Here is a 57,671-nt window from a genome sequence, read left to right on the forward strand (position 1 = left end):
GGCTCCGCCCGCCCCCGCCAGCGCTAAGCGGAGCCTAGGGAAGGGGCCAGGCGGAGCCTAGGGAAGGGGCCGGAGGAGCCCAAGAAGGGCAACGCGCGGGAGAAACACTCACGCCGCCATGGCTCTCGTTTCCATGCGGCAACCACGGCGCTGTCGGGGCCGGGCGGAGCCCGAGAAGGAACAAGCGGGCTGGGTGGGTGGGAGAACCACACCGACCGAAAACAAGGCCGAAGCCACGGTGCCGTAGTCGTTTCGGGTGGGGAAAGCACGGCGCTGTCTGGGGCGGGTAGAGCCCGAGGGGAGTCAAAAGGGCTAGGTGGGTGGGAGTTCCACTAGCCCACACCCAACCCCGGCGATACACGTTCGTGTCAAGTTGATCAGAACCCCGGGCCGGAGGGGCTAACCGATTAGAGTGCGTGCCCTGTTAGCCCTAGGCTGGCGGGGTGACAGATCGCATCGAGGCGGCCGCGGCGGAACTGCGTCCCCTGCTCCAGGAGTTCATCCTCTGGGCGCCGTCCCACGCGCCAGGCAACGACCCCGACCTGGTGGGCCCGGCGGCGCTGTGGCACCGGCTCACCGCGAGCGACGACGTGGGCCGGTGGCGGCGTGACGATCTGCGCACCGTCCTGCTGGAACGAATGCCCCAGGTAGTCGAGGACCCCGACGAGGCGGCCGACGGCATGCTGCCCGCCGTCCGCGCGTACCTGACGTTCCTCTCCGAGACCGGCCGCCTCACCAAGGGCTCGGACTCGCTGGAGGAGCTACTCGCCGAGCTGGACGAACTCGAAGAGGAGTTCGTCGACAAGATGGAGGACACGCTCGCCGAGCGGGACTGGGACGAGGAGGAGGACGAGGAGGTCGAGGAGGACGAGAGCCTCGGCGACTTCGAGCCGTTCGCCGACGAGATCGCCGAGCTGCCCACCATCCGGCTCCGCCCCGACGTCGAGCTGGCCGCCGCCGCCCGCACCGTCCCGCTGATCGCCCAGGCCCGCGACCTGGCCGTCTGGGTCGGCGTCAAGCGCAAGGTCGGCGCCGAGACCCTGCTCAGCGAGAGCGAGATCCGCGAGGCGCTCGGCGCGCTCGGGCTGACCGAGCCGCAGAAGCTGTGGAACCTCTGGAACCTCGCCATCGACCTGGAGTTCCTCACCCCCGACGGGGAGGACACGGTCAGCGTCGACTCCGACACCGCCGCCTGGCCGTTCGAGGACGACGAGGACGTGCTGGACGCCTGGATGCTGGGCCTGCACTCGATCGATTACGGCGACCCGGAACTCGACGACGACGACCTCACCCTGGCCCTGTCTGGCCTGACCCGGGAGCTCCTGGTCCGCGTCCTGGTCAGCGGCCTCCGCAAACCCCTCGCCGAACTCCGCGCCGAACTCGCCGAAGCCGTCGCCGAATACGATGACCTGGGCGCCGACGCCTGGTCCGCCACCGACGACCCGCTCGCCTCCCCACTCGGCTGGCTCACCGGGTACGGCATGGTCGAGGTCACCGACACCGACGAGGTCGCGTTCACCGCCCTCGGCGTCGAGGGCGTCGTGCACCTGGTCGACGACGAGGACATCGAGGTCGACGCCAGAACCGCCATCGACGCGATGACCGCGCACGACCTGCTCTCCGCCAGCGCCGACATGTCCGAAGAGGAAGCCGACGCCGAGTTCGCCGCCTGGATGCGCCTGCGCGACCCCGCCACCGCCGCCCACGAACTCCTCGCCGCGGCCGTCGAGGACGAGTCCGACGCCCTCGTCCGCGTCCAGGCCGCCAGCATGGTGGGCTCTCTCGGCGAGATCGCCGTCCCCGCCTGGCTGGAGGCCCTCAAGGAACCCTCCCTGCGCCCCTACGCCGCGACCCACCTCACCCAGCTCGACGTAGAAGACGCCCCCGAACCCACCCAGGCCGACACCCACTGGCTGATCCTCGACATGTGGACCATCTCCGCCGGCCTCGGCCGCCCGGAATTCGTCAGCAGCCTCGAAGACATCGGCCCCGCCACCGACCTCATCGGCCTCCTCGACGTCATCTGGAAGGTCCGCCACCCCCACGTCGAAGAACTCCTCGAAGCCATCGGCGACGCCCACCCCGACAAACAAGTCACCAAAGCCGCCAAACGCGCCCTCTTCAAGGCCCGCTCCACCGGCCAGTAACCACACAGATGGCCGAGCCTCGCACTCGGCCATCGCCGTGAACACCAGTCACGCGTAGCCAGACGTGATCATGCGTAGTCATACGTTCCGGTAGCAGTCGGCGGTATCGATGTGGTTGACGCTGAGTTCGACTGCACGGCGCAGGACGGTGCGGCCGGCCTCCGTGTCCCGCGCCGGGCCGTTCCAGTCGGCTTGAGGAAGGCGCATCGCGCCGAACCCGACGCGTTCGATGGGAAGGTCGCCGCCGAGACCGAAGAGGGGTTGGTCATGGCCCGCTACTCCTGACAGGTGGTGGGTGGGGAGGGAGCCGCAGCATGTGGACGAGCCCTACTGATCGCCTGCGGGCGCGGCGCGCCGGTTGAGTAGGTAGCGGACGGCGGTGAGCCTTTCCGACGCCTCCCACACCCGGAGGCCGATGGCCTCGTCGGCGAGGGCCGCGGGGACCTTTCGAGGCCCGGGTACGCCCTTGATTCCGATGAGTCCGGTCGGGCCGATGAGCGTGCCGTTGTCCAGGCCGCTGCAGGTGGCGGCGTACAGCGATGGGCGCGCGGCCTGCTCGGGGGTGCTCGCGACGGGGGCGAAGAGGACCCTCCGCCGGGTCAATGGCTACCTGCGTGGCGCCTTCCGCCGCCTGTACCGGCAGCGGAACATCGTTCTCCACGGCGGCTCCACCCGATCCATCGGCTACCGTGCGAACCGCTGGTCCGCTCGTTGGCGCCGCCTTGGACCGGCTCGCCCACGGGCATGCCGTCTCTGGTATCGCCCCGCTCGATCTGGCCAGCCGCGCGGAGTTCTCGCTGCGCCTCGCCGACAATGACGGCTGGTATTTGCACGATCTTCTCGGTGCCTGACGGCTCGGCTAGCGGAGCGGGAAGATCGCGCAGGTGGTTGTGGCGTGGGCGTAGAGTTTGCCGTCGGTTGAGCCGGTGATCTTGGCTTCGGCGGTGGCTATGGTGCGGCCGACCTGGAGGGTTTTGCCTTCGCAGCGGAGGGGGCCGGTGTGGGCGAAGGCTGGTCTGGTCATGTTCACGTTGAGTTGGATCGTGGTGTACGCCTGGCCTGCGGGGAGGGTGGTCATGACGGCGCAGCCGAGGGCGGAGTCGAGGAGGGTGGCGAGGTAGCCGCCGTGGATGGTGCCCAGGGGGTTGTACTGGTGTTCGCCGGTCTGGCCTTCGAAGACGGCGATGCCGGGCTCGACGCTGGTCAGGGTGAAGTCCAGGGTGCCGGCGATGGGTGGGGGCGGGATCTTGCCGTCCAGCATCGCCTGGAGGAACTCCAGGCCGGTGAGGTCGGCGAAGTGGGCCGGGAGGACGGTGGGCGGCGCCCACGAGTGTGTGCGCGAGTTCATCGTCGTCGTCATGAGTCTAATTTTCGAACCCAGCTGCCGTTGAGCGCAAATCGGGATTCATGACCAGTCCGGGAGGGGGCGGTAGATGGGGGTTCCGGAGGCTTCCAGTTCGGTGCGGAGCTTGAAGTAGGCGTCGCCGAAGGGGTCTACTCCGTCGAGGGGCATCAGGCCGCGGCGGATGGCCACGTCGTGGGGGGCGAGGAGGGCGGCGGTGGCCAGGTGGTCGCGGGCGGAGGCCGTACGGGATTGGCGGAAGAGCCAGGTGGCGAGGCGGGCGTGCAGGCGGGCGCGGCGTTCGTCGGGGGTTGGGGCGCGGAGGTGGGCGCGGACGGAGTCGCGGGTGAGGCCGGGGTCGCCGGTGTGTACCCAGGAGCGCAGGGCGGCGGTGGCGGCTTCGGAGGAGAGGCCGTTGAGTTCGCGGAAGGTGTCGGTGGCGGTCATGGAGTCCTGGGGGCGGGCGATCCGGCCGGATTCGTCGATCCAGACGACGGTGGGGACGTTGATCACGTTGTAGCGTTCGGCGACCGTGCCGTCGGCGTCGATCAGCGCGGGGTGGGTGAGGTCGGCGATCCAGGGCGCGGCATCGGTGCGATCGCGGTCCAGCGAGACGCTGAGCACGGTGAACCCGTTGGGAGACAGTTCCCGGTGGAGGTCGTCCCAGGCGGTCAGGTCGTAGCGGCAGCCGCACCAGGACGCCCAGAAGACCAGCGCCACCTTGGTGCCGGTCAGATCGCTCAGGGTCAGCCCGTCGAGGGTGAAATCGGGGGCTTCGTCGGGAGCGAGGTCCTGGGTCTCCCCGACGGCGATGACGCGGTTGTCAGGGTCGACGACCGCCAGCCGGCCGAGGAGCTCGGCGAAAGCGGCGAGGTCCACCCCTGCGGGGGTCTCGGCGGCGGCCGCGCGGAAGGCGGGCACGCACGCGTCGCCCCGGCACCAGCCGTGCGGCTTGCGCTCCCACCCGAGCACGGGAACACCGTGCGGGATCACGGCTCCCGGGATGGTCTCTTCTCGTCCGTCTGCCAGCAGCGTGTACATCGCCCCTCCATTAGATAGTGACACTTTCGATAGTAGCACTGTCCAATCGGAAGACAAACGAAAAGACCCCCCAGCGGGTGGGGGGTCCTGCTTGGTAGCCCCGAGCGGATTCGAACCGCCGCTACCGCCTTGAGAGGGCGGCGTCCTGGGCCACTAGACGACGGAGCCAAGCTTTTCGTTCTGACAAGAAACTTTGCAAGCTTTCAAGTCATTGCGCAAACCTCTCTAGAGAGGTTTGGTAGTCCCGAGCGGATTCGAACCGCCGCTACCGCCTTGAGAGGGCGGCGTCCTGGGCCACTAGACGACGGGACCATGCACCGTGTGTTGCTGAGATGCAGCTGGGGTACCAGGACTCGAACCTAGACTAACTGAACCAGAATCAGTCGTGCTGCCAATTACACCATACCCCATCAACTCGCTCACCTCTCGCAGAGGTTCGCGTGCGGACTCCGAAAGAATAGCCCAGTCAGAGACCCACCACCAAAACGATTCCCGCGAGCATGGCGATCGCGTCGTTTTCACGGCTTGTGCGAACCTGTACGAATCCGACCACCGTGAGGAGCCGCCACCGATGACCCCGGCTGACCACCCGTTCCTGTCCCCCAGCGCCCTGCCCTACCAGCTGCCCCCCTTCCGCGAGATCCGGGAGGAGCACTACGCGCCTGCGTTCGAGCAGGGCATGGCCGAACACCTCGCGGAAGTCGAGGCGATCGCGGCCGATCCCGAGCCGCCGACCTTCGAGAACACCGTGGAGGCGCTCGAACTGTCAGGGCGGATGCTCGACCGGGTGGCGACCGTGTTCTTCAACCAGGCCTCCTCGGACACCACACCGGGCATCCAGGCCATCCAGCAGGAGATCACCCCCAAGCTGGCCAAGCACAGCGACTCCATCAACCTCAACCCCCGCCTGTACGCCCGGCTGAAGGCCATCACCACCGACGATTCCACCCAGCAGTGGCTGCTGGATCGTTACCTGACCGACTTCATCCGGTCCGGCGCCGAGCTGGACGAGACCCAGCAGGCGCGGTTGCGGGCGATCAACGAGGAGCTGTCCTCGCTGGCGACCACCTTCCAGCAGACCCTGCTCAACGACACCAACGAGCGGGCCGTCGTGGTCGAGGACGCGGCCGAGCTGGACGGGCTCACCCCGGACGCGATCGAGGGCCTCCGCGAGACGGCCACCGCCCGCGGCCTGGACGGCAAGTACCTGATCACGCTCGTCCTCCCCACCGGCCAGCCCGCCCTCAGCTCGCTCACCGACCGGGCGCTGCGCGAGCGCGTACACCTGGCCTCCGTCGGCCGCGGCGCGGCCAACGCCGAGCTGATCACCCGGATCGCCACGCTCCGGCGCGAACGCGCGGGCCTGCTCGGGTACCGCAACCACGCCGAGTACGTCCTGGCCGACCAGACCGCCGGAACGACCGGCGCGGTCACCGAGATGCTGGACAAACTCGTCACCCCCGCCGTCGCCAACGCCCGCCGCGAGCAGGAGGCCCTGGAGGCGGAAGCCGGATCCCCGATCGAAGCCTGGGACTGGTCCTTCTACGCCGAACGGGTACGCAAAGCGCGCTACTCCATCGACAGCGCCCAGATGCGCCCCTACTTCGAACTCGACCGCGTCCTGCACGACGGCGTCTTCTACGCCGCCTCCCGCCTGTACGGCCTGCGTTTCGAAGCCCGCCCCGACCTCCACGGCTACCACCCCGACGTACGCGTCTGGGAGGTCTTCAACGAGGACGGCTCCCCGCTGGGCCTGTTCCTGGGCGACTACCACGCCCGCGCCTCCAAGCGGGGCGGCGCCTGGATGAACAGCCTGGTCCAGCAGTCCGGCCTGGAAGGTTCGCGCCCGGTCGTGGTGAACAACCTCAACATCGTCAAGGGCGAACCCACGCTGATGACCTTCGACGAGGTCAACACGATGTTCCACGAGTTCGGCCACGCCCTGCACGGCCTGTTCTCCGACGTCCACCACCCGCGCTTCTCGGGCACGTCGGTGCCCCGCGACTTCGTCGAGTACCCGTCCCAGGTCAACGAGATGTGGGCCACCCACCCAGAGATCCTGGCCAACTACGCCAAGCACCACGAGACCGGCGAGCCGATGCCCCGCGACCTGGTGGACCGCATGCTCGAAGCCCAGAAGTTCAACCAGGGCTTCGCCACGGTCGAATACCTGGCCGCCACCCTGCTCGACTGGGCCTGGCACACCGACTACGAGTCCGGCGACGCCGAAACCTTCGAAACCGAGGCCCTGCGGCGCGCGGGCGTCGACCTCGCCGCCGTCCCGCCGCGTTACCGCAGCACCTACTTCGCCCACATCTGGGCGAGCGGCTACAGCGCCGGCTACTACTCCTACATCTGGAGCGAGGTCCTCGACGCCGACACCGTCGAATGGTTCACCGAGAACGGCGGCCTCCGCCGCGAGAACGGCGACCGCTTCCGCACCCGGCTCCTCTCCAAGGGCGGCAGCGTCGACCCCATGACCGCCTTCCGCACCTTCCGCGGCCGCGACCCCCGAATCGAGCCCCTACTGGAACGCCGCGGCCTCCTCTGAAACCCCCCACCAGCGTGAACGACACCGTTCACGCTGGTGATCAGGTCACGACAGCTTGGCCAAGGCGGTGTGGAGGCGGTCGAGGGTGCGTTCGCGGCCGAGGACCTCGATGGACTCGAAGAGGGGGAGGCCGACCGTGCGGCCGGTGATGGCGACGCGGACGGGGGCCTGGGCCTTGCCGAGTTTGAGGCCGTGTTCGGCGCCCACCTCTTCCAGGGCGGTTTTCAGGGATTCGGGGTCCCAGTTGACGGTCTCCAGGCGGGAGGCGTACCCGGAGAGGATGTCCGCGGCGCCCGGTTTCATGGCCTTGTCCCAGGAGGGCTGGTCGTGGATGGGCTCGGGGAGGAAGAGGAAGTCGACGTTGGCCGTGATTTCGGAGAGGACGGCCACGCGGGTTTGGGCTAGTTCGGCGACTCGGGTGAAGGTTTCGCGGTCCCAGGCGGGGTCGAGCCAGGGGGCGCAACGGTCGATGAAGATGTCGAGCGGGAGGGCGCGAATGTATTCGCCGTTGAAGGCGCGGAGTTTCTTCTCGTCGAAGAACGCGGGCGAGAGGTTGACGTTCTTGAGCGAGAACAGCGGGACCATGTCGGACCACGGCATGATCTCGCGGTCGTCGCCGGGGCCCCAGCCGAGCAACATCAGGTAGTTGACCATCGCCTCGGCGAGGTAGCCCTCGTCGCGGTAGGACTCCAGGGCGACCTTGTCGCGGCGCTTGGAGAGCTTCTGCCGCTTCTCGTTGACGATGACGGGCAGGTGCGCCCAGATGGGCGGGGTGTGGCCGAGGGCGCGCCAGAGCAGCTGCTGCTTGGGGGTGTTGGAGAAGTGCTCCTCGCCGCGGACCACGTGGGTGATCCGCATCTCCACGTCGTCCACCACGTTGGCCAGCACGAACAGCGGGGAACCGTCGCCACGGGCGATGACGAAGTCCTCCATCGCGTCATTGGGGAACTCGACCGTGCCGCGAAGCGCGTCCTCCACCACTGTGACACCCTCGTCGGGGGTGCGGAAGCGCAGCGCGCCCTCGGTCAGGCCGAGGTCGCGGCAGTGGCCGTCGTAGCCCTGGTGCTCGGAGCCGGTGCGCGCCTTCACGTCCTCGCGGGTGCAGGTGCAGTGGTAGGCGCGGCCGTCCTTGCGCAGCAGCGCGGCGGCCTCCCGGTGCTGCGCCTCGTACGCCGACTGGAAGTAAGGCCCCTCGAAGTACGGCGAGTCGCCGCTGATCCCGATCCACGCCAGCGCCGAGATGATGCCCGCCGTCCACTCCGGACGGTTGCGCGCGGCGTCGGTGTCCTCGATGCGCAGGACGAACCGGCCACCGGACTGCTCGGCCAGCGCCCAGTTGAACAGCGCGGAGCGGGCGCCGCCGACATGGAACATGCCGGTCGGCGACGGAGCGAAGCGGACCCGTACGTCAGTCACGTGTGATCACCCTGTTGGTGAGAGTTCCGATGCCTTCGATGCCCACGCTGACCTCGTCCCCCGGGAGCACCGGCCCGACACCGGCGGGCGTGCCGGTGAGCAGGATGTCGCCGGGCAGCAGGGTCATCACGGCGGTCACGTGGGCGATGAGCGCGGGAATGTCGAACACCAGCTGCGAGGTTCGCCCGCTCTGCCGCAGCTCCCCGTTGACCGAGGTGGTCAGCGCCAGGTCGGTCGCGTCCAGGTCGGTCTCGATCCACGGCCCGAGCGGGCAGAAGGTGTCGAAGCCCTTGGCCCGGGTGAACTGCCCGTCCCGTTTCTGCAGGTCGCGCGCGGTGACGTCGTTGGCGCAGGTATAGCCGAAGATGACGTCCTTGGCCCGCTCGACCGGCACCTCCCGGCACAGCCGCCCGATGACCACGGCCAGCTCGCCCTCGTAGTCGACGCGCTCGGAGAGGCCCTGCGGATACATGATGGCCTCGCCGTGCCCGATCACCGAGGTGGACGGCTTGATGAACATGATCGGCTCAGTCGGGACGTCGTTGCCCATCTCGGCGGCGTGATCGGCGTAGTTGCGCCCGATCGCGACCACCTTGCTGGGCAACATCGGCGCCACCATTCTGACCTCGGCCACCGGGAACCGCTCGCCGGTCAGCTGGATCCCGCCGAACGGGTGACCGTCGATCTTGGCGAGCATCTGCCCGCCCTCTTCCACCACTCCGAACGCGACGCCGCCGCCCGTGGAAAACCTTGCGATACGCACCTCACCAGGCTAGTGGTACGGCCCACCGTGTGATGCCTGAGAAAATTGTGCAGTTACTTGACCGGATCGCCGGGTTCAGCCAGCATGATCCGCGCCCCCCAGCGTTATGGAAGGAACAGGTGTGCCCGGCCGTACCAGAGTTGTTGGCGTGTTCATCCTGTTCCTGGCGGGGAGCCTGTTGACCGCGCGGCCCGCGTACGCGGCCAGAACGCTGGAGTGCCAGGGTGACTGGCTGCCCGCGACGCCCACGTCCGAGGACGTGATGGCGGGCAAGCTGTCGTTCCTCGATCTGCCCGCGGTTCAGGTGGGCGAGAAGGTGAACTGGAAGCTCAATCCGTACAAGAACCGGTCCTGGCAGATGGTGTTCCATTCGCTGCGCTGGATGGGGCGGCTGGTCGCCGACTACGAGACGACCGGCAAGGCCGCCTACCTGGCCAGGGCGACCGAGGTGGCGAAGGACTGGGTGGCCAAGAACCCGCCCGGGGGCGGCGCCGACTACTCCTGGGCCGAGCATCCGGTCGCGCTGCGTGCGCCCGCGCTGGTGTGCCTGAGCAAGCATGTGCCGGACAAGTGGCTGCGCGACAGCCTGTCGCAGCATGCCCGGATCCTGGCCAACGACAAGCACTACGAGTGGGGTCACAACCACGGGCTCGACCAGGACATCGGCCTGCTGGGCATCGCCTGCCGCTATAACAACAAGGCCTGGCGGTCGCAGGCCATCCGCCGGATGGTGAAGACCACCACGCTGGACGTGGACTCCCAGGGCGCGCTGCGCGAGCAGGCTCCCCGCTACGCGGTCTACTTCCACGACCGGCTTCGCGTGGCCATGGACAAGATCAAGGACTGTGGCCTGAAGGTCCCCGCCGACCTGGCAAAACGCTGGGATCTGCTGCCCGAGCACATCAGCGCGGCCACCCAGCCGGACGGCTACCTGGTCCCGATCGGCGACGGCCCCGCCGACGTGCAACCGGCCGCGTTCGACCGCCCGGACTCGCTGGTGCAGGTCTATCGCGCCGGCTACGTCTTCGGCCGGACCAAGTGGGACTCCAAGGAGTCGGCCTACTACTCGATCCGGTACGGCCCCGGCCTCAAGTTCCACGGCCACGAGGACCACCTCGGCGTCACGTACTACGCGCAGGGCCGCAACCTGCTCACCGAGGCGGGTTTCCACTCCTACGAGAACACGCCCTACCGCCGCTGGACGATCACCCCGGAGGCGCACAACGTGCCCATCGTGTCCGGGAAACGGTTCCGCGGCGGCGTGGCGTCCACGCTGACCAAGAAGTCGATCGGCAAGGACCGCCAGTCGTTCACGGTCACCGACACCGCCTACGGCGCCCGCCGGACCCGCGCGGTGCTGGTCAACCACGACGAGGACGTCATGGCCGTGTACGACACGGTCAGCTCGGGCAAGGTACGCAACCTGTGGCACCTCGCCCCCGCGCTGAAGGTGGCCTCCAACGCGGGCGGCAAGGTCGTGGTGAGCGACGGCACCTGGCGCGCGTCGATCGTGCAGCTGGCGCTGCCGGGGTGCAAGCCGGTCGGCGGGCAGAAGATCGTGCGTGGCCAGACCTCGCCGTACCAGGGCTGGATCTCCGGGTCGTACATGAAGAAGGAGGCGGCGGCGGTGGTGCAGTCGCCGTCGGCGAAGGCGCTGCTCACGCTGGTGGTGCCGGGCACCGACCAGCCGGACGTGTCGTGTTCCGGCCGGACCGTCATCGTGCGCACCTCTAACGGCCCGGCCACCTTCAAGATGTCCGGTAAGGACCTGGTTTAGGGCGTGTAACCCGCGCGGAGCAGGCCGAAGGTGACGGCTTGCTCCAGGGCCTGCCAGGAGGCCTCGATGATGTTCTCGTCGACGCCCACCGTGGCCCACTCGGCGGTCTCGTCGCTGGAGGTGACCAGCACCCGGGTGATCGCGTCGGTGCCGTGGGTGCCCTCCAGGATGCGGACCTTGAAGTCGATCAGCTCGACCGCGGTCAGCTCGGGGTAGATGCCCTCGAGCGCGGCCCTGACCGCCCGGTCCAGGGCGTTGACCGGGCCGTTGCCCTCACCGGTGGCGACGATGCGCTCGCCCTTGGCGTGCAGCTTGACGGTGGCCTCGGAGGCGACCTCGCCGGACGGGCGGCGTTCCACGATGACCCGCCACGACTCGACCGCGAAGTGGCGACGGCGCTCGCCGTGCACGCTGTCGCGCAGCAGCAGCTCGAAGGAGGCGTCGGCGGCCTCGAAGGTGTAGCCCCGGGACTCCATCTCCTTGACCCGGTCGACCAGCTGGCGCGCCTGGTCGCCGGTCAGCTGGTAGCCCAGCTCGCGGCCCTTGAGCTCGACCGAGGCGCGCCCGGCCATGTCGGAGACGAGCATGCGCATGTCGTTGCCGACCTCGGCGGGGTCGATGTGCTGGTAGAGGTTGGGGTCCACCTTGATGGCGGAGGCGTGCAGCCCGGCCTTGTGGGCGAACGCCGACACGCCGACATACGGCTGATGGGAGTTGGGGGTGACGTTGGTCACCTCGGTGATGGCGTGCGCGATCCTGGTCATGTCCCGCAGCGACTGCGGTGGCACCAGGTCGTAGCCACGCTTGAGCTGCAGGTTGGCGACCACGGTGAACAGGTTGGCGTTGCCGGAGCGCTCGCCGTAGCCGTTGGCGCAGCCCTGCACGTGGGTGGCGCCGGCGCGGACGGCGGCGAGGGTGTTGGCGACCGCGCAGCCGGTGTCGTCGTGGCAGTGGATGCCGATCCTGGCCGAGGTCTGGACCGCGTGGTGCACCACGTCGGCGAGCTCGTCGGGGAGCATGCCGCCGTTGGTGTCGCACAGCGCGATCACCGAGGCGCCCGCCTCGGCGGCGGTGCGGATGACCTCCAGCGCGTACGCCGGGTTGGACTTGTAGCCGTCGAAGAAGTGTTCGGCGTCCAGGAAAACCCGCTGGCCCTCCGCATGAAGGTGGGAGACCGTGTCGCGGATCATCGCGAGGTTCTCCTCCAGGGTCGTGCGGAGGGCCAGTTCAACGTGCCTGTCGTGACTCTTGGCGACCAAGGTCACGATCGGCGCGCCGGATTCGCGCAAAGCGGCGACCAGGGGGTCGTCGGCCGCCTTCACCCCGGCCCGGCGGGTCGCGCCGAACGCGGTGAGCTGCGCGTGCTTCAGGTCGAGCTCGGTCTGAGCCCGCCGGAAGAATTCGGTGTCCTTGGGGTTGGCGCCCGGCCAGCCGCCCTCGATGAAACCGACGCCGAGGCCGTCCAGGTGCCGCGCGACGACCAGCTTGTCGGCGACCGAGAGGTTCAGGCCTTCCTGCTGCGCGCCGTCGCGCAGGGTGGTGTCGTACACGTGGAAAGCGTCGTCAGCCATTGGGTTCCGTCTCCTTTGGGAGGTCCTACCAGCATGTCCCCAAACAAAAAGACCCCTCACGGGCGTGAGAGGTCTGCGCGCTGGCGGTGTCCTTGGTCAGCCAGCGCGCCTGCCGATAATGAGCAGACGGTAAGTCATGGTGCTCCAGAGTCTGCCACACGACTCGAGATTCGACACATTGATCTCAGCATTCGAGACGCACACATGATCTAGGGTGGGCGTTATGAAGGCGTCTTACCAGGATCCGTCGGTGCCCGCCTACGTGGCCGCGCACGCCACCCAGCCCGATCAGACGCTGCGCGAGCTGGCCGTGGAGACGGCCGCGCTGACCGGCGGGAACGCGGGGATGCAGATCAGCCCGGAGCAGGGCACGCTGCTGACCATGCTGGTGCAGCTGACCGGGGCGAAGCTGGCGGTCGAGGTGGGGACCTTCACCGGCTACTCGTCGATCTGCATCGCGCGCGGGCTTGTGCCGGGCGGCAAGCTGATCGCCTGTGACGTGAGCGAGGAGTGGACGGCGGTGGCCCGGCGCTACTGGGAGAAGGCCGGGCTCACCGACCGCATCGAGCTGCGGCTCGGCCCGGCGCAGCAGACGCTGGAGGCGATGCCGGAGGACGAGCCGATCGACTTCGCCTTTATCGATGCCGACAAACCCGGATATGCCGGGTATTACCACGAGCTGGTGGACCGGCTCGCGCCCGGTGGGCTGATCTGCGCGGACAACACCCTGCAGGGCGGGCGGATCGCCGACGCGCGGGCGGGCGGGAACGTGCCCGCCATGCGCGCCTTCAACGACCTGGTCACCGCCGACCCGCAGGTCGACTCCGTGCTGCTCCCGATCGCGGACGGGCTGACCCTGATCCGCAAACATTGAAGGTAATTCAAAAGGAGCCCGGCGCCGTTGAAGCGAGTCACCTGCCTGGGGCGAAGCGATCGATGGGCGAGCTTTTGAATTACCTTCATTAAAAAATCAGCAGATCTTGTGGACCCAGCCGTGGTTGTCGGGGCGGGTGCCGTACTGGATGCCCATCAGCTCCTCGCGGATCTTCAGCGTGACCGGGCCCGGGTTGCCGTCGCCGACCGTCCACTCGCGGTCGGCGCCCTTCACCGAACCGACCGGGGTGACCACGGCGGCGGTGCCGCAGGCGAAGACCTCGGTGAGCTCGCCGGAGGCGCAGCCCCGCTGCCACTCCTCAATCGAGATCTTGCCCTCCGCCACGGTGAGCCCGAGCTCGGCGGCGAAGGTGAGGATCGAGTCGCGGGTGATGCCCGGCAGCAGGGTGCCGGTCAGCTCGGGGGTGAGCAGGCGGTCGCCGTAGACGAAGAACAGGTTCATCCCGCCCATCTCCTCCACGAACCTGTGCTCGTACGCGTCCAGCCAGACCACCTGGTCGCAGCCCTGCTCGACGGCCTGCCGCTGCGCCACGAACGCCGCCGCGTAGTTGCCGCCGCACTTGGCGAACCCGGTCCCGCCGGGCGCGGCCCGGGTGTATTCGGTGGACAGCCACACCTTGACCGGCTTGACCCCACCCGCGAAGTACGACGCCGCCGGTGAGGCGATCGCCATGTACCGGTAGGTCTTGGACGGGTAGTTCACGCCCAGACCGACCTGCGTGGCGACCATGAACGGGCGCAGGTAGAGGCTGTGCCCCTCGGTGGTCGGCACCCAGTCCCGGTCGGTCTGCACGAGCAGCTCGAGCGACTCCACGAACGTGTCCTCGGGCAGCTCCGGCATGGCCATGCGCGCGGCCGACCGGTTGAACCGGGCCGCGTTGGCGAACGGCCGGAACGCGACGATCGCCCCGTTCGCCTGCCGATACGCCTTGAGCCCTTCGAACAGCTCCTGGGCATAGTGGAACACCGAGGTCGCCGGGTCGAGCACCAGCGGCCCGTACGGCTCGACGCGGGCGTCATGCCAGCCCTGGCCCTCGGTGAAGTCGATCGACACCATGTGGTCGGTGAAGATCTGCCCGAAGCCCGGGTTCGCCAGAATCCGCTCGCGCTCGTCCCGCCCACGGGCGTTCGGATTGCGCTGCAGGTCGAAGCTGAGCTGGGTGATCATGGCGAGGTTCCTTCTCTCTACTCTGCTAATGGCAACTTAGGGCATTTCGCGGGGAACAAAAAAGCGCACGGCGGCCCTTTGCGGGCCACCATGCGCTCAGGTGTGTGTGGCCGGCGTCAGCCGGCTACTCGGGCGGCGATGTCGTCGCCGATCTCGCGGGTCCGGCGGGCCACCCACGCGCCCTGCCGTTCGACCAGGTCGTCGGCGACGGCCTGCTCGACCCGGGCCGAAGCCTCGGCGAAGCCGAGATGATCCAGCAGCATCGCGACCGACAGGATCGTGGCCGTCGGGTCGGCCTTGTGCTGGCCCGCGATGTCGGGCGCGGAGCCGTGCACCGGCTCGAACATGCTCGGCGCGGTCCGGTCCGGGTTGACGTTGCCGCTCGCGGCCAGGCCGATGCCGCCCGCGATGGCGGCGCCGATGTCGGTGAGGATGTCGCCGAACAGGTTGTCGGTGACGATCACGTCGAACCGCTGCGGCTGCGACACGAAGAACATCGAGGCCGCGTCGACGTGGCAGTAGTCGGTGGCGACCTGGGGGAACTCTTCCGCGACCCGGTTGACCGTCCGCTGCCAGAGGTCACCGGCGAAGGTGAGCACGTTGGTCTTGTGGACCAGGGTGAGCTTTTGCCGCTCCCGGCTCGCGGCCTTGGCGAAGGCATACCGCACGACGCGCTCGACGCCGTGCGCGGTGTTCACCGAGTCCTGGGTGGCGATCTCCTGCGGGGTGCCCTTGCGGAGCACGCCGCCCGCGCCCGCGTAGGGGCCCTCGGTGCCCTCGCGGACGACGATCATGTCGATGTCGCCGGGCAGCACCTTGCCGAGCGGGGTCTCCACGCCGGGGAACAGCTTGACCGGGCGCAGGTTGACGTAATGGTCGAGCTGGAACCGCAGCTTCAGCAGCAGGTCGCGCTCCAGCACGCCGGGCGGCACGCTGGGGTCGCCGACCGCGCCGAGCAGGATCGCGTCGAAGCCGCGCAGCTCGTCGAGGACCGGGTCGGGCAGCGTCTCGCCGGTCGCGTGATAGCGCTTGGCGCCGAGATCGTACTGCGTCGCCTCGACCTTCACCCCGGCCGCTTCCAGGACCTTCAGTCCCTCGGTCACGACCTCGATGCCGATCCCGTCGCCGGGGATCACCGCCAGCCGGATGTTGCTCGAATCCATGCGCGTACCCTACTAGTCCATCTCGTAGATCGAGAACCTATCTCATCATCCGGGCGTGACCGTGCGCTCGAACACATAGTCCCTGGCCGCGGCCAGGCCCACGGCGAGCGCGCCGAGCAGCACGGCGTCCTGGCCGATCGAGGAGACCTCGATCCGGGGCGGCCGTAACGCCACCAGCGCCTCCAGGCGTTCGGCCACCCGACCGGCCAGCAGGTCGCCCGCCTGGGCGCCGATGCCGCCGCCGAGCACGACCAGTTCCGGGTCGAGCACGGCGGTCACCCCGGCCAGCGCGTGCGCGATGTGGTCGATCTCGGCGTCCAGCACCCGCGCCGCCAGCGGATCCCCGGCCCTGGCCGCGTCGAACACGTCCTTGGCGGTGGCGGGGTCCAGGCCGAGGCGCCGGGCCAGGGCCACGACGCCGTCGGCGGAGGCCACCGACTCGAACATGCCGCGCCCCGGGTTGACGCGCGGGTCGCCCTCCCCCACCGGCAGGTACGAGATCTCCCCCGCCGCGCCCCGGGAGCCGCGGTAGAGCTTGCCGTCGATGACGACGCCCATGCCGATCCCGGTGCCGATGGAGACGAAGACGAAATGCGAGACACCCTGCCCCAGGCCGTACGCCCCCTCGCCGACGGCGGCCAGGTCCACGTCGTTCTCCAGCACGTACGGCGCGGCGACCACGTCGGCGAGCCTGTCCACCGCGCCGGGCAGCTCCCAGCCGGGCAGGTTGGGGGCCAGCAGCAGCGCGCCGGTCTCCTTGTCGTGGATGCCGGGCGTGCCGAACACCGACAGCGTGATGTCCTCGGCGGCCAGCCCGGCGTCGGCCAGCAGCGCGGCCGCGATCTCGGTGAGCTGGGCGAGCAGCTCGTGCGGGGTCTCGGCCCTGGACTGTTCGTCCCTGCGGGCCACGATGTCGCCGATCAGGTCGGCCAGGGCCAGCCGGACGTAGTTGCGCCCGACGTCGATCGCGAGCACCCAGCCGGCCTGCGGGCGGATCTCGTACAGCAGGGCGGCGCGACCCGCGTTGCCGGTGCGCAAACCCACCGCGCGGACCAGTTTGGCGCGCTCCAAATCGGCGAGAGCCACCGAGATCGTCGGTTTGGAAAGACCGGTGGCCTGGGCGAGCTCAGGCCGCGAGACCCGCCCCATCCGGAAGATCTCGCCGAAGACCGCCCGCTCGTTCATCACCCGGAGCAGGCTCGTCGTGTTCGCGGTCACGCCGCCGATGCTCACCACATCCCAAGGTTGGCATATTCCCCCAACAACGCGAGGGTGCAGTTGATCACGGCGGGGCAGCGGTTCTAGCGCTGCGGAGAGCCGCCGTTGTCGCGGCGGTCAAGAGCCGTCTGGAGCGCGTCCGCGGCTTCGTCCTGGCGCTCGTCGATCGGGTGACTGTGCCCTGGACGGTTGTTCCAGGGGTACATGTCATACATGGCAGACCTCCTATCTTGCGGAGGTCTGCCAGAATACCGCAGCCATCTCAGTGGACGACCGTGCATCTCGCCATATGAGATGCGGTCAGTCCTCCAGGTCCACCGTGCGCCCGCTGTCGGCGCCGATCTCGGCGCCGATCTGGTCCACCACGTCGGCCGGGATGGCCGAGTCCACGGTCAGCGCGATCAGCGCCTTGCCGCCCTTCTCGCCCCTGGCCACCTGCATGGAGGCGATGTTGACCCGGTGCTCGCCGAGCAGCCGCCCGACGATCCCGACGATCCCCGGCCGGTCGGTGTAGGTGAAGAAGGCCAGGTGGTCGGTGGGCTCGATCTCCATGGTGAAGCCGTTGACCTCGACCAGCTTCATGATCTGCCGAGGGCCGGACAGCGTGCCGGACACCGAGACGGTCCGCCCGTCCGCCAGCACGCCGCGTACGGTGATCAGGTTCCGCCAGTCCGGGCTGTCCGCGCTGGTCACCAGCTCGACCACGACGCCCCGGTCCTTGGCCAGCAGCGGCGCGTTCACGTAGGTCACCGCGTCGCTGCTCACGTCGGTGAAAACGCCCTTGAGCGCGGCCAGCTCCAGCACCCGCACGTCCTGGGAGGCGATCTCGCCGCGCACCTCGACGTCCAGGCGGGTGGCGACCTCCCCGGCCAGCGCGGTGAAGATCCGGCCGAGCCGCTCGGTCAGCGGCAGGCCCGGCTTGACGTCCTCGGCCACCGCGCCGCCCTGCACGTTCACCGCGTCCGGCACGAACTCCCCGGCCAGGGCCAGCTTGACGCTGCGGGCCACCTGGGTGCCCGCCTTCTCCTGGGCCTCGTGGGTGGAGGCGCCCAGGTGCGGGGTGACGACGACCTGGTCCAGCTCGAACAGCGGGCTGTCGGTGACCGGCTCCTTCGGGAACACGTCGATGCCGGCCCCGGCGACCCGGCCCTCCTTGATCGCGGAGTAGAGCGCGTTCTCGTCGATGATGCCGCCGCGGGCCACGTTGATCAGCCGCACGTTCGGCTTGACCTGGTGCATCTCCCGGTCGCCGATGAGACCGATGGTCTCCTTGGACTTGGGCAGGTGCACGGTGATGAAGTCGGCCTGCTGGAGCACCTCCTCCAGCGAGACCAGGCGCACCCCCATCGCCGCCGCCCTGGCGGGCTGCAGATACGGGTCGTACGCGATGATCTCCACCCCGAACGGCTGCAGGCGCTGCGCGACCAGCTGGCCGATCTTGCCGAGGCCGAGGATGCCGACGACCTTCTCGTCCAGCTCCACGCCGGTGTATTTGGAACGTTTCCATTCGCCGTTCTTGAGCGCGCCGTGCGCCTGGGCGACGTTCCGCGCCGAGGCCAGGATCAGCGCGATCGTGTGCTCGGCGGCGCTGGTGATGTTGGAGGTCGGCGCGTTCACGACCATGACGCCGGCCTTGGTGGCGGCCTCGACGTCCACGTTGTCGAGACCGACGCCGGCTCGGGCGACCACGCGCAGCTTGGGCGCGTTCGCGATGGCCTCGGCGTCCACCTGGGTGGCACTGCGGACGATCAGAGCGTCCACGTCGGCGAGTGCGGGGAGGAACTGGGACCGGTCGGCTCCGTCGGTGTGGCGGACCTCGAAGTCCGCGCCGAGCACGGCCAGACCGGCGTCGGACAGCTCCTCTGCGACCAGGACGACTGGCTTGTTCACTGATTTGTCCTTCGGGATTTTACGGGCGCGATCAGCGCGAGCTTGCCGGATCTCGGACGGCCCCGAGTCTATCCGCGCGGGTGAAAGGCCCTGTGGGGGATCCGCCATACGAGACAACTGTTACGCAGGGGAATCGTGAGACTCCCTCGCGTACGGGGCAAACGACCGGCATACCCAAATTGGACCGTGCCCATCCGCACAGCCTCCAGCTTGGTATTGATCGCACCCTTTCTTGGCGATTAGCCTGCTAAACCGTGGTTCGGTACCTATGGTTTTGTATATGAGCATCGGGAACCCCGCTCTCGGCGAAGTGCTCGCCCAGCACGGCAGCCCGCACCGCCTGCTGGCGGCGCTGGCCGAATGGGGAATCCTGGTGGCGGTCAGACCCGATCGTTCGGTCGTGCTCGGCACGACGCAGGGCGGGGAACGCGTCCTGCTCGGCTACACCGGCCCGGCGACGTACGCGCGCCATCGCGGCAGCCACGCGCTGTCGGCGTGTGACGCGGACACGATCCTGGACATCCAGCGGGTGACCGGGGTCCGGGAGATCGTCATCGACGCGGCGGGGCCGGCCGCGGCGGCCGTCCCCATCGAGGATCTCCAGCGGTATCTCCAGTCCAACCGGAGCGGTCCGGCCCCGGTGCTGGCGGCCTCCGCGCCCAACGCGTACGCCACGGGAAGCATGGCGATGATCGCCAAGCCGCCGGTCAGGACCATGCCCGCGCCCGCCCCCACGCCGGTCTCGTCGTCGTCCTGGGTGCCGCAGCCGCGCCAGCACCTGTCGGGGGCGATGACCGTCGTCGATCCCGGGTACCAGCGCACGAATCATCCGATCCTGCCCGCGCTGCGGGTGGCCATCGCCGAGCTGCTCCGCGACTTCGCGGTGATCCATCATGTGTGGATCTCGGAGGCCAGGACCGTGTCCGGCTCGGCGGGGATCATGCTGCATGTCAAGGTGCACACCCCGGCCGCCGAGGACATCGTCCGTGATCTGCATCGCGGGGTGCGGTCCCGGCTGCCGCAGCTGGCCGCGAGCGAGGCGCCGGTGTTGATGGCCCGGGTGGCGGACGCGCACACCGAACGCCGAATGATCGAATTAGGCGCGCACGTGGTGTGCGCGGACGTGCGCGAGTAATTGACTCTCGATTAAGGCGGCTTTAAGCCGAAAAATCGGGATCTGCGTGTGTCTATAACACCTTGCTGGGCAATCGGGATCTCAGCCTAGGCGTCGGGCGCTTGGTGGGCTTCAATGACGCCATGATTCCCGCGACCCCCGGGCGGGTCCCCACCGGTGTGCGCATCGGCTATGCCGTCGGCTCGTTCTGCACGGCCAATTTCGCGGCCATCCCCGGGCTGCTCCTGCTGATCTACATGACCAACGTGCTGGCGGTGGATCCGCTGCTGGCCGGGGTCGTGGTGTTCCTGCCCAAAGCCTGGGACCTGATCGCGAACACGCTGATCGGCCAGTGGTCGGACCGCACGGTCTCCCGCTGGGGCCCGCGCCGGCCGTGGATGCTGGCCGGAACCGCCGTGCTGCCCGTCTCGTTCGCGATCATGTTCATCGGTCCGCCGCTGAAAGGCGTGCCCGCGGCCATCTTCGTTGGCCTGGTCTTCCTGGTCGCCGCCACCGGGTACGCGCTGTACGAGGTGCCGTACAAGGCGATGCCGGCCGAGATGACGCACGACTACCACGAGCGCACCGCGCTGCTGCAGTGGCGGATGGTGTTCATCGCGATCGCCATCGCGATGAGCGGGGTGCTGGCGCCGATGCTGGCCGGGGACACCATCGAGGGCTACCGCCTGATGGGCCTGGTGTTCGCGGTGATCCTGCTGGTTTCCATGATCGGCTCGTTCTTCGGGACCGCGAACGCGCCGTTCACCGGGCAGCAGGACTCTGAGGGCTCGCTGCGGGCGCAACTGGCGGCGGCCCGGGAGTCCAAGCCGTTCCTCTGGCTGCTCGGGCTGTGCAGCGCGCAGACGCTGGCGGCGGGGGTGATGCTGGCGGGCGCGCCCTACTTCGCGGCCTACACGGTGGGCGACCCGAAGGCGACGACCACGCTGTTCGCCGCGCTCGTCGGCCCGATGCTGATCACCATGCCGCTGTGGGTGTGGCTGGCCCGGGTGCTCGACAAGCGCGGCGCGATGATCCTCTCCGGCCTGCTGTTCATGTCCGGCGCGATCCTGGCCATCGCCAGCCCGTTGCTCGGCCCGATCTACGCGCACCTGTGCATCGTGGTGGTCGGCGTCGGGTACGCCGGGCTGCAACTCCTGCAGTTCTCCATGCTGGCCGACGTCATCGCCTACGACGGCCAGGTCAGCGGCAAGCGCAGGGGCGGCGTCTTCACCGGCCTGTGGACGGCGGTGGAGAGCGCGGTCGCCGCCTTCGGCGCCACCATCTACGGCGCCGTCCTGTCCATCGGCGGCTTCCTGGAATCCGACCCGGCCAACCCGGTGGTGCAGCCCGACAGCGCGGTGACCGCGGTCCTGATCGGCCTGACCGTCATCCCCGCCCTGATCATCCTCTCCGGCGTCCTGATGACCCTCAAGTACGACCTCAGCGCCGACAAACTGGCCCCAGCGGCCACGTGAACCACAGGTGTGACGAGGATCACACTTGTGCAAATGGAACGAATCCATCAGGGCTGACGGCGCTGCCGATCTTCCGATGGCACGACAAAACGGTCGATTTGTCGGACTTCACGGGTGAAGGGGGACCATAATGCTGATTTCCATCCAGCGTCTAACCCCCTTCACCTGGAAGGATTCATGAACAAACCTCTGCGAGCGCTCCTCTGCGCGACCGCGATCTTCGCTGTCGGCTGCGGCACGACCCCCCTCCCGGCCGCCTCCCCCGTCGCCGCTTCGGCCGGCCTGGCAGCCAAGTCGACCGGATCCTCGGGCGGCTCCTCCTCGGGGGCATCAGCCGCGTCCGTGGCTGAGTCGTCAGCCGCGGCGCGGTGTCGCGTGGCCGCGGGGAAGCCGTCCCTGACCGCCGGACGCCTGCGCGCGAGCGTGTCCCGAGCCGGATGCACGCGGGAGGCCCGCCTGCGCATCCGGATCAAGAAGTCCGTCGCCGGTCCGGACCGCGTCGTCAAGAGCGGCTCGCGGATCGTCCGCAACGCGCGCCTCATCGCCACGGTGAAGTGCGCCTCCGGTGTCTTCTACACCACCGCCACCGACTCCGCCGGGCACGTCGCGACCTCCAGGAAGGTCCGGGTGAAGTGCCCCACCGTGCCCAAGCCGTCCCCCACGCCGTCGGAGGACCCGAGCGGCGGGACCGGCTCCGGGACCGGGTCCGGTGTCGGCACCGCGGTCGAGAACGAGGTCGTGCGGCTGACCAACGTCGAACGCGCCAAGGCCGGCTGCGCCCCGCTCACCCACGAGGCACGCCTGCACACCGCCGCCCGCAGCCACTCCGCCGACATGTCCGCGAAGAATTATTTCTCCCACGACTCCCAGGACGGCCGCTCCTTCGTGGACCGGATCAAGGCCACCGGCTACACCTTCTCCGCCATCGGCGAGAACATCGCCAAGGGCCAGCAGACGGCCGCGTCCGTAGTCCAGGGCTGGATGGGCAGCCAGGGCCACCGCGAGAACATCCTGAATTGCTCCTACACCCAGATCGGCGTCGGGCATGTCGCCGCAGGCGGTCCCTACTGGACCCAGGACTTCGGTAAGCCGTAGAACACCCGGCAGAACGAGCAGGGCGCTATCCGGCACCAAGAGCGGCAGGGCGTTCTGTCAGGCGTTCATATCCACTTCTACCGGCCCGCGTGGCAGCGCGGGCCGGTAGAGTCCTGTTCCATACGTCGCGCTGGGGACGCGGCAATGTCACAACAATCTGGACACCAGAGTTCTGGAAAGCGGATACTCCAGGCATGAGCTCGCAGCAACCCGTACGCGCCTCCGACGGAGATCGCGATCGTGCGCTCAACGAGCTTCGCGACAGGGCGGCCGAAGGTCGCCTGTCGATGGAGACGTTCGTGGGGCGGGTGGATCAGGCGCTGCGCGCCCGCAGCCGCGACGAGCTGGACGAACTCATCGCGGATCTGCCGCATCGGGGCCGTTGGCGTCGTCGCATCACCGAAGTCGTGTCGTCCGCGTCCGACTTCACGTCACGGCTGCAGAACGCCTGGCGCCGGCCGCGGCTCCCCCGGCTGGCACTTCCGCCGGACAGCCGCATCCGTTATGTGGTGGGCCGAGGATCCTCGTGTGATCTTGTCTTGTCGGATTTGACGGTCTCTCGCGTACATGCGGAACTCCGGCGCGAAGAGGACTACTGGCTTCTCGTGGATCTGGGCTCGCTCAACGGAACCCGCCTGAACGGCTGGCGGCTCGTCGGTCCGGCACGGGTTCGCACCGGGGACGAGATCTCCTTTGGAGACTGCGCTTTCCTGGTGTCCGCACCCGCATAGAAAAAGCGGCGCCACCCGCGTGAGGGTAGCGCCGCCGTTTCCGCTCTACTGCTCGTTCTGCAGCCAGCTCATCATCGGACGAAGCTTCGCGCCCGTCTTCTCGATCGGGTGCTCGGCCAGCTCCTCGCGGTACTTGTTGAACTGGACCTGGCCGCCGTCGAACTCGGCCACCAGTTCCCGGGCGAAGTCGCCGGACTGGATCTCGTCGAGGATCTTGCGCATCTCCTTCTTGGTGTCCGCGTTGATCAGGCGGCTGCCGCGGCTGTAGCCGCCGTACTCGGCGGTGTCGGAGACCGACCAGTACATCTTGTGGATGCCGCCCTCGTACATCAGGTCGACGATCAGCTTCATCTCGTGCAGGCACTCGAAGTAGGCGACCTCGGGCTGGTAGCCCGCCTCGATCAGGGTCTCGAAGCCCGCCTTGATCAGCTCGGAGACGCCGCCGCAGAGCACGGCCTGCTCGCCGAACAGGTCGGTCTCGGTCTCCTCGGTGAAGGTGGTCTTGAGGGCGCCGGCGCGGGTGCCGCCGATTCCCTTGGCGTACGACAGGGCGAGCGCCCAGGCGCTGCCGCTGGCGTCCTTCTCGACGGCGACCAGGCAGGGCACGCCGCGACCGGCCGAGTACTGCCGGCGGACCAGGTGGCCGGGGCCCTTGGGGGCCACCATGCCGACGTCGACGCCCTCGGGGGCCTCGATCAGGCCGTACCGGATGTTGAGGCCGTGGCCGAAGAACAGGGCGTCGCCCTGGACCAGGTTGGGGGCGACGTGCTCGGCGTAGAGGTGGCGCTGGATGTGGTCCGGCGCGAGGATCATCGTGAGGTCGGCCTCTTCGACGGCCTCGCCGGGGGTGAGCACGCGGAGGCCGTCGTTCTCGGCCTTCTCGCGGCTCTTGGAGCCCTCGGGCAGGCCGACGCGGACGTCCACGCCGGAGTCGCGCAGGCTGAGCGCGTGGGCGTGGCCCTGGCTGCCGTACCCGAGGATGGCGACGTGGCGCCCCTGGATGATCGACAGGTCCGCGTCGTTGTCGTAGAAGATCTCAGTCACTGTGGGTAAACCTTTCAGGGTTCTCTTAGGCGGTCCGGTCGAGCGCCCGGAGCGAGCGGTCGGTGATGGAGCGGGCGCCGCGGCCGATGGCCACCATGCCCGACTGCACGAGTTCCTTGATGCCGAACGGCTCCAGCACGCGCACGAACGCCTCCAGCTTGTCCGCCGTGCCGGTGACCTCGATGGTGACCGCGTCGGGCGCGACGTCGACGCAGCGCGCGCGGAACAGGTTGACCAGTTCCAGGACGTGGCTGCGGGAGTCCGCGTCCGCCCTGACCTTGATCAGCATGAGCTCGCGCTGCACGGACTGGGCGGTGTCCAGTTCAACGATCTTGAGCACGTTCACCAGCTTGTTGAGCTGTTTGGTGACCTGCTCAAGCGGCAGTTCCTCCACGTTGACCACGATGGTCATCCGGGAGATGTCGTCGTGCTCGGTGGGCCCGACGGCCAGCGAGTCGATGTTGAAGCCGCGGCGGCTGAACAGCGCGGACACCCGGGCCAGCACGCCGGGCTTGTTCTCCACCAGAACGGAGAGGGTGTGGCGGCTCATCAGTCCTCGTGCTCCCATTTCGGCGCCATGTCACGGGCATACTTGATCTCGTCGTTGCTGGTTCCGGCCGCGACCATCGGCCACACCATCGCGTCCTCGTGGACGACGAAGTCGACCACCACCGGCGCGTCGTTGATCTCCATCGCCTTGCGGATGACGGCGTCCACGTCCTCGGGCCGCTCGCAGCGCAGACCGACGCAACCATACGCCTCGGCGAGCTTCACGAAGTCCGGGATCCGGCGTGTCGCCTGCAGGTTGGTGTTGGAGTAACGCTCCTCGTAGAAGAGCGTCTGCCACTGGCGGACCATGCCGAGGTTGCCGTTGTTGATGACCGCGACCTTGATCGGCACGCCTTCCAGGGCGCAGGTGGCGAGCTCCTGGTTGGTCATCTGGAAGCAGCCGTCGCCGTCGATGGCCCAGACCGTGGTCTCCGGGCTGCCCATCTTGACGCCCATCGCGGCCGGCACGGCGAAGCCCATCGTGCCCAGGCCGCCGGAGTTGATGAAGGTGCCCGGCCGCTCGTAGCCGATGAACTGGGCGGCCCACATCTGGTGCTGGCCGACCCCGGCCACGTAGAACGCGTCCGGCCCCACGATGGCGCTGAGCCGCTCCATCACGTACTGCGGGGCCAGCGTGCCGTCCTCGAACTCCTCGTAGCCGAGCGCGTAGGTCTGCTTGAGGGCGTTGAGCGCCTGCCACCAGTCGGCGTAGTCGCCCTTGCGCCCGTCGGCCTTGACGGCCGCGATCAGGTCGGTGAGGACCTCGCGGCAGTCGCCCACGATGGGCACGTCCGCGTGCCGGTTCTTGGAGATCTCGGCCGGGTCGATGTCCGCGTGCACGATCTTCGCGTTCGGCGCGAACGTGGCCAGGCGGCCGGTGACCCGGTCGTCGAAACGGGCGCCCAGCGCGATGATCAGATCGCTGCGCTGGAGCGAGCCGACCGCGGCGACCGTGCCGTGCATGCCGGGCATGCCCAGGTGCTGCGGGTGGCTGTCGGGGAAGCTGCCCCGGGCCATCAGGGTGGTGATGACCGGGATGCCGGTCAGCTCGGCGAGTTCGAGCAGCTGGGCGGAGGCGCGGGCTTTGTGCACGCCGCCGCCGACGTACAGCACCGGGCGGTGGGATTCGGCGATCAGCCGGGCCGCCTCGCGGATCTGCTTGGAGTGCGGGCGGGTGACCGGGCGGTAGCCCGGCAGCTGCATGGTGACCGGCCAGGTGAAGGTGGTCGTGGCCTGGAGGGCGTCCTTGGAGATGTCCACCAGCACCGGTCCTGGACGTCCGGTCGAGGCGATGTGGAAGGCCTCCACGATCGTCCTGGGGATGTCGGCCGCGTTGGTCACCAGGAAGTTGTGCTTGGTGATCGGCATGGTGATGCCGGAGATGTCCGCCTCCTGGAAGGCGTCCGTCCCGATCGCCGCCGACGCCACCTGGCCGGTGATGGCGACGATCGGCACCGAGTCCATGTACGCGTCGGCGATCGGGGTGACCAGGTTGGTGGCGCCCGGGCCGCTGGTCGCCATGCAGACACCGACCTTGCCGGTGGCTTGGGCGTATCCTTCGGCGGCGTGGCCGGCACCCTGCTCGTGCCGTACGAGCACGTGCCGGACCTTGGTCGAGTCGTAGAGGGGATCATAGGCGGGCAGGATGGCGCCGCCCGGGATCCCGAACACCGTGTCGACTCCGACGTGCTCCAGCGCCCGCACTAGGGCCTGGGCACCTGTCATCTGTTCGGTCATCGGCTCGTTCCTCATGTGGCTGAGCAGGTCTTGTGTGATGGCTGGGCATAAAAAATGCCCCGTCCGCTGGGCGGAGCTGGGGCGGCGCGCAGGACTCAGGACCTCGTCAGGCTGCGCGCCTGCGAAGTACTACGAGAATCCCACTGCGATGCATGGCTCCACCTTGTCCGAAAGACCGCCGCCACGTCAAATCATCTGGGACGGCGGTCTCATCATACGGACAAACTGTTATGCGGTGTTCTGAAGGCTGGTGAGGTTGGTACGCATGAGCGAGTCCACGCCCTGGGCACCCATGGGTCGTGCGACCAGGTAACCCTGGCCTCTGCTGCAGCCCATCTCGCGCAGGAGTTCCAGCTGCTCGGGGCGTTCGATGCCCTCGGCGACCACGGTCAGGCCGAGGTCGTGGCCGAGCCGCACGATGGTCCGGGTGAGCAGGGTCAGCGTCTCATCCCGGCCGAGACCGGTGACGAACGACGGGTCGATCTTGATCATGTCGACCGGGAGCTGCCGGAGGAACGCCAGCGAGGCGTAGCCGGTGCCGAAGTCGTCGATGGCCAGCCGCACCCCGAGCTCGCGCAGCTCCGACAGCTTCTCGACGGTGTCGCCGGCGTCCTCGACCAGCATCTCCTCGATCACCTCGAGGGTGAGCGCGCTCGGCGGCAGGCCGCTGTCGGCCAGCGCCGCCGAGATGGTCTCCACGAAGCCGGGCGCGGTGATCTGCCGCTTGGACAGGTTGAGCGCCAGCCCGATGTCCCACGAGGAGGCCCGCCAGGTGGCCACCTCGCCGCACGCCTCGGTCAGGATCCACTCGCTCAGCGGCACGATCAGGCCGGTCTCCTCGGCCGCGTCCAGGAACTGCTCCGGCGGGACGAACGTGCCGCCACGGCACCAGCGCACCAGCGCCTCCACCGCCGTCACCCGGTTGGTGGCCAGGTCCACGATCGGCTGGTACTCGATGACGAACTGCTTCTCCAGCAGGGCCCGCTGCAGGTCGGCGGCGATCTCCAGGCGCCGTACGGCATCCGCGTGCATGTGCGCCGCGAACACCTCCACCCGCCGCCCGCCGAGCCCCTTGGCCCGCGCCATCGCCACGTCGGCGTTGCGCAGCAGATCACCCGGCGAGGTCTCGTCCTCGGCGAACGCCACGCCCACGCTGGCGGTCAGCGCGATGTCCCGGTCGGCCACCCGGAACGGGTCGGCGGAGACCGCGCGGACCAGCCGCTCGGCCAGGTCCACCGCGAGCTGCGCGTCGCCGCCCGACTCCAGCAGCACCGCGAACTCGTCGCCGCCCCACCGGGCGAGCGTGTCGTCGGCCCGCACCGCGGCTCGCAACCGCCGGGCGGCCTGCCCGAGCAGGTAGTCGCCGCTGGCATGACCCACCGAGTCGTTCACCCCGGTGAACCCATCCAGGTCCAGAAATATCACGGCAGGGCGGCTGGCCCGGGGCAGCACCTCGCGGGTGCGCTCCTCGAAGTAGGCCCGGTTCGGCAGGCCGGTCACGCCGTCGTGGAAGGTCAGGTGGGTGACCTGGTTGCGCAGCGCCACCTGGTCGCTGACGTCCCTGGTGGTGACCAGGACCAGGTCCTCGTGGCGGACGTGCCGGGTGGCCACCGACTCGGTGGGCCGCCATGTGCCGTCGGCGGCGCGGACGCGGCATTCGATCCGGCAGGTGCCGTACCGCTGCGGGCTCTCGTCCTCGATCATGCGGCGGAGCTGGACCTGGATGCCGGGCACGTCCTCCGGGTGCAGGTAGTCGAAAATCGACTTACCGGTCAGCTCGACCGGATCGTAGCCGTAGGTCTCCTCGACGCCCGCGCTGATCTCCTGGACCGTGCCCTCGTTGTCGCACATCAGCACCACGTCGCCGGTGTCGGCGGCCAGCTGGTGCAGCTGGCGTTCGCTGATGGCCATCTGGTTGCGCAGCCCGTCCGCCGACAACATCAGCACCATCAGCCGGACCAGCAGCACGGCCAGCACGGAGGCCACCACGATGGTCAGCGCGGGCCCGCGGGCGAACACGTCGGCCCCGACCACCACGGTCGCGGCGGCCACCAGCGCGTACGGCGTGGCCGCCACCACCGGCATCGGCGTCGCCGCGGCGCGCAACCGGGCCGGGACCCGGCCCCGGGAACCCTCCTCGATCCACGGCGCGACCGCCAGCAGCAGGAACGCGGCCGGCGCCACCAGACCGGCCACCAGGGTCGGCGACTGCTCACCGTTCAGCCGGGTGACGGCGGTGGCCAGCTCGGCCATCGTGATCGCGGCCAGCACCAGCAGCCCGGCCAGGCCGACCGCCCGGTTGGCCGCCCGGGACACCGCCACCTTGGGCGCGACCGCGCAGGCGGCGAGCAGGCAGAGCACCGGCAGGGCGAGGGTGAAGTAGAAGGCACCCGCGTCCTCGGCTCGCTCGGCCATCGGCCCTAGCAGCAGCGCCCAGGTGATCGCGAAGATCGAGGCCGCGCCCAGGTAGGCCTCGGTGGCCTGCCGGAACACGCCCCGGCGCTGCGGCGGCGGCACCGCGGTCAGCCAGCAGCCGATCATCAGCAGCAGCGAGCCGACCAGGAGCAGCAGGTCGGCGAAGGTGAGCACGAACGCGGTCCCGGCCGCCACCGGGCGCACCCCGATGCCGAACAGCCAGGTCAGCGCGCCGCCGGCGAGCCAGCGCCAGGCGACCGCCTCGCCCCGGTGCACGCTGGTACTCCTGGTCGAGGCCGCCACCAGGGAGACGGCGGCGAGCAGGCCGCTCACCAGGCCCGCCACGGCGGTCACCGCGGTGTCGGAGCCACCCGCGATGAGGGCAGCGGCGATCACCGCCGCGCCGAGCCCGGCCGCGGCGATCAGCGAGACCCTCGGGTCCCTCCTGCCGTTCACGCTCGTCGCCCTTTACATCCGGTCACATCGTCAGTTTGCGCGGCGGCGAAGCTTGACATGGTGCCAACGGCCCAGTCGTCACCGATCTGATAACAGCGATCCGCGCGTTTAAGAACCTACGGACCCGAGGTCACGGGGCAGGCACGTTCCGGAACCATCTCACTGACGTTGTGTTCAATAGACGAAGTCAGTACGTGCCGCTGATGACGTTCTGCAGGGACTCCCCCGCGCGGAAACGCAGCAGCTGGGCGCGGACCAGGTCGATCGCCCTGCGGGTGGAGGCCGGGGTGCTCCCGGCCACGTGCGGGGTGAGGAACAGCCCGGGGGCGGTCCAGAGCGGGTGCCCCGGCGGCAGCGGCTCCGGGTCTGTGACGTCCACCGCGGCGCGCAGCCGGCCCGAGTTCAGCTCGGCGACCAGCGCCATCGTGTCGACCACCGCACCGCGCGCGGCGTTCACCAGCAGCGCGCCGTCCTTCATCCTGGCCAGGAACGCGGCGTCCACGAACCCGGTGGTGGCCTGGGTGGCGGGCACCAGCAGCACCACCACGTCCGCGTGCGGCAGCAGTTCCGGCAGGTCGGACTCGGGGTGCACGCCGTCCCTGGCCGATCTGGCCACCCGGATCACGTTCACCTCGAATCCGGCCAGGCGTCGTTCGAGGGCCTCGCCGATCGAGCCGTACCCGACGATCAGCACGGTGGAGTCGGCGAGCACGCCGGTGTGGCGGTAACGCCAGCGGCCCTGCTGCTGGTCGGCGGTGAATCCGGGGAAGTCGCGGAGCACCGCGATCATCGCGCCGATCGCCCATTCGGCCGTGCCCGCGTCGTGCGCGCCGCGCGCGTTGCACAGCACCGCGCCGTCCGGAACATACGGCCGGTACGGCTCGACGCCCGCCGTCACCGTCTGGATCAGCCGCAGTCGCTTCATCCGGGACAGGAGTTCGGGGATGTCGGGCACGGGTATGAGGGTGGGCACCCAGACGTCGACGTCCTCGACGCCCGGCGGCTCCGTGGTGCCGTCGTAGACGGAGAATTCGATGTCGGGAAGGTCGGACGGTATTGCCGCGACCGCTTGGGGGGCGATCCAGATCTTCACAGCTGACAACCTTAGGGAACCTTTCGCCGGAAGGGCCAGTATGGGGAGGGACAGGAGGAGGAATCATGAAGCTGGGCTGGATCGGCGCGGCGGTGCTGGTCTCGGGGTGTTCGGCCGCGCCGGCGGTGGGCGGTGCGGGAGGTGCGGACGCTCCGACGCCGACGTTGGCGAGTGTGACTCCGGTGGCGCCGAAGGGGGTGCCGCAGACGCTGGTGCAGGGGCTTGAGGTGCCGTGGGCCATCGCGTTCCTGCCGGGTGGGGACGCGCTGGTGACCGAGCGGGATAAGGGGCGGTTGCTGCGGGTGACTCCGCAGGGCGGGTCCAGCGAGGTCGGCGTGATCGAGGGGGTTTCCGCCGCTGGGGAGGGCGGGCTGCTTGGGGTCGCGGTGTCTCCGACGTTCGGGGAAGATCACAATATTTTCGTTTACTTCACTGCGGATGCTGATAACCGGATAGTGCGGTATTCGTATGACCAGCGGCTCAGCGATCCTGTCGCGATCGTCACGGGCATTCCCAAGGGGGGCATCCACAACGGGGGGCGGCTGGCGTTCGGGCCTGACGGCTTCCTCTACGCCTCCACCGGGGAGGTGGGTGAGCGTGGGCTGTCCCAGGACAAGGGGTCTCTCGCGGGCAAGATCCTCCGGATGACCATGGACGGGACGACCGCGCCGGGGAATCCGTTCGGCACGCTTGTCTGGAGTTTGGGGCATCGGAATGTGCAGGGGATTGCCTGGGATGATGCGCGCAATATGTACGCGACGGAGTTCGGGCAGAACACCTATGACGAGATCAACCTCATCAAGGCGGGCGGGAACTACGGGTGGCCGGAGGTCGAAGGTGTCTCCGATGACAATCGGTACATCAATCCGATCGTGACGTGGTCCACCGATGAGGCGTCGCCGTCGGGTCTGGCGTATGCGGAAGGGTCGCTCTGGGCGGCGGCCCTGCGCGGTGAGCGCCTCTGGCAGGTGCCGGTCACCGACGCGGGCACGGCGGGCAAGCCGGTGGCGCGTTATGTGGACGAGTTCGGCCGCATGCGCGCCGTGGCCACCGCGCCGAATGGGTTGCTCTGGGCGTCAACCAGCAACCTGGACGGCCGAGGGTCACCCCGCGAAGGTGACGATCGCATCCTGATCGTCCCCACCGACTGATACGGCGGGCGGTAGCGGGTGGCCTCGGCCGTCACCCGCTGCCGCTTTGGCGCGCTTTGTACGTCCGGCAATCCCCCCAGCCCTTTTCCATGGCACCGCACAAGCGTGAGATTTGGGCGGATTGCGGACCGCATCGGAGCTTTCTCAGCACGCTTGCTGGAGCGTCTACCGCACTCCTGCCTGAGGACGTCATTTCCGGGCAGAATGTCGCTTCCGCGGCACGGATGGCGGTTGCCGCTCTTGGTGTCCGGGCGGCGATGGCGGGGTCGGGCGGAGCCCGAGGGAAATCAAAGGGCTGGGTGGGTGGGAAAACCACCGTGATGGCCGGAGAGGCGGAGCCCCGAGTAGATACCCGATGGGGCTAGTCGTTCGCTGGTGGGCACGCCACGGCTGTTTGGGGGTGGTAGGTGGTGGTGGTGCTTTCGATTTTGGGGGCGCCGCCGGTCAGGGGCGTACTGGTGCGGGTGGTTTTGATGGTGAAGCCGTCCGCGCCGGCGATGGGGACGCAGTTTTGGGCGGGGCCCTGAGTTGCGGGGCGGGGGATGATCTTGGTTCGGGTGGATTGTTTGATTTCGACGTTGTCGCGGGCGGTGCTCCAGAGGGCGACCGTGACCGCGGTGTCGGTGGCGGTCGCGCGGATCAGGACGCCGTGTGGGGAGTCGTTGCGCCAGCGTAGGTCGGGGCCTGGATAGGAGATGGCGACTTCGAGGCCGGGTGGGTACTGGGGGACGAAGTTCTCATGTGGGGTGGCCTCGACTGTTTCGAAGCCGCCGTAGAGAACCGCCTGGTACATGGCGGTGGCGAACTGGGAGATTCCGGCCACGTCCTGGCCGCGCTTGCCGCGCACCTCGACTGCCTCGACCGAGCCGCTGTAGCCGAGTACGCCCTCGCGGCGGCCGGTCGCCGCGTTCAGCGAGAACGTCTCGCCCGGTTTGACGACGCGGCCGTCGAGCAGGCGGGCGACGGTCTGGATGTTGCTGACCCGGGGCTGGCAGCAGGGGAACTCCGACGTGCGCGTGCTGATCTGCTCTTTGATGCCGAGCGTGACCGCCTCGTCGTCGCCGAGCGCGGGTTGCGCCACCGTCAGCGGGACCGTCACCTGGTGGCTGCCGCCGGCGCCGATCTCCTTGAGCACGGCGGCGCTCAGGTCGTCGGTGTCCACAGCCCGGCCGGCCTTGGCCTTCACCAGGACGGGACGACCGCCTGACGTGGTGAACGTGGCGTCCCTGGGAGCCAGTTCCGGCGGGACCAGCGGGAGCCCCCGCACGGCCGCGGCGGCGTCGAAACGCACGTCCAGACCGCCGGATCCGTCCGCGTAGAAGACCAGATGAGCGGCGACGTCCGCCTGCGTGAGCTCGATCACCGCGTCCTTCGTCACCAGCGTCAGCGGCGTGGAGACCGCCCGCCTGGCCCAGGAGACCGCCTCGGTGACCCCCGACCTGGTGACCGTCGGCCGGACCGGCTTGGGTTCCACTTCGACCATGAGATCCGGGCTGAGGTACGCCTTCTGTACGTCCGCGGCGATATCCTCCACGTCGATGGCGACCCCGGCCTGGGGTTCTATCGCGATCGGGCGGATGCCGTCGAAGTGGACCCCGCCTTCGACCATCTTCTTTTCGAGTTCCGAAGCCACGCTGGTGGAGATCACATTCAGCAGTTTGGCGCGGTCGACCGCGGTCACCGGTTCGATCTCGCGCTGGCCGGTGAGGCCTTGCCATACCTCGAACGGGCTGGGGAAACCCGCGGGGGCCGATCTGATCGTCGCGGGTATGTCCAGGGAGAGGCCGCTGTCTTCCGGGTTCAGGCTGACTCGCTGGTGGCCTTGTTTGATCACGATGGCGGTGGCGATGTGGCCGGCCATCCTCGCCCTTAATCGGTCTTCGGCCTCGACCGGAGTGAGGCCGCCGATGTCCACGCCGAGGATCGTGGTGCCCGGCAGGACCCGCCCCATCATGACCCCCGCCGGGACCAGGTAGACCAGCAGCACCATGATGAGCAGGATGATCGCCAGCAGGCGGCCCCAGCGTAACCCTGGTTCCTCTGGTTCCGGCGCGAGATCCGGGGGGACTGCCATGGCGGATTTGGCTCCCGCCATCGGCCACGGCTCGACCGTCGCGGGCGGGGGGAGTTGACTGTCCTGAGTGGTCGATGTCGTGAGCGGGCGGCTACCGAAAATGTCGGAGGAAACACCGGGCGGAAGGGAGCTCGTAGCCGGGCGCACCGGGTGCCGCCGCCGCGGAACGGGCGGAGCCGCCGCCGCGACCGGGTCCGTCGGCGGATCGATGGACGCTCCGGCGTTCCGCACGCCTCGCTCTCCTCCGGCTCAGGGGAATCACCCTTCAGTTAACCCTAAAGCACCCTCTTCTGGATATGTCACAAAATCAAGCCCTTCTACTTGTCATCAACCCCGTCAAGTCCCCCAAACAACCAACACCCCACCTATGACGTACGCATTCGACGAAGTGAGCGGTTTGCGCGAACGCGTCACGCACTACGCCCAGCTGTCGATGGCCAGTGGAGCGGCTGCCCCTACCGCGGCAAAGGGCAGAGCGTCGGCGACGCGCTGCGGGAAGGCGCTGAAGCGTTCGATGTTCGGGCGATAAGCGGTTCGATTCTCCCTTGGTTCCTGTGCCCGGGCGGCGTGACAACCGGTCACGCCGCCCGTCGCCGATCAGGAGAGGAAGCTGCCGTAGCGGCCGTTGAGGATGCTGTTCTTCTGTGCCTGGCTGAAGGTGCAGTTCGGGTAGCTGTAGAAGGTCGCCGACATGCACGTTCCGTCGGTGGAGGTGGCGTCGGGCAGGCCGAACGCGTGCCCCAGCTCGTGGACCATGCCGCCGTACCACCGATTCATCGGGCCGTTGATACCCGCGGCGCCGTCGGCGTCGTGGCCGCTGAGGATCACCCACCCGTTGCCGCCGCCACCACCGGCGCCGTCACCTTCGGCGCTGATCTCGCCGACGTTGATCCAACGGCTGTCCGGTGCGCCGAGGCCGAACTTGCGGCGCAGCTCGGCCTGCATGTTGCACACCGACCACCAGTACTTGTCGCCGCAGTTCGGCGTGTTCTCGTACCAGCTTTGGAGCTGGTCTCCGTTGACGACCTCGACGACCGGGTTGTTCAGCGTGAACGTCTTGCCCAGTTGCTGCCTGAAGAAGCGCTGCGCCTCCTGGACGACCTTGGCTATGCCGTCCGGGTACCGCTGGTCGTACGCGACGTTCGACGGCTTGAGCCAGAAGACCCGCACCGTCCGCACCGGCGGAGTGCTCGGCGACGGCGAAGCCGATGGTGACGGTGACGGGCTTGGGCTTGGGGAAGCTGTCACGCTGCCCGTGCAGGTGACACCGTTGAGGGTGAAGCTCGCCGGCACGGGATTGCTGGAGTTGTTCCACGTGCCGTTGAATCCGAACGAGGTGCTGGCGCCCGTTGCCAGCGAGCCGTTCCAGCTCGCGTTGGACGCGGTCACCGCACTGCCGCTCTGCGTCACGCCGGCATTCCAGGCCTGGCTGATCGTCTGGCCCGCGCCGAAGGTCCAGCGCAGGGTCCAGCTCCCGAGTGGATCACCGAGGTTCTTGATCGTGACGTTGGCGCCGAAACCGCCGCCCCACTGCGTGCCGACGGTGTAGGTGACCTGACAGCCGGCCGCGGCAGCGTGTGCCGTAGCCGTGGCCCCCATCGCGGCGCCGGCCAGGCAGGCGGCTAAGACCCCGGCGACAAGGCCCATGTGTAATCGTCGTTGATGCATCCCGTTCCTCCGTTGCGCCTCGAACCGCGCCGTGGTCCCACGAACTTCTCCGGGTCTACGACGACCGCCGGCGCCGCGGTCGGTCCCACGGCCGCACATCGCAAGGGTCGGCGAGAGATGGCGTCACGGAGAGAGCGAGGACCACCATGACTACCTGCGATGATGGGGAAACCCGGAGAATGTGAACGCTAACAATTGGGTACGGTGCCGAACCGTCGCGGCTATGTCAACAAGCGTCGGCGGAAGCCCGCCGCGGTCACGGTAAACGCTTTCGGAATTCGGAAAGTTTCAGACCGGGACACCGGGATCTAGCCGCCCGATCTCGGCAGAAAGCGTTATCCAAACTCAGGCTCGTGCCCAGGCTGCGGTCCGCTGATCAGCACATCAGCAGGTGTACGGAAGGGGTTCCTCTTGCGGTCAGGAGCGAGGTGCACGGGATATCGGCCTCTTGAACGGCAAGTGACCCGGTCCGGCCAGCCAACAGGGTGAGCAGACCGTCGCTATCGGGGCGGTGAATGCCTGGCGCCCGCCGCTCAACCGCGCAGTTGCGCGTTGAGCCGTGCGGCCTGTCGCGTGAGGTGGTCACGTTCGGGGAGGTTGGGCGCTGATCGGGCGGCTTCGGCGTAGAGGCGTGCCGCAGTGACTGGGTCACCGTCACGCTCGTGCAGGTACGCCGCGGCGGCGGTGTGGCGGGGCAGGGCGGGGTCGAGCTCCGCCAGGGCGGCCAGGCCGGCCCGCGGGCCGTCGGCCTCGCCGACCGCGACGGCCCGGTTGAGGCGGGCCACCGGGCTGTCGGTGAGGCGCACCAGTTCGTCGTACCACTCGACGATCTGCACCCAGTCGGTCTCCTCGGCCGTCAGGGCGTCGGCGTGCAGCGCGGCGATGGCGGCCTGGGCCTGGAACTCGCCCAGGCGGTCGCGGGTGAGAGCGATCTGGAGCACGTCGATGCCCTCGGCGATCAGGCGGGTGTTCCACAGGCCGCGGTCCTGCTCGGCGAGGGGCACGAGCCTGCCGTCGGGGCCGGTCCGTGCCGGGCGCCGGGCGTGGTGCAGCAGCATGAGCGCGAGCAGGCCCGCGACCTCCTCGTGGCTGGTCTTGGCCGCCAGTTGGCGAGTGAGCCGGATCGCCTCGGCGGCGAGGTCGACGTCGCCGGAGTAGCCCTCGTTGAAGACCAGGTAGAGCACGCGCAGCACGGTGGCGACGTCCCCCGGCTGGTTGAACCGGACGCCCGAGACGGTTCGCTTGGCCCTGCTGATCCGCTGGGCCATGGTCGCCTCCGGCACGAGGTAGGCCCGCGCGATCTGCCGCGTGGTCAGGCCGCCGACCGCGCGCAGCGTGAGCGCGACGGCCGAGGCCGGTGTCAGGGACGGATGCGCGCACAGGAAGTACAGCCGGAGCGTGTCGTCCGCCGCCTCGCCCGGGGCGGGCATGGGCTCGCCCTCGATGCGTATCTCGCGGTGCCGTCGGGAGGTATCGGCGCGGGCGGCGTCGAGGAACTTACGCCAGGCCACGGTGACCAGCCAGCCCTTGGGATCCCGCGGCGGGTCGTCCGGCCATGCGCGCACGGCCTCGACCAGGGCGTCCTGCGCGGCGTCCTCGGCCGCCGCGAAGTCGGCTCCGCGACGGACGAGGACGCCGATCACCGCGGGCACCAGCTCCCGCAGCAGCGACTCGTTCACTCGGTCACCGTGGGCGGCTCGGCCAGGAAGGGGCGCACCTCGAGCCATTCGTGGATGGGCTTGCCACCCGCACCCGGAGCCGCGGACAGTTCGCCGGCCAGTTCGAGCGCCCGCTCGTAGGTCTCGACGTCGATCACCATCCAGCCGGCGATCAGGTCCTTGGTCTCCGCGAACGGGCCGTCGGTGACCGGCGGCCGCCCCTCGCCGTCGTAGCGGACGAACGTGCCCTCCGGGGAGAGCGCCTGAGAGTCGACGAACTCGCCGGTGCCCTCGAGCCGAGCGGCGAAGTCCCGCATGTACTGCACGTGGTCCGAGATCTCCTCCGGCGTCCAGTGGGCCATCGGCACGTCGTTGACCGATGCCGGCGCGCCCCGGTAGTGCTTGAGCAGCAGATACTTGGCCATCATGTTCTCCTTGGTGCGGTACGGCCCATTGTGGCCGTGTTCACTGCCGGGGACGGAGCCGCGCGCGGGTTCTCGACATGCCACCGCGATATTTCCTGGCGGACTTCACAGACTCCGCGTACCGCGACGGGCTGTTAGCTGAGCTGCTCGGCCAGCGCGACGATGATCCCCTCGGGGCCGCGGACGTAGCAGAGCCGGTAGCTGTCCTCGTACTGGGCCAGCTCACCGACGAGTTCGGCGCCGTGAGTGCGCAGGCGGGCAACGACGTCCTCGATGTCGTCGACGGCGAACATGACGCGATGCATGCCCAGCGTGTTGTGCGGCGGGTTATGCGGTCTGGCGCCGATCGCCGCGGGGGTGTGGTACTTCGCCAGTTCCAGCCGGCCGTGGCCGTCTGGGGTCCGCATCATCGCGATGTCGCAGCGGACGCCGTCGAGTCCGACGGTGCGGTCCGCCCAGAGGCCCTCGATCTGCGCTTTGCCCTCCAGCTCCATGCCGAGTTCTACGAAGAACGCAATGGCAGCCTCAAGGTCATCGACGACAATGCCGACGTTGTCCATCCGCTGGAGCGTCATGGTGGTTCTCCTTCTTCGTCGCGCGGCCCGTCGTGGCCACTGGTGTACCTAGGACGGAGCCAGCGCCACATTCTCGACACCCGGTGTCCCCGCCCGCCCAAGTGGCCGCCGGAACGAAGCGACGGCCGATCCGTGGTTCTCCCACCCAACCCTTTGATTTCCCACGGTCTCCGCCCGTCCCCGCCGCCCCGTGGTCGCCCGAACCAAGCAGCAGCTTGATCCCGTGGTCCTCCCACTCACCCAGCCCTTTGATTTCCCCCGGGCTCCGCCCGCCCCCGCCATCGCCCCTTCCGGGCTTCGCCCGTCCCGCAGTGGATTTCCCACCCATGGAGACAAGCCATTTGGGGACGGGGGTTTGTCCCTGGCTGACCTGCTACTTCCGTGCGTGGGCACGTGCTTCCTCCGCTTTGGCGGATGGGCGCGAGTCGCTCGTCCCGTAGCTGCGGGGGGGCGTTTAGCGAGTGGCGGGCAGGTAGACGGGGCGGCCGGTCTGGCGGGCTTCGCGGGCGGCGGGGATGCGGGGGGCGGTGAGGTCGGGCAGTCGGGCGGAGGCTTCCTTCCAGCTGAAGAAATCGAAGTCGTCGAGTTCGTCGGTCTGCAACCGGATCAGGCCGGGATCAGCGACGAGGCCGCCGTCGAACAGGAAGTTGATCATTGGTTTGGGGCGGTCACCCAGCGGCGGCACGAAGTCCACGACCAGCAGGGCCCGGGCCTCGATCTTCAGGCCGGTCTCCTCGACGACCTCGCGTTCGGCGCACTCATGGGGCTGCTCGTCAGGGTCGAGGATGCCGCCTGGCAGCGCCCAATAGTCCCGGTAGTTGGGCTTGACCAGCAGGACTCGGTCACGGTCGTCGGTGAGCAGGACAATCGCCGACACGTAGGCGGTCGGAAGGGTGGGATACCAGTCTTTGGGTTCCAGATATGGCGCTGCCACCCCCTTGACGGTACTCCAGCGCAGCGGGAGCGGTCGGAAATCCCCGTCCCCGGAAGTGCTCGCCCCCGGCGTGGGGGCGAGCAGGTTGGGTTACTCCGTTACGCCTAGTTTGTCGAGGATGAGTTGGCGGGCTCGGCCGGCGTCGGCTTTGCCGCGGCTGGCCTTCATGACGCCGCCGACCAGGGCGCCTACGGCTGCGATCTTGCCACCGCGGATCTTGTCGGCCGCGTCGGCGTTGGCGGCGATGACCTGGTCGATGATCGTGGACAGTTCGCCGTCGTCGTTGACGATCTGCAGGCCGCGGGCCGCGACCACGTCGTCAGGGGAGCCCTCTCCGGCCAGCACGCCTTCCAGCACCTGCCGGGCGAGCTTGTCGTTGAGCGCACCTGAGGCGACCAGTTCCGTCACCCGGGCGATCTGAGCGGGCGTGATCGGCAGCTCGGCCAGTGACGTGCCCGCCTCGTTGGCGCGACGGGCCAGCTCGCCCATCCACCACTTGCGCGCATCCGCCGCCGGAGCCCCGGCCGCCACCGTCACCTCGACCAGGCCGAACGCGTCGGCGTTGTGCATGGCGGCCATGTCCAGGTCGGACACCCCCCATTCGGCCTGCAGCCGGCGACGCCGTACCGACGGAAGCTCGGGCAGTTCGGCCTTGAGGCGGGCCACCCACGTGGGGTCGGGCTCGATCGGCACCAGGTCGGGCTCGGGGAAGTAGCGGTAGTCCTGCGCCTCCTCCTTGGAGCGCCCGGACGTGGTCAGGCCGGTGTCCTCGTGGAAGTGCCGCGTCTCCTGGACGATCCGCCCGCCGTCCGCGAGGATCGCGGCCTGCCGCTCGATCTCGCTGCGGACCGACCGCTCGATGCTGCGCAGCGAGTTGACGTTCTTGGTCTCGGTCCTGGTCCCCCACTCGGAGGAGCCGCGCGGCATCAGCGAGACGTTGACGTCGCACCGCATGGACCCTTCCTCCATCCGCACGTCGGACACGCCCAGCGACCGCATCACCTCGCGCAGCTCGGTCGCGTACGCCCGCGCGACCTCCGGCGCGAGCCGATCCGTCCCCGGAATCGGCTTGGTCACGATCTCGACCAGCGGGATCCCGGCCCGGTTGTAGTCGACGATCGAGTAGTCCGCGCCCTGGATCCGCCCGGTCGCGCCCCCCACATGGGTGGACTTGCCGGTGTCCTCCTCCAGATGCACCCGCTCGATCTCGATCCGGACCGTCTTCCCGTCCACCTCGACATCCAGATACCCGTCGAAGCACAACGGCTCGTCATACTGGCTGATCTGGTAGTTCTTCGGCATGTCCGGGTAGAAGTAGTTCTTCCGCGCGAACCTGCACCAGCCGGCGATCGAGCAGTTCAGCGCCAGCCCGATTCGGATCGTGGACTCGATCGCGGTCTCGTTGGCCGTCGGCAGTGAGCCGGGCAGGGCCAGGCAGACCGGGCAGACGTGCGTGTTCGGCGGCGCGCCGAAGGTGGTCGGGCACCCGCAGAACATCTTCGACGCGGTGCCCAGCTCCACGTGCGTCTCAAGACCGAGCACCGGCTCGAACTGCGCCAGCGCCTCGTCGTACGGCATCAGCGTCTCGGTCACAGTGCCGGAGCCTCCTTCAGCAGCGGACCGCCCCAGCGGTCCTCGAACGCCTTCTCGACAGCGGCGCCGACGCGGTAGCAGCGGTCGTCGCCCAGGACCGGGGCCATGATCTGCAGGCCTACCGGCAGGCCGTCCTCGTCGGCGCGGCCGCAGGGCACGGAGATGGCCGCGTTGCCCGCCAGGTTGGACGGGATCGTGCACAGGTCGGCGAGGTACATGGCCATCGGGTCGTCGGCGCGCTCGCCGATCGGGAACGCCGTGGTCGGGGTGGTCGGCGAGACGAGCACGTCCACCTGGTGGAACGCGGCGTCGAAGTCGCGCGAGATGAGCGTGCGCACCTTCTGGGCCGAGCCGTAGTAGGCGTCGTAGTAGCCGCTGGACAGCGCATACGTCCCGAGCATGATCCGCCGCTTGACCTCGGGGCCGAAACCGGCGGCCCGGGTCAGCGCCATGACCTCTTCGGCGCTGCGGGTGCCGTCGTCGCCGACGCGGAGCCCGTAGCGCATGGCGTCGAAGCGGGCCAGGTTGGAGGAGCACTCGGAGGGCGCGATCAGATAGTACGCCGGCAACGCGTACGTGAACGAGGGGCAGGACACCTCGACGACCTTGGCGCCGAGCGATTCCAGCAGGTCGACGGCCTCCTGGAAGCGGGCCAGCACGCCGGGCTGGTAGCCGTCGCCGCCGAACTCCTTGACCACGCCGACGCGCAGCCCGTCCACCGACGCCTGCCGGGCCGCCTCGACCACGGGGGGCACGGGCTGGGCGATCGAGGTGGAATCCATCGGGTCATGCCCGGAGAAGGCCTCGTGCAGCAGAGCCGCGTCCAGGACGTTGCGGGCGAACGGCCCGGGCGTGTCCAGCGAGGACGCGAACGCGATCAGCCCATACCTGGACGATCCACCGTATGTCGGCTTCATGCCCACGATGCCGGTCACAGCGGCGGGCTGCCGGATGGACCCGCCCGTGTCGGTCCCGGTGCTCAGCGGCGCCTCGTAAGCCGCCACCGACGCGGACGCGCCGCCGGACGATCCCCCAGGAATCCTGGTCAGATCCCACGGGTTGTGGGTCGGCCCGTAAGCGGAGTTCTCCGTGGAGGAGCCCATCGCGAACTCGTCCAGGTTGGTCTTCCCGAGAATGACCAGACCGGCTTCGCGCAGCCGCCGGGTCACCGTCGCGTCATACGGCGGGCGCCAGCCTTCAAGGATCTTGGATCCCGCCGTGGTCGGCATGTCGGCGGTGGTGAACACGTCCTTGTGCGCGATCGGCACCCCGGCCAGCGGCCCGAGGGGCTCCCCGGCCGCCCGGCGCCCGTCCACCGCGCGCGCCTGGGCGAGCACCGCGTCGGGATCGACGTGCAGGAACGCGTGGACCTTGGGCTCGACCTCGGCGATCCGGTCCAGGTGGGCCTGGGCGACCTCGACGGCCGAGGCCTCCCCGGTGGCGATCAACCGGCCGAGCTCCGCCGCCGTGCGGTGGATGAGGCTCACGCTTCCTCCCCGAGGATCCTGGGCACCCGGAAACGATCGTCCTCGACGGCCGGCGCGCCGGACAGCGCCTGCTGCGGCGTCAGGCTGGGCCGCACCTCGTCGGGACGGAACACGTTGGTGAGCGGGAGCGCGTGCGAGGACGGCGGGATGTCGTCGGCGGCGACCTCGGCGACGCGGGCCACCGCGCCGACGATCTGGTCGAGCTGGGCGGCGAAGTGGTCGAGTTCCTCGTCGGCCAGCGCCAGCCGGGACAGCCGGGCGAGGTGAGCGACCTCATCGCGGGTTATGGCGGACATGAGTCTCGAACCCGTTTCTGAATGGACGTGTGGACAACAGCCATCCTAGGGGCGCGGCTCAGGCACTCGCTTCTCGCTTTCGCTCAGGCTGAGCTGTCCATTGCCAGTTCCGAGTTGTGAAGAGGCAGGCGCAGCCGGGCGCGGAGCCAGACGCCCGCTTCGGTGGCGGGCATCGGCTCGGCGAGCCACCAGCCTTGGCCCGCGTCGCAGCCCATGGCCCGAAGCTGGGCGGCGATCTCCGCGGATTCAACCCCTTCGGCGACCGCGCGCAGGCCGAGCGAGCGCACCAGGTCGATGATCGATCGCACGATCCTCTCGTCATCCGGCGATTCGCCGATTTTTCGCACAAATGAGGCGTCTATCTTGACTTCGTCGACCTGGAGGCGCTGGAGCCGTACCAGCGTGGAGTAGCCCGTGCCGAAATCGTCCAGGGCCAGCGGGACGCCGAGGGCGGCCAGGGTGCGGATGGTGTCGGCGGAATAAGCCTGGTCGGTCATCAGGATGCGTTCGGTGACCTCCAGATGGATGGCGTTCGGCGGGAGCGCCAGCCGGGCCAGACCGGCCGAGAGCTGGTCGGGAAGCCCGGAGTCGAGCAGGTCGCGGGCGGAGACGTTGACCGAGACGGGCACCGGCAGGCCGTCGTGCCACCAGCGGGCCGCCTGGTCGAGGGCCTTGTCGATGACGTGCTGGGTGAGCTCGCGCATCAGGTACGACTGCTCGGCCAGCGGGATGAACTCGACCGGCGAGATCGGGCCGCGCACCGGGTGCCACCAGCGCAGCAGCGCCTCGACGCCCTCGACCTGGCCGTCCTCCAGGGAGACCTTCGGCTGGTAGTGCAGGTCCAGCTCGTCCCGGTCGATCGCCCGGCGCAGATCGCCGAGCAGGCTCAGGCGCTCCGGCGAGTTCCGGTCCCGCTCGGCCACGTAGAACTCCACCCCGGTACGGCCTTCCTTGGCCATGTACATCGCCACGTCAGAACGCTGGAGCAGCAGTTCGAAGTCGGGCGCGTGATCGGGGTAGAGCGCGATGCCGATGGACGCGTCCAGGTCGAAGGTCATGCCCTCCAGGCGTACCGGCTCGGTGAGCGCGACCCGCAGGCGGGAGGCGACCTCCTTGGCGGCGTGGCCGTCGCGGATGGAGGGCAGCAGCACCGCGAACTCGTCGCCACCGAGGCGCGCGACCACGTCGCCGGGGCGCACGCTGTGGGTGAGGCGGTGCGCGACGATCTGGAGCAGCAGGTCACCGACCGGGTGGCCGAGGGTGTCGTTGACCTCCTTGAACCGGTCGAGGTCGAGCAGGAAGAGGCCGACCCGCTCGTGCTCCCTGGCCTCGACCAGGGCTTCCTCGGTGCGCAGGATCAGCATCTTGCGGTTGGGCAGGCCGGTCAGGCTGTCGTGCATGGCCTGGTGGTCGCGGCGCATGGAGAGCGTGGCGGTGAAGTAGACGGCCGCCAGCGGGGCCACGAACAGGGGCACCAGGCCGGTGGAGTGTTCCATCACGACCACCACAAGGGGGGCCAGGCCGAGCAACGCGCCGTAGACGAGGGCTTGCGGGCCGATGGAGGCCTTGATCACCCGGATGATGGATTTGCGTTCGTGCAGGGCGACCGCGCTGCAGACGAGCAGGCCCCGCACCGTGAAGTACGCGAGGCCCGCCAGCGCGATGGACGGGATGTCGGTGCCCTCGGGGGTCCAGGTGTCGAGGGGGCGTGGATGGATGCCGAACGCGCCGAAGACGACGGCGGAAGCCGTACAGGCCAGGGTTATCTGGGCGATGTTGAAGGCGATGCGGTGCCAGGAGCGGCGATGGACCAGGCCGCTGACGACCACCGCGACCGCCTGCACCAGCACGGCCGCGGACAGGCCGTGGTGCATGAGGACGGCGAAGGTGAACATCGTCGAGGTGGATGTGCCGCCGACGATCGCGGACGAGCTGACCATGACCGGGCGCAACTCGCCCAGCACCACGAGCACGACCAGGATCCAGAACAGCGCGGTCCCCGCGAGCTGGGTGAACTCGCCCAAGCCCAGCCGGATCTGCGCGACGACCAGCGCCGTGAGGCCGATCGTGATCACCGCGGTGAGGTACATCCACAGGGGTGAGCCGAGGCGCGGTCCGGTGTCCCGCGTGTCGGCCGGATCCGCCATCTCGTGGCATGGCGCAAGATGGCGCGCAATTGCTGTCATCGGCAAGAAACCCCCCAAGAGGTCACTATGGGAGGGTACGGCCTCTGGGCCACTTCGCGAAACCGGTTGGGCACGTTCCGTTACTGGATATTTCGTGGCTTCTCGGCATCTGGGCTCTTGGGGGTGAAAGTTTCAGATGACCGGATACCTGTTTCGGGGTCGTTGCCAGCGGGTTTCAAGTTGGACCTCCAGCCATATTGCGCTGAGGCTTCTAGTCCCTACGATCTGGTGATTAGATCCCTGCAGATTAGTGGGAGCGCTCCCACTCCTCAGGGACGGAGACCTCATGTTTCGTAAAGGGCCCCTGACGGTGGCCGTAATCGCCGCGGCCACCGCACTCGGGATGGGTGCCGCCGTGCTCACCGGCTCCGCGGCGAATGCCGCGGATTCCGTGTTCTACGTCGACCCCCAGACGAACGCGGCGCGCTGGGTGGCCGCCAACCCGAACGACAGCAAGACCGCCGTGATCCGCGACCGGATCGCCGCGGTCCCGCAGGGGCGCTGGTTCACCACCACCAACACCTCCACGGTACGGAACGAGGTCAGCACCTACGTCGGCGCGGCCGCGTCGGCCGGAAAGATCCCCATCATGGTGGTCTACAACATCCCGAACCGGGACTGCAGCGGCGCCTCCACCGGCGGCGCGCCCAACCACACGGCCTACCGCGCCTGGATCGACGAGATCGCGGCGGGCCTGGCCGGACGGCCGGCGTCGATCATCCTCGAACCCGACGTGCTGCCGATCATGACCAACTGCCAGAGCAGCGCCCAGCAGGCCGAGACCCGGGCCTCCATGGCCTACGCCGGCAAGAAGCTCAAGGCCGGTTCCGCCGCCGCCAAGGTCTACTTCGACATCGGCCACTCGGCCTGGCTCGGCGCGGGCGAGGCCGCCAACCGGCTCGTCGCCGCCGACATCGCCAACAGCGCCGACGGCATCTCGGTCAACGTCTCCAACTACCGCTCCAGCAGCACCGAGATCGCGTACGCCAAGGCGATCATCCAGGCCACCGGCATCAGCCGCCTCAAGGCCGTCATCGACACCAGCCGCAACGGCAACGGGCCGCTCGGCAGCGAGTGGTGCGACCCCGCGGGCCGCGCGACCGGCACGTGGAGCACCAACGTGACGGGGGACTCGGCGATCGACGCCTTCCTGTGGATCAAGCTGCCCGGTGAGGCCGACGGCTGTATCGCGGGAGCCGGGCAGTTCGTGCCGCAGCGTGCGTACGACCTGGCCATCGCCGCCCCGCCGCCCACCAACACCCCGTCGCCCTCGCCCTCGCCGTCCCGCTCCCCCTCGCCTTCTCCGTCCCCGTCGCCCTCTCCTTCTCCGTCGCCCTCCCCGTCGCGTTCCCCCTCTCCGTCGCCCTCCCCGACTGGCGGTAAGGCCTGCGTCGCGACTTACACCATCACCAACCAGTGGAACAACGGCTTCGGCGCGACCGTGACCGTCCGCAACAGCGGCTCCGTCGCCACCACCGCCTGGACCGTCCGCTGGACCTTCACCAACGGTCAGGGCATCAGCCAGCTGTGGCAGGGGCAGCACACGATCAGCGGTGGCAACGTCACCGTCAACAACCTCAACTACAACGGCAACCTGGCCGTCAACGCCAGCACCTCATTCGGCTTCAACGGCACCCATAACGGCACCAACCCCGTTCCCACTCTCACCTGCACCTCCACCTGACATCCCTCCCGCGGCTGGTACGCCTGAGCGCGACCGCCCCCAGAGGCCACCCGGCCCCGCCACCAACTCGGCGCCGGGTGGCCTCTGGCCGTTCCACACCCCGGAACCTCACGCCGAGGCGCGCGCCACTCTCCCCGCAGGGCACGCAGGTGGCCTCTGGCCGTTTCACCACCGACTAACGTCCCCGGAACCTCGCGCCGAGGCGCCATGTCTCCCGGCAGGGTGCGCAGGTGGCTCTCGGCGGCCGGAACGGGAAGATCCGGCGAGGGCACGCAGATGTCGGTGGACGCCGCCGGGGACCTGGGGGATCGTGCTCACCTTCCGCCAGCGCGCAGCACCTCGGCTCCGCTCACCCGATCCCTCGCCAAATCGGTAAGCGCTTGACCAGCCTGGTCGAACGTGGCCTGGAGGGGATGGCGCGCCGCAAAGTCCAGGAACGCTCGCGTGTTGATAGCGGCCAATGTTTCGTCCCACTCAGCCGGGAGCTGTCTGGCGCTGCTAGTCCTCTGCGGAAACTGCCTCGGGAGTGACGGCTTCGGGGCCCGCAGTCAGGAGGGTGGTGAAGCCGTCCTCGTCGAGGATGGGGACGTTGAGTTTGGTGGCTTTGTCGTGTTTGGAGCCTGCGTTTTCGCCGGCGATCAAGAAGGAGGTCTTTTTGGAGACGGAGTTGGTTACTTTGCCGCCTCGGACGGTGATGGCGGCGGAGGCTTCGTCTCGGGTGTAGGCGGTGAGGGTGCCGGTGACGACGAAGGTGAGGCCCTCCAGGGTTTGGGGGCCCTGGTCGGTGGGGGGTTCGTCCTCCATGCGGACGCCGGCCGCTTTCCAGCGGGTGATGATGTCGCGGTGCCAGTCGACGGCGAACCAGTCCTTGATGGCGGCGGCCACGACGGGACCGATGCCTTCCACGGCGGCGAGTTCCTCTTCCGAAGCGGCGGCGATGGCGTCGATGGAGCGGAATTCGCTGGCCAGTTCGCGGGCGGTGGGTGGGCCGATGTGGCGGATGGACAGAGCCACCAGGACGCGCGCGATCGGCTGCGCCTTGGCCAGCTCCAGCTGTTCCAGCATCTTCTCGGCGTTCTTGCTGGGGGCTCCGGCGATGGTCGCGAAGAAGGAGACCACCTTCTGCTCGCCGGTTTCCTTGTCGGTTTTGGGCAGGCCGGTGTCCTGGTCGCGGACGATCGACCTGATGGGGAGCAACTGGTCCATGGTGAGATCGAACAGGTCGGCCTCGGTGCGGACGGGGGGCTCCTGCGGGGGCAGCGGCTGGGTGAGCGCGGTCGCCGCGACGTAACCCAGGCCCTCGATGTCGAAGGCGTTGCGGCCGGCCGCGAAGAAGATGCGTTCACGCAGCTGGGCGGGGCAGGCGCGGGTGTTGGGGCAGCGCAGGTCGGCGTCGCCCTCCCGCTCGTACGCGAGTTCCGTGCCGCACTCCGGGCAGTGGGTCGGCATCACGAACGCCCGCTCGGTGCCGTCCCGCAGATCGGAGACCGGCCCGACGATCTCCGGAATCACGTCGCCCGCCTTGCGGAGCACGATCGTGTCCCCGATCAGCACGCCCTTTCTGACTACTTCCGAACCGTTGTGCAACGTCGCCCGCTCGACCGTGGACCCCGCCACGACCACGGGTTCCATCACTCCGTACGGCGTGACCCGCCCTGTCCGGCCGATTCCGACCTGGATGTCGCGCAGCTTGGTGGTGACCTCTTCCGGCGGATACTTGTACGCGATCGCCCATCGGGGCCACTTGCTGGTCGACCCGAGCTGCCGCTGCACGTCGATGCGGTCGACCTTCACCACGACACCGTCGATCTCATACGCCGGGTCATGCCGATGCTCGTTGTAGTAGTTGATGAACTCCTGCACCTCGGTCAGCCCGGGAACCACCCGATACAGATCGCTGACCGGCAACCCGAACGACCGCAACCGGTCATACATCTCCGACTGGGTCTTGGGGGGCGCGGCGCCCTCCCACTTCCCGACCCCGTGCACGATCATCTGCAGCGGCCGCTGGGCGGTGATCCGCGGATCCTTCTGCCGGACCGACCCCGCCGCCGCGTTCCGGGGATTGGCGAACGGCTGCCGCCTCGCATCCATGATCTGCTCGTTGAGCTTCTCGAAGCCCGCGACCGGCAGGAACACCTCACCTCTGACCTCTACCAGGTCAGGCACATCATCCCCGGACAGCCGATCGGGCACGCCCCGGACCGTGCGCACGTTGGGCGTCACGTCCTCCCCGGTGCTCCCATCCCCCCGGGTGGCGGCCCGCACCAGCCGCCCCTTCTCGTAGACAAGCGCGATGGCCAGCCCGTCGATCTTCAACTCGCAGAGGTAGGGCCCGGGATCGGCCTCGGCCCATCGCTCCGCCCGCACCTGCCACGTGGCCAGGTCCGCCGCGTTGAACGCGTTGTCCAGGCTCTCCATCCGCTGCAGATGGGTGACCTCGGCGAAATCCGTGGAGATCGGCGCCCCGATCTTCTGCGTCGGCGAATCCGGCGTGCGCAGCTCGGGGAACTCCTCCTCAATCGCCCGCAGCTCCCGCATCCACGCGTCATACTGCGCGTCGCTGACGGTGGGCGAGTCGAGCACGTGGTAACGCCAGTTGGCCTGTTCGACCAGCTCGGTCAACTCCGCATGCCGCCCGCGGCGCTCGGACAGCTCCCCGGACACACCTTCAGGCGACGTCATGCGTATCTCCCCTCCTCGTCGAATCCTTAAGGTCCAATCCCAGGAGAACGGTAGCGCCGGCCACCGACATTCGCCCGTCCCAAGACCGGACCTTGAAGAAGGGGCCGTACCCCGAGGACGCCGGGCACGGCCCCTCGCTCTCACCCGCCCTGCGCCCAGACCCCCTCATAGGCGGAGCACTTACCGGTGATCTTCACCGCGGTGCCCCGGCACACCTTGGCCTCGATGGACAGGACGAATCCGGTGTTCATCGTGATCTTCCGATAACCGGCCGAACAGTTCTTGTAGCTCTTGTAGACCTTCTTGCCGTTGTCCGTGAGGTATCTGGACCGAATCCAGGAACAGGGCCCGGACCCGGACCCGTCGTACAGCCTGCCGGTGACCTTGAGGCCCCCCGGCCTGGTCACGATCTTCCCGCTGGTCACCTTGGCCTTGCCGTCCGTGGAGTACGTGGGTCCCCAATGCCACGTATCGGAGGCGTTCGCCGGGGAGGCCAGAACTCCCACCAGAGTCGCGGCGGCGACCCCGGCACTGACGAGTGCGCGCATGTATCTCTCCTTCGCTGCGAATCAAGAGATACGGGCACTCGCTTGCAGACGGCTTGCGGCCGGCTACTCGGCCTCTGGATCCTCACGCAGCACGCGCGCCGCTTCCCGGCACCGGATCAGCGCGGCCTTCGCGTAGGCGGGTGAGGCTCCGGCCAGCCCGCAACTGGGCGTGAGCACGACCTGCCGGGCCAGCGTCTCCGGCCGGAACCCGAGCCGTCGCCACAGCTCGACCGCCGGTTTCGCGACCGCGTCCACCGCGGGCAGGCGGGTGTCCACACCCGGGACCACGCCAAGTAATAAGGCGGTTCCCGCTTCGATCGCGGCGCCGATGTCGTCCTCGTCCGTGCGTCTCATCAGGGCCGTGTCGAACGAGATTCCGCGGGCGCCAGCCGTACGCAGAACGGAAAAAGGCACGTGCGGCGCGCAGCAGTGCACGATCGGGAAGTCGGCGACCGAGAGCACCCGGCCGAGCCGGTCGGCGGCGTCGGCGGCCTCCACGGCGGCCAGGCGCCCGAATCCGGACGCGGTCGGCACCGTTCCCGCCAGCACCCCGGGCAGCCCCGGCTCGTCCACCTGGACGATCAGTTCGGCCCCCGGAACCCGCTTCCGCACGTCCGCCACGTGGGCGGCGAGCCCGTCCGCGAGTGAATCGACGAGATCCCGGACCGCGCCCTTGTCGGCGAGCGTCTTGTCGCCGTGCCGCAGCTCGATGCTCCCCGCGAGCGTCCACGGCCCGCACACCTGGATCTTGAACGGCCCCGAATACCCCTGCGACACCTCTTCCAGCATGTCCAGGTCGCGCAGCAGGTGATCGCGAGCGCGCTTGAAATCCCGGCCTGGCCGATCGCTGAACCGCCACCCCGACGGCTGCACCTCGACGGGCAGCTCGACCAGCAGCGACGCCGTCCGCCCGATCACGTCCGCGCCGACTCCCCGGCCGGGAAGCTCCGCCAGGTACGGCACCGGAAGCTCGTCGAACACGGTCTTCAGCGCAACCAGGACATCTTCGCCTGGATGCGACCCGACCCCCGTCGCCGAGCCCTCGTTCCAGGGATTGTCACTCACAGGTTCTAGCTTATGACGTATGAAGCTCACCAAGTTCGGCCACGCCTGCTGGCACCTGGAGAAGGACGGCTCCATCCTCGTCATCGACCCCGGCTCCTTCAGCGGGCCAGGCCTTCTCGACAACGCCAAAGCTGTCCTGATCACGCACGAGCACTTCGACCACCTGGACGTTTCCGTGCTCCGCGGTGCCTCCCCCGACCTTGAAATCTGGACCTGCCAGGCGGTGGCGGACCAGCTCACCGACGTCCCTGCCAAGATCCACGTCGTCCGCGACGGCGACAGCTTCGAGACGGCGGGTTTCACGGTCAGGACCATCGGCGAATGGCACGCACCCAACCACCCCGACCTGCCGATCGTCCAGAATGTCGGCTTCTTCGTCGACGAGGAGGTCTTCTACCCCGGCGACGCTCTGACGCCTCCGGGCGTGGACGTTCCCACCCTCCTCGTCCCCACCAATGCGCCCTGGCTCAAGGCGTACGAAATGATCGAATATCTCCGCGCCATCCGGCCGGCCCGCGCTTACTCCACCCATGACGGCCTCGTCAACGAGTACGGCCAGCTCCTGATCGACACCTGGCTGACCAAAGAAGCCGAAAAGCAGAAAACCGACATCCGCCGCATCCCCGTAGGCGATTCCGTCGAGATCTGATCCGGCTAAGTGCGGAGCAGGCGGGTCAGGAGGCGGACGAGATGGTGGCCGAGCCGATGACCATGTCGCCGGTGTAGAGGACGGCGGCCTGGCCTGGGGCGACGCCGGTGGCGGGGGTGGTCAGGTGGATGTTGAGCTGGTCGCCGGAGAGCTGGGCCTGGCACGGGTAGACCTCGCCGTGGGCGCGCAGCTGGACGTGGCAGCTGAACGGCGTGGCGGGCGGGTCGGCCGGGCCGTTCCAGAGGGGGTTGTCGCAGGTGATGGAGGTGACCTGGAGGGACGTGCGGGGGCCGACCGTGACCGTGTTCGAGACGGGCTCGATGGACAGGACGTAGCGGGGCTTGCCGTCGGAGGCAGGGCGGTCGAGGTGCAGACCCTTGCGCTGGCCGATCGTGTAGCCGTACGCACCGGGGTGGGTGCCGACGGTCTCGCCGGTCAGAGCGTCGACGATCGGGCCTTCGGTGGAGCCGAGGCGGTCGGCGAGGAAGGCTCGGGTGTCGCCGTCGGCGATGAAGCAGATGTCGTGGCTGTCCGGCTTGTCGGCGACGGTGAGACCGCGACGGGCCGCCTCCTCGCGGACCTGGGCCTTGGTGGAGTCGCCGAGCGGGAAAATGGCGTGGCTGAGCTGCTTTCGGGTGAGCACGCCCAGCACATACGACTGGTCTTTGCCCTGGTCGGGGGAACGGTGCAGAACGCCGTCCGCCAGGCGGGCGTGGTGTCCGGTGGCGACGGCGTCGAACCCCAGGGCCAGCGCCCGGTCCAGGACGGCCTCGAACTTGATCTTCTCGTTGCAGCGCAGGCACGGGTTGGGGGTGCGGCCGGCGGCGTACTCGCTGACGAAGTCCTCGACGACGTCACGATGGAAACGCTCGGCCATGTCCCAGATGTAGAACGGGATACCGATCACGTCGGCGGCGCGGCGGGCGTCGCGGGAGTCCTCGACCGTGCAGCAGCCGCGAGCTCCGGTCCGGTACGACTGGGGGTTGGCGGACAGCGCGAGATGAACGCCGGTCACATCGTGACCCGCCTCGGCGATCCTGGCCGCCGCGACCGCTGAATCAACGCCGCCCGACATGGCAGCGAGCACACGCAAGGTTCCCATAACAATTCGAGGTTACCGCCCCCACCGAAGTCACTCGCCGGGGTTTTCCACGGGACACCGGAGATCCCACTCGTCGTCAGGTCTCGTGGGTTGGGGATCCGGCTGGTTGGGGGTGCGTTGGCAGGGGGATGGTTCGGCTGGGATGATTGCTGGCCATGCGACTGTTCGGGCGCAAGAGCGAGCCGGTGGATCCGGGTGCGCTGATCGCTGCCTTCTGGACCTGGTGGGACGAGGCTCGGCCTCGGGTGGACGTGCTGGTGGACGCGGGTGAGGCGGGGGAACTGGCCGAACTGGTCGGGCCCGCGGTGACCGCGCTGGACGCGTCGTTGATCTGGGAGGTCGCGCCGGGGCTCGCGGCGCGGCACGCGCTGGTGGTGAGCGCGGCGGGTGATCCGGAGTTGCGGTCGTTCGCGCATCGGTGGGCGCTGGCGGGGCCCGCTGCCGACGAGCGGTGGGAGTTCCATCCGTCGCGGCAGGCCAATCCGCAGGCGATCGGCCTGACCATCGATGTGGGCGGGCATCAGTTCGGCATGGATCGGTTCGTGCTGGGGGTGCGGGTTCCGCCTGGTACGCCCCGGGTGAACGTTTCCGCGTACCACCCGATATTTCAGGACATCGATGATGAGACGCGGATGGAGACCACGCTGCTCGCGCTCGACTGGCTTCTCGGCGAAGACGAGGTAGCCCGCTGGATCGGCGACATCATCGCCGCCGAATTCGAGCCCATCGACGCCATCCCCGCCATCCACCTCCCCGGCGTGGTCGCGGACGTCGCCCAAAGTTTCCCCGCCGACCGCTGGATCCTCATGGAGGGCCAGACCGGCACCGGCAAACCCCTCAAAGCCACCGCCCGCTACCCTCTCCGCCCCGTCGACTACCCCCTATTCGACCAGCACATCGCCATCACCGTCCCCTATCGCAGCAGCGACCCCGACGGACTCCCCACCCCCGAAACCCTCACCACCCTCACCACCTTCGAAGCCCAGCTCACCACCACCCTCACCGAAAACGCCGTCCTAGCCGCCCACCTCACCACCGAAAACACCCGCACCTACCTCATCTACGCCAACCCCACCGCCAACACCGCCCCCACCTTCAAAACCCTCACCTGGCCCGAAGGCCGCCCCCGCATCACAATCAACGACGACCCATCCTGGTCAGCCGTAGCCCACTTCTTGACCTGATTTACGGGCAGTCGCGGCCGACGCAGCGGGCGAACCGGTTCCACATGCGTTCTAGTGCCGCGATCTCCCGCAGACCGGCACGCGGGCATCCCGCTGTCCACGCCGAAGGACCCGACGAAGTCGGAGCCGACCAAACGGAGAGTCGGCCCGTGGAGTCGGCCCGCGGAGCCGACCGAGCAGGGAGTCGGCCCGGGCGGTTCCCGGCCCGGGATGGGTGGCATGCTCGTGCTGGTCGGGTTCAGCGCCGCAATCGTCCAGTGAAGCGGCTTGTTTTGCTGCGGTAGAGCAGGGTCCAGGTGCCGTCGTGGTTGCGGCGGGTGCGGTAGCGGTCGGGGTGGGCTGCTTTGTCGCGGTTGTGCCAGGTGCAGGCGGGGGCGAGCTGGTCCAGGTCGGTGGCGCCTCCCTCAGCCCAGCCCTTCACGTGGTCGATTTCCGACATGTCCGCGGGGATGGCACAGCCCTCGCGGTAACAGGTGGTGTAGCGGGCCAGGATGGCCTGCCGCTGCGCGGGCGTGGCCAGGCGCACCGCGCGGCCCATGTCCAGAACCCGGCCCTTGGCATCAACGACCATCCGGACCAGCCTCGAGGTACGGGCCAGCCGGTGGACATCGGAGATCGGCAGCAACTGCCCGGTAGCGATCAACAGCCCAGGCGCCAGCCGATCCGGCGCATGCCCACAGGTCCCGCACGCCTCCCGCACCGGCCCCTCACCCGCACCCGTGCCCGCGCTGCCAGTACCTGGCCCGGCTGAATCTGTGTCCGTGCTGCCAGTACCTGCCCCGGCCGAACCCGTGCCCGCGCTGCCCGCACCCACCCCAGCTGAACCCGTGCCCGCGCTGCCAGTACCTGCCCCGGCCGAACCCGTGCCCGCGCTGCCGGTACCTGCACCGGTCGAACCGGTGTCCGTGCTGTCGGTATCCGCCCCGGCCGAACCCGTGCCTCCCGTGTGGCAAGGACCGCCCGCGCGGCAGATCGAGCCGTCACCGGCCTGAGGTGTCCCGGGCCGAGCACCGCCGGATCCGGCGGTGTCGGTGTCGGTGTCGGTGGTGTCGGCGCGTCCGGATGCGCTCTGCGATGGCGATACCCCCGCAGCGGGTGTGGCGGGCGTGCCGGACGCCCCGGTGGTGGCGGCGTCAACGGTGTCGGACGCCACGGTGGAGGCCGCAGGGGTGGAGTCGGCGTCAGGTGTGGGGTGGTCAGCGGTGGGGCGGTCAGCGGTGGGGTGGTCGGTGGGCAGGGATTCGGCCCGGACCAGGACCAGCAATTCGGTGGTGACCTTCTTGCTGAGCAGCGCCGACAGCGCATCGGCCTGACGGACCCGCAGCGGGCGATCCTCGTCCTTGCCCCTCGGCCTCGCATAAGCGGCAAGGAACTCACGCAGCCGGGCGCCGGCCTCACGAGGCAGCCGGAATTCCCCCTCCACCCCGCCCGTACTGGACGGGCGGACCAGCAGGAAACGCGTGGCGAAGTCGTCTTCGGCGTCATCGTCCAGGGTGCCCGGGTCCAGCAGCTCACGCAGGTAACGCCCAGCCTTGCCGATCTCCGCCGGGGACGCGCGATCGGCCAGATCCACCAAGATCGGCTCCACCAGCGCCGCCTGCTCATCATTCAGACGGGCCGTGACCCCCGCGATCGCCTCGACCGACCCCTCGGCGAGCGTGCCGACGGCAAACCGATCCCGGACTACGGGCAGCCGGGCCAGCTGGACCGCCAGCCGGACCAAAGCCGACGCAGCCCCACCGGACATCCCCGCCGAAGCACGCAGCCAGGTGCCGGTCGAGGCATGCCCCCCGCTACCGGCACTCCTGGCCTCACCGGCCGCATGCACCCGCCCCACCCGCGCGGCGATCGCCGAGTCCAACCGGTCCCGGGTGAACAGCAGTTCCTCCGTCTCACCCACACACACCCCGGCACCCTCGGGCAGCTCGGACACCGCAAGCAGGGACGCGCGCTGCCTCAGCTCCGACACCAGCACCCCAGAACCCACCGACCCGCACGAATCCTCCGGCCCCGCCCAACGGCCACCATCAACCGAGCCGCCGCCATCAGCCGAGCGCACGCCATCAGCCGAGCGGGCGCCATCGGTCAAACCGCCGTCAGCCGTCGAGCGCCCGCCGTCGGTCGAGCGGCCACCGTCGGTCGAGCGGCCACCGTCGGTCGAGCGGCCACCGTCGGTCGAGCGGCCACCGTCGGTCGAGCGGCCACCGTCGGTCGAGCGGCCACCGTCGGTCGAGCGGCCGCCGTCGGTCGAGTCGCCGCGGAGGAACTGCTCCCATGCGCCGCCCTTCGCGTCGTCGTGGGCGTGGTCGTGGGCGTCGTCGGTGGAACGTGGGGGCGGGACGTACTCCGGGTCCAGCACCGTCCCCTTCAGCAACGCGGGCAGCTCGCGTTCGCAGGCACCCCCACGGGAGGGATCCCGCACATCGAACGGAAACCCGAGCACGGAAGACACCCCCCTCTCGCTCCAGCCGATCCGAACAGCTGCCCTCAGGCTATCCAGCAGCTCCGACAAACCCGGCCATGATCCACGACAAAACCGCAGGTCAAACACCCCGCGAAAAGATCTACCAACCAACCGGCCCTGCCTGCCGTCACCCGACAACCATCCGCCACGCCCGATCAAGAACAGCACCAACTCGCAGACCCCCAACCCGCGAAGAACAGGCCTGTCGGGTGGCACTGTGACCTTGGTGTTCGGTCCGGTCTTGGGCGTAGTGGGTGGGCGAGTCCACGGCGAGGAGGGCCCAGGCGGAGCCCGGAGCGATCAAGATGAGCGCGTCCGCGCCGTGGTTGCTGTTCCTCAGGGCGACCACGGCGGGCCGGGGCGGGCGGAGCCCGAGCGGAGCCCGAGCGGAGCCCGCAGGGAAATAAAGGATGGGCGGGTGGGGAGAACCGTTCACTTCTCGCAGGTGTTTCGTGGGGTGGAGATCTGCCCGGCTCGGAGGTAGGGAGCGGGTCACAGTACGCTTAATTGGTTGTGCGTTTTGAACGGAGGGGTCGTGGGGACCGCGTACCTGGATCATGCTGCGACGACGCCGATGTTGCCTGAGGCGGTCGGTGCCATGGTGGCCGAGTTGAACCAGGTGGGGAATGCTTCGTCGTTGCATGCGGCGGGGCGGCGGACTCGGCGGGTGGTCGAGGAGTCTCGGGAAACGATTGCTTGCGCGTTGGGGGCCCGGCCCAGTGAGGTGGTTTTCACTTCGGGAGGGACCGAGGCGGACAATCTTGCGATTAAGGGGTTGTTCTGGGCGCGGAAGCGGCCTCGGATTCTGATCAGTGCAGTGGAGCATCATGCGGCGCTGGATCCGGCGCACTGGCTGGCCGACAACCAGGGCGCGGTTGTCGAGTTGCTGCCGGTGGACGCGCAGGGGCGGGTGCATCCGGATACGCTGCGGGCGGCAATTGACGCTAATCCTGATGATGTCGCCCTGGTCAGCGTGATGTGGGCCAACAATGAGGTGGGCACGATTCAGCCGGTTCCAGAACTGGCGGCGATCGCGCACGCGCACGGCGTTCCCATCCATTCGGACGCGGTCCAGGCGATCGCCCAGCTGCCGGTGAACTTCGCCGAGTCCGGGGTGGACGCGATGACCATTTCCGGGCACAAGGTCGGCGGCCCGATGGGGGTCGGCGCCCTGTTGCTGGCGCGTGGCGTCGATCCGGTGCCAGTGCTCCATGGCGGTGGCCAGGAGCGTGATGTCCGTTCCGGCACCCTTGACGCGCCCGCTATCGCCGGTTTCGCGGCAGCCGTACAGGCCTCGGTGGACCGGCGCCCAGAGCAGGCCCCGCGCCTGGCCGCACTCCGCGACGACCTGGTCAGTCGGGTACGGCAAGCGGTCCCCGACGTCATCCTCAACGGCGACCCGACCGACCGCCTCCCCGGCAACGCCCATTTCACCTTCCCCGGCTGCGAAGGCGACGCCCTGCTCATGCTCCTGGACGCCAAGGGCATCGAATGCTCCACCGGCTCCGCCTGCTCGGCGGGGGTGGCCCAGCCGTCCCATGTCCTGCTCGCCATGGACCAGGACACCGCCCGGGCACGCGGCTCGCTGCGCTT

Annotated in this window: 46 protein-coding genes and 3 tRNA genes (1 of these 49 running past the window's edge); 14 read left to right on the forward strand and 35 right to left on the reverse strand. The window is 68.9% G+C overall.

The window, feature by feature from the left end:
- Positions 1-443: 443 nt before the first annotated feature.
- Positions 444-2,147: a hypothetical protein gene (locus tag Aple_RS38315; RefSeq protein ID WP_155349663.1), complete on the forward strand. Its 1,704-nt coding sequence runs from the start codon at positions 444-446 to the stop codon at positions 2,145-2,147.
- Between the two features lie 78 nt (positions 2,148-2,225).
- Here Aple_RS38315 and Aple_RS56475 read toward each other — a convergent pair whose 3' ends face one another.
- Positions 2,226-2,354, reverse strand: coding sequence for a hypothetical protein (locus Aple_RS56475; RefSeq protein ID WP_155349664.1), 129 nt, complete (start codon positions 2,352-2,354; stop codon positions 2,226-2,228).
- A 120-nt stretch (positions 2,355-2,474) separates the two neighbouring features.
- The gene (locus Aple_RS38325) at positions 2,475-2,750 is read right to left on the reverse strand and encodes a Rossmann-fold NAD(P)-binding domain-containing protein (RefSeq protein WP_155349665.1); all 276 of its coding nucleotides are present in this window, start codon (positions 2,748-2,750) and stop codon (positions 2,475-2,477) included.
- A gap of 119 nt (positions 2,751-2,869) precedes the next feature.
- Between Aple_RS38325 and Aple_RS55800 the strand changes: the two genes are divergently transcribed.
- The gene (locus Aple_RS55800; RefSeq protein ID WP_281361654.1) at positions 2,870-2,998 is read left to right on the forward strand and encodes a hypothetical protein; all 129 of its coding nucleotides are present in this window, start codon (positions 2,870-2,872) and stop codon (positions 2,996-2,998) included.
- Between the two features lie 8 nt (positions 2,999-3,006).
- Here Aple_RS55800 and Aple_RS38330 read toward each other — a convergent pair whose 3' ends face one another.
- The 5 genes from Aple_RS38330 to Aple_RS38350 all read right to left on the reverse strand — a co-directional run bounded on the left by Aple_RS38330 (position 3,007) and on the right by Aple_RS38350 (position 4,940).
- Entirely contained in the window at positions 3,007-3,507 is a 501-nt protein-coding gene (locus Aple_RS38330; RefSeq protein ID WP_155349666.1) for a PaaI family thioesterase, read from the reverse strand.
- A 45-nt stretch (positions 3,508-3,552) separates the two neighbouring features.
- Positions 3,553-4,530 (reverse strand): TlpA disulfide reductase family protein, encoded by a 978-nt coding sequence (locus tag Aple_RS38335; protein ID WP_155349667.1) that lies wholly within the window; start codon positions 4,528-4,530, stop codon positions 3,553-3,555.
- A gap of 92 nt (positions 4,531-4,622) precedes the next feature.
- Positions 4,623-4,698 (reverse strand) — tRNA-Glu (locus Aple_RS38340).
- Between the two features lie 68 nt (positions 4,699-4,766).
- Positions 4,767-4,842 (reverse strand) — tRNA-Glu (locus Aple_RS38345).
- A 26-nt stretch (positions 4,843-4,868) separates the two neighbouring features.
- Positions 4,869-4,940: transfer RNA gene (locus Aple_RS38350), tRNA-Gln, on the reverse strand.
- 161 nt (positions 4,941-5,101) lie between these two features.
- Here Aple_RS38350 and Aple_RS38355 point away from each other — a divergent pair.
- Positions 5,102-7,081 carry a M3 family metallopeptidase gene (locus Aple_RS38355; RefSeq protein ID WP_155349668.1) on the forward strand — a complete coding sequence of 660 codons (1,980 nt, stop codon included), beginning with the start codon at positions 5,102-5,104 and terminating at the stop codon, positions 7,079-7,081.
- A 45-nt stretch (positions 7,082-7,126) separates the two neighbouring features.
- Here the strand turns inward: Aple_RS38355 and gltX are convergent, their stop codons facing one another.
- Both gltX and Aple_RS38365 read right to left on the reverse strand, forming a co-directional pair.
- Positions 7,127-8,497 (reverse strand): glutamate--tRNA ligase, encoded by a 1,371-nt coding sequence (gene gltX / locus Aple_RS38360; RefSeq protein WP_155349669.1) that lies wholly within the window; start codon positions 8,495-8,497, stop codon positions 7,127-7,129.
- Entirely contained in the window at positions 8,490-9,260 is a 771-nt protein-coding gene (locus tag Aple_RS38365; RefSeq protein ID WP_155349670.1) for a fumarylacetoacetate hydrolase family protein, read from the reverse strand. Before Aple_RS38365 ends, gltX begins: the two co-directional genes overlap by 8 nt.
- Positions 9,261-9,408: 148 nt before the next feature.
- Here Aple_RS38365 and Aple_RS38370 point away from each other — a divergent pair, with 148 nt between their 5' ends.
- A complete protein-coding gene (locus Aple_RS38370; protein WP_246265041.1) occupies positions 9,409-11,037 on the forward strand; it encodes a heparinase II/III domain-containing protein in 1,629 nt (542 codons plus the stop codon).
- Here the strand turns inward: Aple_RS38370 and cimA are convergent.
- Positions 11,034-12,608, reverse strand: a complete 1,575-nt coding sequence (gene cimA, locus Aple_RS38375; RefSeq protein ID WP_155349672.1) for a citramalate synthase — start codon at positions 12,606-12,608, stop codon at positions 11,034-11,036. The genes Aple_RS38370 and cimA overlap by 4 nt on opposite strands.
- A gap of 223 nt (positions 12,609-12,831) precedes the next feature.
- Between cimA and Aple_RS38380 the strand changes: the two genes are divergently transcribed.
- A complete protein-coding gene (locus Aple_RS38380; protein WP_155349673.1) occupies positions 12,832-13,482 on the forward strand; it encodes an O-methyltransferase in 651 nt (216 codons plus the stop codon).
- Positions 13,483-13,578: 96 nt separating this feature from the next.
- On the opposite strand, the gene Aple_RS38385 is transcribed toward Aple_RS38380, so the two are convergent.
- The 5 genes from Aple_RS38385 to serA all read right to left on the reverse strand — a co-directional run bounded on the left by Aple_RS38385 (position 13,579) and on the right by serA (position 18,941).
- Positions 13,579-14,670, reverse strand: coding sequence for a branched-chain amino acid aminotransferase (locus Aple_RS38385; RefSeq protein ID WP_155349674.1), 1,092 nt, complete (start codon positions 14,668-14,670; stop codon positions 13,579-13,581).
- A gap of 116 nt (positions 14,671-14,786) precedes the next feature.
- Positions 14,787-15,833, reverse strand: a complete 1,047-nt coding sequence (locus Aple_RS38390) for a 3-isopropylmalate dehydrogenase (RefSeq protein ID WP_155349675.1) — start codon at positions 15,831-15,833, stop codon at positions 14,787-14,789.
- 45 nt (positions 15,834-15,878) lie between these two features.
- Positions 15,879-16,808 carry an ROK family protein gene (locus Aple_RS38395; protein ID WP_373869688.1) on the reverse strand — a complete coding sequence of 310 codons (930 nt, stop codon included), beginning with the start codon at positions 16,806-16,808 and terminating at the stop codon, positions 15,879-15,881.
- Positions 16,809-17,134: 326 nt separating this feature from the next.
- Positions 17,135-17,266 (reverse strand): hypothetical protein, encoded by a 132-nt coding sequence (locus Aple_RS55805; protein WP_281361655.1) that lies wholly within the window; start codon positions 17,264-17,266, stop codon positions 17,135-17,137.
- A gap of 85 nt (positions 17,267-17,351) precedes the next feature.
- A complete protein-coding gene (gene serA, locus Aple_RS38400; protein WP_155349677.1) occupies positions 17,352-18,941 on the reverse strand; it encodes a phosphoglycerate dehydrogenase in 1,590 nt (529 codons plus the stop codon).
- A 280-nt stretch (positions 18,942-19,221) separates the two neighbouring features.
- On the opposite strand from serA, the gene Aple_RS38405 reads away from it, so the two are divergent.
- The 4 genes from Aple_RS38405 (at position 19,222) to Aple_RS38420 (ending at position 23,356) form a co-directional block, all read left to right on the forward strand.
- Positions 19,222-20,076: a hypothetical protein gene (locus Aple_RS38405; protein WP_155349678.1), complete on the forward strand. Its 855-nt coding sequence runs from the start codon at positions 19,222-19,224 to the stop codon at positions 20,074-20,076.
- 122 nt (positions 20,077-20,198) lie between these two features.
- A complete protein-coding gene (locus Aple_RS38410; protein ID WP_155349679.1) occupies positions 20,199-21,530 on the forward strand; it encodes an MFS transporter in 1,332 nt (443 codons plus the stop codon).
- A 177-nt stretch (positions 21,531-21,707) separates the two neighbouring features.
- Positions 21,708-22,625 (forward strand): CAP domain-containing protein, encoded by a 918-nt coding sequence (locus tag Aple_RS38415; RefSeq protein ID WP_155349680.1) that lies wholly within the window; start codon positions 21,708-21,710, stop codon positions 22,623-22,625.
- Positions 22,626-22,819: 194 nt separating this feature from the next.
- Positions 22,820-23,356, forward strand: coding sequence for an FHA domain-containing protein (locus Aple_RS38420; protein ID WP_155349681.1), 537 nt, complete (start codon positions 22,820-22,822; stop codon positions 23,354-23,356).
- 45 nt (positions 23,357-23,401) lie between these two features.
- On the opposite strand, the gene ilvC is transcribed toward Aple_RS38420, so the two are convergent.
- The 5 genes from ilvC to Aple_RS38445 all read right to left on the reverse strand — a co-directional run bounded on the left by ilvC (position 23,402) and on the right by Aple_RS38445 (position 30,650).
- On the reverse strand, positions 23,402-24,400 hold the full coding sequence (ilvC, locus tag Aple_RS38425; protein WP_507762647.1) for an NADP-dependent ketol-acid reductoisomerase: 999 nt from the start codon (positions 24,398-24,400) through the stop codon (positions 23,402-23,404).
- Positions 24,401-24,425: 25 nt separating this feature from the next.
- Positions 24,426-24,950, reverse strand: coding sequence for an acetolactate synthase small subunit (gene ilvN, locus Aple_RS38430; RefSeq protein WP_155349682.1), 525 nt, complete (start codon positions 24,948-24,950; stop codon positions 24,426-24,428).
- Positions 24,950-26,701, reverse strand: coding sequence for an acetolactate synthase large subunit (locus Aple_RS38435; protein WP_155349683.1), 1,752 nt, complete (start codon positions 26,699-26,701; stop codon positions 24,950-24,952). Before Aple_RS38435 ends, ilvN begins: the two co-directional genes overlap by 1 nt.
- Positions 26,702-26,914: 213 nt before the next feature.
- Positions 26,915-29,557: a putative bifunctional diguanylate cyclase/phosphodiesterase gene (locus Aple_RS38440; protein WP_246265043.1), complete on the reverse strand. Its 2,643-nt coding sequence runs from the start codon at positions 29,555-29,557 to the stop codon at positions 26,915-26,917.
- A gap of 187 nt (positions 29,558-29,744) precedes the next feature.
- Entirely contained in the window at positions 29,745-30,650 is a 906-nt protein-coding gene (locus Aple_RS38445) for a 2-hydroxyacid dehydrogenase (RefSeq protein ID WP_155349684.1), read from the reverse strand.
- Between the two features lie 65 nt (positions 30,651-30,715).
- Here Aple_RS38445 and Aple_RS38450 point away from each other — a divergent pair, with 65 nt between their 5' ends.
- Positions 30,716-31,801, forward strand: a complete 1,086-nt coding sequence (locus Aple_RS38450) for a PQQ-dependent sugar dehydrogenase (protein WP_155349685.1) — start codon at positions 30,716-30,718, stop codon at positions 31,799-31,801.
- A 361-nt stretch (positions 31,802-32,162) separates the two neighbouring features.
- On the opposite strand, the gene Aple_RS38455 is transcribed toward Aple_RS38450, so the two are convergent.
- The 10 genes from Aple_RS38455 to Aple_RS38500 form a co-directional block, all read right to left on the reverse strand.
- Positions 32,163-33,875, reverse strand: a complete 1,713-nt coding sequence (locus Aple_RS38455) for a VanW family protein (protein WP_170321886.1) — start codon at positions 33,873-33,875, stop codon at positions 32,163-32,165.
- A gap of 597 nt (positions 33,876-34,472) precedes the next feature.
- Positions 34,473-35,543, reverse strand: a complete 1,071-nt coding sequence (locus Aple_RS38460) for a cellulose-binding domain-containing protein (protein WP_246265044.1) — start codon at positions 35,541-35,543, stop codon at positions 34,473-34,475.
- Positions 35,544-36,076: 533 nt separating this feature from the next.
- Positions 36,077-37,222: an RNA polymerase sigma factor gene (locus Aple_RS38465; RefSeq protein WP_155349687.1), complete on the reverse strand. Its 1,146-nt coding sequence runs from the start codon at positions 37,220-37,222 to the stop codon at positions 36,077-36,079.
- Positions 37,219-37,626, reverse strand: a complete 408-nt coding sequence (locus Aple_RS38470; protein ID WP_155349714.1) for a YciI family protein — start codon at positions 37,624-37,626, stop codon at positions 37,219-37,221. Before Aple_RS38470 ends, Aple_RS38465 begins: the two co-directional genes overlap by 4 nt.
- Before the next feature lie 134 nt (positions 37,627-37,760).
- The gene (locus tag Aple_RS38475) at positions 37,761-38,186 is read right to left on the reverse strand and encodes a VOC family protein (RefSeq protein WP_218038717.1); all 426 of its coding nucleotides are present in this window, start codon (positions 38,184-38,186) and stop codon (positions 37,761-37,763) included.
- A 469-nt stretch (positions 38,187-38,655) separates the two neighbouring features.
- Positions 38,656-39,135, reverse strand: coding sequence for an NUDIX domain-containing protein (locus tag Aple_RS38480; protein WP_155349689.1), 480 nt, complete (start codon positions 39,133-39,135; stop codon positions 38,656-38,658).
- Positions 39,136-39,225: 90 nt separating this feature from the next.
- On the reverse strand, positions 39,226-40,713 hold the full coding sequence (gene gatB / locus Aple_RS38485) for an Asp-tRNA(Asn)/Glu-tRNA(Gln) amidotransferase subunit GatB (protein ID WP_174889931.1): 1,488 nt from the start codon (positions 40,711-40,713) through the stop codon (positions 39,226-39,228).
- 11 nt (positions 40,714-40,724) lie between these two features.
- The gene (gene gatA, locus Aple_RS38490; RefSeq protein ID WP_155349691.1) at positions 40,725-42,215 is read right to left on the reverse strand and encodes an Asp-tRNA(Asn)/Glu-tRNA(Gln) amidotransferase subunit GatA; all 1,491 of its coding nucleotides are present in this window, start codon (positions 42,213-42,215) and stop codon (positions 40,725-40,727) included.
- Positions 42,212-42,511 carry an Asp-tRNA(Asn)/Glu-tRNA(Gln) amidotransferase subunit GatC gene (gene gatC, locus Aple_RS38495; RefSeq protein ID WP_155349692.1) on the reverse strand — a complete coding sequence of 100 codons (300 nt, stop codon included), beginning with the start codon at positions 42,509-42,511 and terminating at the stop codon, positions 42,212-42,214. Before gatC ends, gatA begins: the two co-directional genes overlap by 4 nt.
- Before the next feature lie 83 nt (positions 42,512-42,594).
- Positions 42,595-44,658 carry a putative bifunctional diguanylate cyclase/phosphodiesterase gene (locus Aple_RS38500; RefSeq protein WP_155349693.1) on the reverse strand — a complete coding sequence of 688 codons (2,064 nt, stop codon included), beginning with the start codon at positions 44,656-44,658 and terminating at the stop codon, positions 42,595-42,597.
- A 325-nt stretch (positions 44,659-44,983) separates the two neighbouring features.
- Between Aple_RS38500 and Aple_RS56670 the strand changes: the two genes are divergently transcribed.
- Positions 44,984-46,381: a glycoside hydrolase family 6 protein gene (locus tag Aple_RS56670; RefSeq protein WP_155349694.1), complete on the forward strand. Its 1,398-nt coding sequence runs from the start codon at positions 44,984-44,986 to the stop codon at positions 46,379-46,381.
- Positions 46,382-46,879: 498 nt separating this feature from the next.
- On the opposite strand, the gene ligA is transcribed toward Aple_RS56670, so the two are convergent.
- The 3 genes from ligA to Aple_RS38520 all read right to left on the reverse strand — a co-directional run bounded on the left by ligA (position 46,880) and on the right by Aple_RS38520 (position 50,679).
- Positions 46,880-49,066: an NAD-dependent DNA ligase LigA gene (gene ligA, locus Aple_RS38510; protein WP_155349695.1), complete on the reverse strand. Its 2,187-nt coding sequence runs from the start codon at positions 49,064-49,066 to the stop codon at positions 46,880-46,882.
- A gap of 140 nt (positions 49,067-49,206) precedes the next feature.
- Positions 49,207-49,614, reverse strand: a complete 408-nt coding sequence (locus tag Aple_RS38515; protein WP_155349696.1) for a hypothetical protein — start codon at positions 49,612-49,614, stop codon at positions 49,207-49,209.
- Between the two features lie 63 nt (positions 49,615-49,677).
- Positions 49,678-50,679 (reverse strand): methionine synthase, encoded by a 1,002-nt coding sequence (locus Aple_RS38520; protein ID WP_246265045.1) that lies wholly within the window; start codon positions 50,677-50,679, stop codon positions 49,678-49,680.
- A 19-nt stretch (positions 50,680-50,698) separates the two neighbouring features.
- On the opposite strand from Aple_RS38520, the gene Aple_RS38525 reads away from it, so the two are divergent.
- Positions 50,699-51,328, forward strand: a complete 630-nt coding sequence (locus Aple_RS38525; protein ID WP_155349697.1) for an MBL fold metallo-hydrolase — start codon at positions 50,699-50,701, stop codon at positions 51,326-51,328.
- 25 nt (positions 51,329-51,353) lie between these two features.
- Here Aple_RS38525 and mnmA read toward each other — a convergent pair whose 3' ends face one another.
- Complete coding sequence (gene mnmA / locus Aple_RS38530; RefSeq protein WP_174889929.1) at positions 51,354-52,430, reverse strand: tRNA 2-thiouridine(34) synthase MnmA; 1,077 nt, start codon at positions 52,428-52,430, stop codon at positions 51,354-51,356.
- 155 nt (positions 52,431-52,585) lie between these two features.
- Between mnmA and Aple_RS38535 the strand changes: the two genes are divergently transcribed.
- Positions 52,586-53,614 (forward strand): DUF695 domain-containing protein, encoded by a 1,029-nt coding sequence (locus tag Aple_RS38535; RefSeq protein WP_155349699.1) that lies wholly within the window; start codon positions 52,586-52,588, stop codon positions 53,612-53,614.
- Positions 53,615-53,852: 238 nt separating this feature from the next.
- On the opposite strand, the gene Aple_RS38540 is transcribed toward Aple_RS38535, so the two are convergent.
- Positions 53,853-56,057 (reverse strand): DUF222 domain-containing protein, encoded by a 2,205-nt coding sequence (locus Aple_RS38540; protein ID WP_155349700.1) that lies wholly within the window; start codon positions 56,055-56,057, stop codon positions 53,853-53,855.
- 556 nt (positions 56,058-56,613) lie between these two features.
- Here Aple_RS38540 and Aple_RS38545 point away from each other — a divergent pair.
- Positions 56,614-57,671 carry the 5' portion of a cysteine desulfurase family protein gene (locus Aple_RS38545; protein WP_155349701.1) on the forward strand. 97 nt of this gene lie beyond the right edge of the window, so the window shows 1,058 of its 1,155 coding nt (coding positions 1-1,058); its start codon is at positions 56,614-56,616; its stop codon lies beyond the right edge, outside the window.

Source organism: Acrocarpospora pleiomorpha (assembly GCF_009687885.1).
In the GTDB taxonomy this organism is placed as follows: Bacteria; Actinomycetota; Actinomycetes; order Streptosporangiales; family Streptosporangiaceae; genus Acrocarpospora; species Acrocarpospora pleiomorpha.

Coding starts and splice junctions, on each gene's coding strand:
- Aple_RS38455 (WP_170321886.1), bottom strand. CDS start 33,875: ATGGCAGTCCCCCCGGATCTCGCGCCGGAACCAGAGGAACCAGGGTTA.
- Aple_RS38515 (WP_155349696.1), bottom strand. CDS start 49,614: ATGCGCGCACTCGTCAGTGCCGGGGTCGCCGCCGCGACTCTGGTGGGA.
- Aple_RS38525 (WP_155349697.1), top strand. CDS start 50,699: ATGAAGCTCACCAAGTTCGGCCACGCCTGCTGGCACCTGGAGAAGGAC.
- mnmA (WP_174889929.1), bottom strand. CDS start 52,430: ATGGGAACCTTGCGTGTGCTCGCTGCCATGTCGGGCGGCGTTGATTCA.
- Aple_RS55805 (WP_281361655.1), bottom strand. CDS start 17,266: ATGTATGACATGTACCCCTGGAACAACCGTCCAGGGCACAGTCACCCG.
- Aple_RS38500 (WP_155349693.1), bottom strand. CDS start 44,658: ATGGCGGATCCGGCCGACACGCGGGACACCGGACCGCGCCTCGGCTCA.
- ilvN (WP_155349682.1), bottom strand. CDS start 24,950: ATGAGCCGCCACACCCTCTCCGTTCTGGTGGAGAACAAGCCCGGCGTG.
- Aple_RS38380 (WP_155349673.1), top strand. CDS start 12,832: ATGAAGGCGTCTTACCAGGATCCGTCGGTGCCCGCCTACGTGGCCGCG.
- Aple_RS56670 (WP_155349694.1), top strand. CDS start 44,984: ATGTTTCGTAAAGGGCCCCTGACGGTGGCCGTAATCGCCGCGGCCACC.
- gatC (WP_155349692.1), bottom strand. CDS start 42,511: ATGTCCGCCATAACCCGCGATGAGGTCGCTCACCTCGCCCGGCTGTCC.
- Aple_RS38470 (WP_155349714.1), bottom strand. CDS start 37,626: ATGGCCAAGTATCTGCTGCTCAAGCACTACCGGGGCGCGCCGGCATCG.
- Aple_RS38460 (WP_246265044.1), bottom strand. CDS start 35,543: ATGCATCAACGACGATTACACATGGGCCTTGTCGCCGGGGTCTTAGCC.
- Aple_RS56475 (WP_155349664.1), bottom strand. CDS start 2,354: ATGCGCCTTCCTCAAGCCGACTGGAACGGCCCGGCGCGGGACACGGAG.
- cimA (WP_155349672.1), bottom strand. CDS start 12,608: ATGGCTGACGACGCTTTCCACGTGTACGACACCACCCTGCGCGACGGC.
- Aple_RS38330 (WP_155349666.1), bottom strand. CDS start 3,507: ATGACGACGACGATGAACTCGCGCACACACTCGTGGGCGCCGCCCACC.
- Aple_RS38450 (WP_155349685.1), top strand. CDS start 30,716: ATGAAGCTGGGCTGGATCGGCGCGGCGGTGCTGGTCTCGGGGTGTTCG.
- Aple_RS38410 (WP_155349679.1), top strand. CDS start 20,199: ATGATTCCCGCGACCCCCGGGCGGGTCCCCACCGGTGTGCGCATCGGC.
- Aple_RS38355 (WP_155349668.1), top strand. CDS start 5,102: ATGACCCCGGCTGACCACCCGTTCCTGTCCCCCAGCGCCCTGCCCTAC.
- Aple_RS38385 (WP_155349674.1), bottom strand. CDS start 14,670: ATGATCACCCAGCTCAGCTTCGACCTGCAGCGCAATCCGAACGCCCGT.
- Aple_RS38420 (WP_155349681.1), top strand. CDS start 22,820: ATGAGCTCGCAGCAACCCGTACGCGCCTCCGACGGAGATCGCGATCGT.
- Aple_RS38475 (WP_218038717.1), bottom strand. CDS start 38,186: ATGGACAACGTCGGCATTGTCGTCGATGACCTTGAGGCTGCCATTGCG.
- gatB (WP_174889931.1), bottom strand. CDS start 40,713: ATGCCGTACGACGAGGCGCTGGCGCAGTTCGAGCCGGTGCTCGGTCTT.
- Aple_RS38405 (WP_155349678.1), top strand. CDS start 19,222: ATGAGCATCGGGAACCCCGCTCTCGGCGAAGTGCTCGCCCAGCACGGC.
- Aple_RS38335 (WP_155349667.1), bottom strand. CDS start 4,530: ATGTACACGCTGCTGGCAGACGGACGAGAAGAGACCATCCCGGGAGCC.
- Aple_RS38390 (WP_155349675.1), bottom strand. CDS start 15,833: ATGGATTCGAGCAACATCCGGCTGGCGGTGATCCCCGGCGACGGGATC.
- Aple_RS38435 (WP_155349683.1), bottom strand. CDS start 26,701: ATGAGGAACGAGCCGATGACCGAACAGATGACAGGTGCCCAGGCCCTA.
- Aple_RS38415 (WP_155349680.1), top strand. CDS start 21,708: ATGAACAAACCTCTGCGAGCGCTCCTCTGCGCGACCGCGATCTTCGCT.
- Aple_RS38535 (WP_155349699.1), top strand. CDS start 52,586: ATGCGACTGTTCGGGCGCAAGAGCGAGCCGGTGGATCCGGGTGCGCTG.
- ligA (WP_155349695.1), bottom strand. CDS start 49,066: ATGACGTCGCCTGAAGGTGTGTCCGGGGAGCTGTCCGAGCGCCGCGGG.